This is a genomic window from Streptomyces sp. NPDC001002, assembly GCF_053599215.1.
On the sequence record NZ_JBSFLV010000069.1, the window covers coordinates 1 to 48961 of the forward strand.

Consider the following 48961-nt stretch of genomic DNA (forward strand, 5'->3'; position numbering starts at 1 on the left):
CGCTTGGCCGGGTCCTGCCAGCCGGGCACCAGCGGGGGGGCGCACCGCCGGAGTTCGGGCTCCGTACCGCCGGAATGCGGGGCCCGAACGCCTCTGCGACGATCGCTGCATGATCACTCGGCTCAGGTCGCTCACCACCCGGTGGACCGTCCTCGTGCCGGTGCTCGCGGTCGTCCTGCTGGCCTTCACCTGGGGACGGGACCTGCCCGGAGCGGTCGTCGCGCTGGTGACGCTGGTCCTCGCCGGGGCCGTACTCGCCGCCGTGCACCACGCCGAGGTCGTCGCCCACAGGGTCGGCGAGCCCTTCGGATCGCTCGTGCTCGCCGTCGCCGTCACGATCATCGAGGTCGCCCTCATCGTCACCCTGATGGCGGACGGCGGCGGCAAGAGCTCGACCCTGGCCCGGGACACGGTCTTCGCGGCCGTCATGATCACCTGCAACGGCATCGTCGGGGTCTGTCTCCTCGTCGCCTCCCTGCGCCACGGTCTCGCGGTCTTCAACCCCGAGGGGACCGGCGCCGCCCTCGCGACGGTCGCCACCCTGGCCACCCTCAGCCTGGTGCTGCCGACCTTCACCACCAGCAAGCCCGGCCCGGAGTTCTCCGGCGTCCAGCTCACCTTCGCCGCGGTCTCCTCGCTGATCCTCTACGGCCTGTTCGTCGCGACCCAGACCGTGCGGCACCGCGACTACTTCCTCCCCATCACCCGCCAGGGCGAGGTGATCACCGGCGACGACCACGCCGACGCCCCCTCGGCCCGTACCGCGCGCATCAGCCTTGGCCTGCTCGGCCTCGCCCTGATCGGTGTCGTCGGCCTGGCCAAGGGCGTTTCGCCGACCATCGAGTCGGGCGTGGAGAAGGCCGGCCTGCACCACGCCGTCGTCGGCGTGATCATCGCCCTGCTGGTGCTGCTCCCCGAGACCATCGCCGCGCTGCGCTCCGCCCGCCGCGACCGGGTGCAGACCAGCCTGAACCTCGCGCTCGGCTCGGCCATGGCCAGCATCGGCCTGACCATCCCCGCCGTCGCCCTGGCGTCGATCTGGCTGTCGGGCCCGCTCGTCCTCGGGCTCGGCTCCACGCACATGGTGCTGCTCGCCCTGACCGTGGTGGTGAGCTCGCTGACCGTGGTGCCGGGCCGGGCCACACCCCTCCAGGGCGGGGTCCATCTCGTGCTGTTCGCCGCCTACTTGGAGCTGGCGATCAATCCATGACCGGTTCCGATCAGACCATGGCTGTTCTGCTCAGATCATGACTGTTCCGATCAGTCCATGACCGGTTCGGCCACGAGCTTCGGCACCGGCCGGGTCTCGGGCAGCAGTGCGAAGCATCCGAGGCTCAGCAGCGCGATCCCCGTCAGATACGCGCCCACACCCCACGGCACCCGCCCGCCCTGCTCGGCCAGCGCCGTCGCCGCGATCGGCGTGAGCGCACCCCCGAGCACACCGCCCAGGTTGTAGCCGACGGCGGCCCCCGTGCAGCGCACCCGGGGCTCGTACAGCTCGGGCAGGTACGCGGCGATCACCCCGAACATCGTGACGAACGCGAGCAGCGCGCCCAGGAAGCCGGCGAACATCAGCAGCGGCTGCCCCGTCGCGAGCAGCGCGACCATCGGGAACATCCACAGCGCGGCGGCCGCGCACCCGGCCAGACACAGCGGTCGGCGCCCGTAGCGGTCGCCGAGCAGCGCGGCCACCGGTGTGAGCGAGCCCTTCACCACCACCGCGGCCATGATGCAGGTCAGCATGACGGTACGGCTCACCCCGAGCCGCTCGGTCCCGTACGCCAGGGACCAGGTCGTGACGGCGTAGAAGATCGCGTAGCCGACGGCGAGCGCCCCGGCCGTCAGCAGGACCAGGCGCCAGTGGTCGCGGGCGACCTCCACGAGCGGCACGCGCGCGAGGTCGTCGATCTCCAGGAACCCGGGGCTCTCGACGAGCGAGGACCGCAGCCACAGCCCGACCGCGGCCAGCACCCCGGCCGCCCAGAACGGCACCCGCCAGCCCCACTGCGCGAACTGCGCGTCGGACAGCGTCGTCGACAGGGCCAGCACCACACCGTTGGCGAGCAGGAACCCCAGGGCGGGCCCGATCTGCGGGAAGCTCGACCACAGCCCCCGCCGCTCGGCCGGCGCGTGCTCGGCCGTCAGCAGCACGGCCCCGCCCCACTCCCCGCCGAGCCCGAGACCCTGCACGAACCGCAGCACCAGGAGCAGCACCGGCGCGGCCACCCCGATCGTGTCGTACGTCGGTACGCAGCCGACCGCGACCGTCGCGCCGCCGGTCAGCAACAGCGAGGCGACCAGGACCGGTCGGCGCCCGCGCCGGTCCCCGATGTGCCCGAACAGCACCGAACCGAGCGGCCGGGCGACGAAGCCGACGCCGAACGTCCCGAAGGCGGCCAGCGTCCCCGCCAGCGGCGAGAACGTCGGGAAGAACAGCGGCCCCAGGACCAGCGCGGCGGCGGTCCCGTAGACGAAGAAGTCGTAGAACTCGATGGCGGTCCCGGCGAGCGAGGCGGTCGCCAGCCGCAGCATGGACGGGGTCCTTACGGTGCGTACATCGTGCATGCCGCGTCAACTACCCACGGTGATCGCGGGTTACGGGGGCGTGCGGGCGCGCGGGGTGGGCGTCAGTAGGTGACGGTGATGCGCCGGGCGGGGCCGTCGACACGGACGAGACCGCCGTAGGGGATGACGAGTTGGGGGTCGGTGTGGCCGAGGTCCACGTCGAAGACGATCGTCGTGTCGGGAGCGTATATACCCATCGCCCGCAGTACCGCCTCGCGCTGTCCGGTGGCGTAACGGGCGCCTTCCGCCGGGTTGTTGGGCCGCTCGAAGGACCAGGTCTTGGGGCGGCCCATGAGCAGCGCGGAGAACCGTTGCAGCAGTCCGCGCTCGCCCATGTTGCGCAGGGTGCGGAACACCTCATCGGCGGCGGGCAGTTCCTCCGAGGTCTCCAGGAACAGCACGTCACCGTCGTACTCGCTCAGGTCGTGCGCGATCTCGCGGTCGGCCATCAGCAGCCAGCCGACGATCTCCAGGCAGCCGCCCCAACTGCGGCCCTCGACCACACGGTCGGCGTTCACCCAGGTCCAGCCGGTGCCGGGGCGGGTCCGCGGTTCCGCGTCGAAGGTGGCCGGGTCGGCCCAGTCGCGGTTGACGTCGTTCCAGCGCTCGGCGGGCCGCAGTTCGTACGCGCCCGATGTGAACAGCGCGGCGCGCAGCGAGTCGGCGGTCTGCGGGTGCAGGGCGCCCGGCCGGCCCAACTCGGTCATCACCGCCGCCCCGTGGAAGCCGACGATCCCGGTGGTGCGCAGAAACGCGAGCAGGTTGGTGTTGTCGCTGAACCCGAAGAACGGCTTCGGGTTCGCCCGGATCAACTCCCGGTCCAGCAGCGGCAGTACGGTGATCTGGTCGTCGCCGCCGATCGACGCCATGACCGCCTTGACGGTCGGATCGGCGAACGCGGCGTGGAGGTCGTCGGCGCGCTCCTGGGGCGTCGAGCCCATCTTCCGGGTCGTCGGATACTCGACCGGCTCAAGCCCGTACTCCTCGCGCAGCCGCGCCAGGCCCAGTTCGTGGGGGAGCGGCAGGATCCCCGGCAGACCCGACGAGGGCGAGACGACGGCTATGCGGTCGCCGGGCGAGGGCTTGGACGGGTACGAGATCGTCGTCATGCCGGGAGGGTACGGGCCGACCCGCGCGCCTCGCATCGTGATAAACCGGGTCCGAGCAGCCGACTTCACCGGACCGGAGGAACCGTGCCCCGCACCCTGGCCAACGCCCCGATCATGATCCTCAACGGGCCCAACCTCAACCTCCTCGGCCAGCGCCAGCCGGAGATCTACGGCCGCGACACCCTCGCCGACGTGGAGGCCCTGTGCGTCAAGGCGGCGGCCGCGCACGGCGGCACGGTGGACTTCCGGCAGTCCAACCACGAGGGCGAGCTGGTCGACTGGATCCACGAGGCACGGCTGAACCACTGCGGGATCGTGATCAACCCCGGCGCCTACTCGCACACCTCGGTTGCGATTCTCGACGCGCTCAACACCTGCGACGGCCTGCCCGTGCTGGAGGTGCACGTCTCCAACATCCACCAGCGCGAGTCCTTCCGGCACCACTCCTACGTCTCGCTGCGCGCCGACGGGGTCATCGCGGGATGCGGGGTCCAGGGGTACGTGTTCGGCGTGGAGCGGGTGGCGGCGCTGGCGGGACCGGCGCAGGCGGAGGCGTGAGCGCCCGGAGGCGTACGACCGTGCAAGCCCTGCCGTAAGTCCCGATGTCCGGGCGCGCGACCCTTACAGCCGGCCCGCCTCCACGATCCGCCGCAGGAACTGCCGTGTGCGCTCCTCCTGCGGGTCGCCGAAGATCTGTTCGGCGCTTCCGCGCTCCAGGACGACCCCTCCGTCCAGAAAACAAACCTGGTCGGCGACGTCCCGCGCGAAGCCCATCTCGTGCGTGGCCAGCACCATCGTCATGCCGTCCGCCTTGAGGTCGCGGACGACCGAGAGGACCTCGCCGACCAGCTCCGGGTCGAGGGCTGCGGTGATCTCGTCGAGCAGCAACAGGCGGGGCCGCACGGCAAGAGCCCGCACGATCGCCACGCGCTGCTGCTGGCCCCCGCTGAGCCGGTCCGGGTACTCGCCCGCCCTGCCGCCGAGCCCCAGCCGCTCCAGCAGCTCCCTGGCCCGCTCCTCGGCCTCCGCGCGGGGCACCCCATGGACGCGGCGCGGGGCGAGGGTGATGTTCTCCAGCACCGTCATGTGCGGGAAGAGGTTGTACGCCTGGAAGACCACGCCGATACGGCGCCGTACCGCGTCCGGGTCGGCGCGTGGGTCGGTGATCTCCTCGCCGTCCAGCCAGATCGCGCCGTCGTCGATGTCCTCAAGGAGATTCGCGCACCGCAGCAGGGTCGACTTGCCGGAACCGGAGGCGCCGATCAGCGCGGTCACCGTGTGCGGGGCGACCTCCAGGTCGACGTCGCGCAGCACGACCGTACCGCCGAAGGTCTTGCGCACGGACTCCATGCGCAGCACGGGCGCGTGCGCGGTCGCGTCGCTCATATCGATCCTCCCTCGGCCCGTCGGCGGTCCATCCGGGCCGTCACCCAGTCCGTGAAGCGGGTCATCGGGATGGTCAGCGCCACGAAGACCAGGCCGGCGACGATGTACGGCGTGTAGTTGAGGCTGCGGCCCACGATGATGTCCGCGGCCCGTACGGCGTCGATCGCGCCGCCGATCGAGACGAGCCCGGTGTCCTTCTGGAGCGACACCAGGTCGTTGAGCAGCGGTGGCACCTGACGGCGCACGGCCTGCGGCAGCACGACGTGGCGCAGCGCCTGCCGGTTGGTGAGACCCAGCGAGCGGGCCGCCGCGCGCTGCGAGGGGTGCACGGACTCGATGCCGGCGCGGAACACCTCGGCCACGTACGCCGAGTACGTCAGTGTGAGCGCCGTACCGCCGAGCCACACCGGGTCGACGGTCACGCCTTGGAGGCGCAGCGCGGGGACACCCAGGACGACGATCATCAGGTTGATGATCAGCGGGAGCCCGCGGAAGAAGTCGGTGTACGCGGCGGCCAGGACGCGCAGCGGGAAGAACACCGGGCCGCGCAGCGTGCGCGCGATGGCGATCAGCATGCCGAGGATCAGCACCGCCACACCGCAGATCAGCAGCAGACGGACGTTCAGCCACAGCCCTTCGAGGACCTTGGGGAACGCCTCGCGCGCGTACTGCCCGTTGAAGAACGTCTCCTTGGTGCGGGGCCAGCCGGGCGCGTTGACGACGACCAGGTAGAGGACGACGCCCGTGACGAGGGTCGACAGCGCGGCGATCGCCGTCGCGCGGCGGGTACGCGCGCGCTTGTGGCGCTCGCGCTCTATTCGCCGCTGCGAGGGGACGTAGCCGTCGTCCCCGCCGGGCATGTCACCGTCGCCGTCCGCGCCCTCCCGGCCGGACTCGTCCTTGGTGACCGTCACTTGAGGACCGGGGCGTCGACGGCGTCGGAGAGCCACTGCTTCTCGATCTTCGCCAGCGTGCCGTCCGTGCGCAGCGCGTCCACGGCGTCCGTGACGCACGAGGTGAGCGCGCTGCCCTTGTCGAGCACGAGCCCGAACTGCTCCGGCGTACCGCCCTGGTTCTCGAACTGCCCGACGATCTTCGCATCCGTCACCTCGGCCGCGGTGATGTAGAAGGCGGTCGGCAGGTCGACGACGATGGCGTCGACCTGGCCGTTCTTCAGCGCGGACTTGGCCTGGTCGTTCTTGGCGTACACGGCCTCCTGCTGCGTCGGCTTCACCACGTCGGTGATGTAGTCGAGGCTGGTGGTGCCGACCTGGGCGCCCAGCTTGAGACCCTTGAGGTCCGCGATGCTGGTCGCCTTGGCCGCCTTGCTGCCCTTGAGTGCGATGACGGCCTGGCGCACGTCGTAGTAGCCGGACGAGAAGTCCACGGCCTTTTTGCGCTCGGTGCTGATGGACACCTGGTTGATGTCGAAGTCGAAGGTCTTCTCGCCGGGCGCGAACGCCTTGTTGAACGGGACGCTCTGCCAGGTGACGGCGCTCTTGTCGTAGCCGAGCTGCTTCGCGACGGCGTACGCGACCGCCGACTCGAAGCCCTCGCCGTTGGCGGGCTTGTCGTCCTTGAACCACGGCTCGTACGCGGGCTCGTCGGTGGCGATCGTCAGCTTGCCGGACGTCTTGGTGGCCAACTTGCCCTTGGCGCAGGCCGTACCGGTCGACGTCGAGGCGTTGTCGCTCGCTTTGTCCTCCGGCTGCGGCGCGCAGCCGACGGCGGTGGCGAGCAGGGCGATGGTGGCGGCGGCGACGGCACGGTGCAGTGCGCGGGGGGCGAGATGCATGGCGGGAGAGTGACAGCCGGACGTCCCGTTTGTCGAGGTCACGACCGTAAATGTCCGCATAGTGGGAAGCGGTGTTGCGGTCTTGTGAACACGCCCGGGCCTGCCAGTTGATCCTGGGCAGCCGCCGGGCCGCCGGCCGAGGGCGGGGATCGATAGACCGGCGGCCCGTACCGCTCAGGAGCCGTCATCCTGTGCGGGGCTGTTACCAGTTGACTACGCAACGAGGTGGGTCGCGAGCGTGCGCATGGGGTCGGCGCGTGTGAAGCGTTCACACGGGGCGCGTTGGGGGAGTGGGGGTGGGGCGTGCGGGCGAGGGTTCGCGCCGGGGCGCGTGCTCATCTGCCTTGCGCCCCACCCGCGTTCGTCACCCGCCGACGTTCACCACCCGCGCGCGTGCCACTCCGGCAGATGCGGGCGTTCCGTGCCGAGCGTCGTGTCGTTGCCGTGGCCCGGGTAGACCCATGTCTCGTCGGGAAGCGTGCCGAAGATCTTCGTCTCGACGTCGTGGATCAGGCTGGCGAACGCCTTCGGGTCCTTGCGGGTGTTGCCGATGCCACCGGGGAACAGGCAGTCGCCGGTGAATACATGGGGATGCCCGTGCGGGTCGTCGTAGACGAGGGCGATCGAACCCGGGGTGTGCCCGACCAGGTGGCGCGCGGTGAGTTCCACGCGCCCCACCCGGATCGTGTCGCCGTCGTCGACGAGGACGTCGGTCGGCACCGGGATGCCTTCGGCGTCGGCGCGGCCCGCGTAGGTGCGGGCGCCGGTGGCCTCGACGACGCGGGCGAGCGCCTGCCAGTGGTCGCCGTGCTGGTGGGTGGTGACGACGGAGGTGATGCCGTCCTCGCCGATCGTGCCGAGCAGGGTGTCCGCGTCGTTGGCCGCGTCGATCAGCAACTGCTCGTCCGTGGCCCGGCAGCGCAGCAGATAGGCGTTGTTGTCCATCGGGCCGACCGCGATCTTGGTGATCATCAAGTCCGGGAGCTCGTGCACGTCCGCCGGGCCGCCGACCGTCACCTGTCCGCTGTACGTCATGGCGGTCAGCCTATAGCGGGCGGCCGGCCCGGGAATCGTGCGCCTCTTTACGGAGGAGGAGGCCTTGGTCTACAGAGGCGGAAGTGCCGGCAGTGCGCCGCCCTGGACAACCAGAGCCGAGCCGTCCCGGCGTCCGGCGAGCCAGCCGAGCAGGTCGGCGGCGGTGCCCTCGACCCCGATCGGGCCTCCCGGCGCGCCGCCGCCCGTCGTCCAGACCCGCCCGCTGTCGCTGCGCAGTCCGGTCGACGGGACGTCCCGGTGCCCGCCGAAGCGCTCTGCCAGGAAATCGATCTCCCGGTCCTTGAACTCGGCCGGCAGATCCTCCAGCTCGTAGCCGATGCCGAGGTCCACGTGGTGCAGCTCCACCTCGATCCAGCGCCGGAACGGCACCCGCGCCGCCGAGTCGGTCACACCGTTGCGCAGCTCCACCGTGCGCGACCAGTCGGCGGGCGCGGCGCCCGTCTCCTGGAAGCGGGCCGCGCTGTCGCGCAGGTCGGCGAGCTGGACGTCGAGGGGGCGGGGCGCGTCCCGCTCGATGTCGGCGTCGCGAGCCTCCCCGTCGACGTACATGGGGCGACCCTCGAAGACGTTCACGAGCGCGTCCGCGTTGCGGGCGAGATGGGCGAGGACATGGCCGCGGGTCCAGCCCGGAAGCCGTGACGGCTCGGCCGTCGAAACGTTGTCCAGTTTGGCGGCTGCGGTGAGCAGCCGGTCGGTCGCGTCACGTACAGACGCCAGGTCATGAGCGTGATCAATCATGCTGCTGACACTAGCCGCGCCACTCCTTTGGGTGAAGGTGGTGAAGCTGTGCCGTAAATCGAATGCACGTGCTATATGGTCGGGTGCGGCGTCGGGCATGCTGGATGGTCGGGGATTGTTGAGCAACTCGGAATCCGACCGGCGTTGTCAGTGGCTCCCCCTAGTCTGAAGAAGGACGGGGGCCTCGCCCCTGTCACTTCTTCTCAAGAAAGGTGCGGACCGGCGTGGCCGACCGTCTCATCGTCCGTGGCGCGCGCGAGCACAACCTGAAGAACGTCTCGCTCGACCTGCCACGCGACTCGCTCATCGTCTTCACGGGCCTGTCCGGGTCGGGCAAGTCCTCCCTGGCCTTCGACACGATCTTCGCCGAGGGCCAGCGGCGCTACGTGGAATCGCTCTCCTCGTACGCCCGTCAGTTCCTCGGCCAGATGGACAAGCCGGACGTCGACTTCATCGAGGGTCTGTCCCCGGCGGTCTCCATCGACCAGAAGTCGACCTCGCGCAACCCGCGCTCCACGGTCGGCACCATCACCGAGGTCTACGACTACCTGCGTCTGCTCTTCGCGCGCATCGGCAAGCCGCACTGTCCCGAGTGCGGCCGCCCGATCTCGCGCCAGTCGCCGCAGGCCATCGTCGACCGCGTCCTGGAGCTGCCCGAGGGCAGCCGCTTCCAGGTGCTGTCCCCGCTGGTGCGCGAGCGCAAGGGCGAGTTCGTCGACCTCTTCGCCGACCTGCAGACCAAGGGCTACAGCCGCGCGCGCGTGGACGGCGAGACCGTCCAGCTCTCCAGCCCGCCCACGCTGAAGAAGCAGGAGAAGCACACCATCGAGGTGGTCATCGACCGCCTCACGGTGAAGGACTCCGCCAAGCGCCGCCTCACCGACTCCGTCGAGACCGCGCTCGGTCTGTCCGGCGGCATGGTCGTGCTCGACTTCGTCGACCTCCCCGAGGACGACCCCGAGCGCGAGCGCATGTTCTCGGAGCACCTGTACTGCTCCTACGACGACCTGTCCTTCGAGGAGCTGGAGCCCCGCTCCTTCTCCTTCAACTCGCCCTTCGGCGCCTGCCCCGACTGCTCCGGCATCGGCACGCGCATGGAGGTCGACCCGGAGCTGATCGTCCCGGACGAGGACAAGTCCCTCGACGAGGGCGCCATCCACCCCTGGTCGCACGGGCACACCAAGGACTACTTCGGCCGGCTCGTCGGCGCCCTCGCGGACGCGCTGGGCTTCCGGACCGACATCCCCTTCGCCGGTCTGCCGCAGCGCGCCAGGAAGGCCCTGCTCTACGGCCACAAGACGCAGATCGAGGTGCGGTACCGCAACAGGTACGGCCGCGAGCGCGTGTACACCACGCCCTTCGAGGGTGCCGTGCCCTTCGTCAAGCGTCGGCACAGCGAGTCGGAGAGCGACGCGAGCCGGGAGCGCTTCGAGGGCTACATGCGCGAGGTGCCCTGTCCGACCTGTCAGGGCACGCGCCTGAAGCCGATCGTCCTCGCCGTCACGGTCATGGGGAAGTCGATCGCCGAGGTCTCCGGCATGTCCATCAGCGACTGCGCGGAGTTCCTGGGCGAGTTGAAGCTCAACGACCGCGACAAGAAGATCGCCGAGCGCGTGCTGAAGGAGGTCAACGAGCGGCTGCGCTTCCTGGTCGACGTCGGCCTGGACTACCTCTCGCTCAACCGCGCGGCCGGCACGCTCTCCGGCGGCGAGGCCCAGCGCATCCGCCTGGCCACCCAGATCGGCTCCGGCCTCGTCGGCGTCCTCTACGTCCTGGACGAGCCGTCGATCGGTCTGCACCAGCGGGACAACCACCGGCTGATCGAGACCCTGGTCCGGCTGCGCGACATGGGCAACACGCTCATCGTCGTCGAGCACGACGAGGACACCATCAAGGTCGCCGACTGGATCGTCGACATCGGCCCCGGCGCGGGCGAGCACGGCGGCAAGGTCGTGCACAGCGGCTCCCTGAAGGAACTGCTCGACAACGCCGAGTCCATGACCGGTCAGTACCTGTCCGGCAAGAAGGCCATCCCGCTGCCCGACATCCGCCGCCCGCTGGACCCGTCCCGCCGGCTCACGGTGCACGGCGCCCGGGAGAACAACCTCCAGGACATCGACGTCTCCTTCCCGCTGGGCGTCTTCACGGCCGTCACGGGTGTGTCGGGATCCGGCAAGTCGACGCTGGTCAATGACATCCTGTACACGCACCTGGCCCGCGAACTGAACGGCGCGAGGAACGTGCCGGGGCGGCACACGCGCGTGGAGGGCGACGACCTCGTCGACAAGGTCGTGCACGTCGACCAGTCGCCGATCGGCCGCACCCCGCGGTCCAACCCGGCGACGTACACCGGCGTCTTCGACCACGTCCGCAAGCTGTTCGCCGAGACGACCGAGGCGAAGGTGCGGGGCTATCTGCCCGGCCGCTTCTCCTTCAACGTCAAGGGCGGCCGCTGCGAGAACTGCGCGGGCGACGGCACGATCAAGATCGAGATGAACTTCCTCCCGGACGTCTACGTCCCGTGCGAGGTCTGCCACGGCGCTCGGTACAACCGGGAGACCCTGGAGGTCCACTACAAGGGCAAGTCCATCGCCGACATCCTGAACATGCCGATCGAGGAGGCCACGGACTTCTTCGAGGCCGTCCCCGCGATCGCCCGCCACCTCACCACCCTCAAGGACGTCGGCCTCGGGTACGTCCGGCTCGGCCAGTCCGCGACCACGCTGTCCGGCGGCGAGGCGCAGCGCGTGAAGCTCGCCAGCGAGCTCCAGCGCCGTTCCACCGGCCGCACGGTCTACGTCCTGGACGAGCCGACCACCGGCCTGCACTTCGAGGACATCAGCAAGCTGCTGACGGTCCTGTCCGGCCTGGTCGACAAGGGCAACACGGTCATCGTCATCGAGCACAACCTCGACGTCATCAAGACCGCCGACTGGGTCGTCGACATGGGCCCCGAGGGCGGCGCGGGCGGCGGCCTCGTGGTCGCCGAGGGCACACCCGAGGAGGTCGCGGGCGTCCCGGCCAGCCACACCGGCAAGTTCCTCCGCGAGATCCTCGACGCCGACCGCATCAGCGACGCGGGCCCGGCGAAGGCGCCCCGCAAGACGGCGGCCAAGAAGGCGGTCGCGGCGAAGTCACCGGCCAAGAAGACGGCGACGGCGAAGACGGCCGCTGCCAAGTCGACGACCACCGCGGCCGCGAAGAAGGCGACCGGCACCACGAAGAAGGCGGCACCCGCGAAGAAGACCACGCGGGCCGGCAAGGCCTGAGCACGTACGGCAACACAGGCAGCGACGGCGCCCCGTGGGTAACTCCCCGCGGGGCGCCGTGCGTTCTCCCGTACCGCGTACTGCCGACCTCTAGACGTCGCCCACTAGATCTCGCCCACCTCGCGCGCGTACGGCGGCTCCGCCCCCGCCCGTGAGCAGGTGATCGCCGCCGCGCGGGCCGCGAAGCTCAGCAGGCGGGTCCAGCCTTCCGTGCCAAGGGCCGACACCCCCTCCGAGGAGAGCGCGTCCAGGACGGTGAGGCCGTGCAGCAGCGCCGCGTTCACGGTGTCGCCGGCGCCGATCGTGTCCACGACGTCGACCTTCGCGCCCGGCACGGAGTACTCCGCGCCCTCCTTGGTGAACGCGGTGAGCCCGGCGCCGCCCCGCGTGATCACGACCGCCGCCGGGCCCTCGGCCAGCCACTCGCGCGGGGTGCCGCCCAGCCACTGGGCGTCCTCCTCGGAGAGCTTGAGCAGCGACACCGAGGGCAGCCAGCCGCGGAACCGGGCCCGGTAGGCGTCCGCGTCGTGGATGAGTCCGGCCCGGATGTTGGGGTCGAGCGCGGTGAAGACACCCTGCGCCGCCGCCGTGCGCATGAGGGACTCGTAGGCGGTCGCGCCCGGTTCCAGGACGAGTGAGCAGGTGCCGAAGGACACGGCTCGGGTCCCGCTGGGGAGTGCCGGGGGAGCGGCGAACAGCCGGTCGGCGGTGCCCTCCACGTAGAAGGAGTACGCGGCCGAACCGTGCGCATCGATCGTGGCGACGGCGAGCGTGGTCGGCTCCGTGCCGCGCTGTACGGCCGACACGTCGACGTCGGCCTTGCGGAGCCCGTCCAGCAGGGCCTCGCCGAAGGCGTCCCGCGAGGTGCGGGAGCAGAAGGCGGTGGGGGAGCCGAGGCGGCCGAGGGCGACGGCCGTGTTGTACGGGCCGCCGCCGAGCGCCGGCTGCAGGCCCGCGAGGGCACCTGTGCCCTGCGGTACCAGGTCGATCAGGGCCTCACCGGCGACGACGATCACGAGTCGGTTCCTTTCCCGGACGGAACGGATGGAGCGGATGGGCTGGATGGGCGGGGCGGAGAGGTCCGCTCGGGGCAGCCGCAGGACGTGCGGTGGACGAAGGTGCAGGCGAGCCGAACCGTCCGGGCGGGCCGGTCCGGGGCGGCGAGACGGTCCAGGAGCAGTCGGACCGCCTGCGCGCCGATCTCCCTGCTGGGCTGGGCGATCGCGGTGAGCCGGGGCGTGAACAGGTCAGCCCAGGCGAAGTCGTCGAAGCAGCACAGAGCGATGTCCTCGGGCACGGACAACCCGCGCTCACGCAGGGCACGCAGCGTGCCGATGGTCATCGCGTTGTTGGCCGTGACCAGCGCGGTCGGCGGGACCGCGAGGGACAGCAGCGCAGCGGTGGCGCGTTCGGCACCGGCCGCCTCGGAGTCGCCGTGCACCAACAGGCGTTCGTCGTACGGGAGTCCCGCGGCGGCGAGTCCGTGCCGGTAGCCGGCGATGCGCTCGCGCGTGGTGCTCAGCCCGGGCAGACCGGCGATCAGGGCGATCCTGCGGTGGCCCAGATCGGCGAGGTGGGTGACCAGGCGGGTGGTGGGTTCGGCGCTCTCGGCGCAGATCTGGTCGTGGCGCGGTACGGCCGACTGCGCGTCGTCCGGCGGGGTGCCGTCGCCTTGCCTGTCCTCCGCCTCCATGCCGATCAACCGGTCCAGGAACACGGCCGGGACCTCGTGGCGTCCGAGATACGCCAGGAGTTCACGCGGATCCGGCGAGGGCGCGACGATCATGCCGTCCACCCGCCGCTCGTGCAGGAGTTGGACGACCTTGCGCTCGTGCACGGGGTCGTCGTGCGGATCGGCGATCAGGAGGCTGTAGCCCTGTTCCAGGGCGGCGGCCTCGACGCCCTGGAGGATCTCCGTGAAGTACGGGTTGCTGATCGCCGACACCGCGAGCCCGATGGAGCGGGTGCGGGAGGTCACCAGGGAACGGGCCAGGGTGTTCGGGGTGTAGCCGAGCCGGTCCATGGCGTCCAGCACGGCCTGGCGGGTGTGGGGGAGAACGGGCCGGGTGTCGTTGAGGACATGGGAGACGGTGGCCACCGACACCCCGGCGTTCCTCGCGACGTCCACCATGGTCGCCAACGTGTGTTCCCCCTCCTGGGCCGCTCGCACAGGCCCTCAGGGCGGGAACGTATCCCATTCGACGGCGGACGTAAACGATTGCGCAAGCGTTTACGCGCCGCCCACCAGGGGCTACTCCCAGTCCCACCCGATCCCCACGATCCCCGTCCGCACCCGCGGTTCGACGAGGTGGACCGAGTGGTGCAGGCCGCTGAGGTGCAGCTCCTGGCGGCCGCTGCGCGGGGCCGCCGCCGAGTGCTGGGCGAACCGGTGGCAGCGGGCCGGCAGCACCTGCTCGTCGAAGCAGACCTGGAGCGCGTACTGACCGCCGGCGGGGCCGAACCCGCGCACGAACTCACGGCACACACCGCCCGTGCCGTCGTCGACGCCGTAACGGAAGAGGAAGGTGTCGCCGGCTCTCAGCCGGGTGTCGAAGAGCAGCTCGGCCACGAGCACACCGGTCTCGTGGTGCACGCGCACGCGTCCCGTGCGGCAGTTCTCCAGCGCGTGCACCCGCATGTGTTCCGGCACGCACCCCGGGTCGCCGTGGTGGACGGCCACGAAGCGGTCGACGCCGTTCTTGTGGGCGCGCACGATGTGGTGCGACTCGCGCCCCGCCAGTTCGCGGTGGGCTCCTATGCGCACCCGCTCGTGGTGGCCCAGGGTGTGCAGCCCGCCGTCCGGCGGCAGGTTCAGCTCGGCCAGCAGCCGGTCCAGGACGCCCGAGGCCTCCACCAGGGAGCGGTAGGTGCGGGCCGCCGGGCGCTGCTCGCAGGTGGGTTCGTCCGGCTCGGCGAGCAGCCGGATCAGGGACTCCTCGGGCAGCTGGAGTATCTCCTCAAGGGCCCGTACCGCCCGCATCGACTCGGGACGCTGCGGGCGCCGGGCGCCCTGCTGCCAGTAACTCAGGCTCGTGACGCCGACCTTGACCCCGTAGCGCGTCAGATGGTGCTGCACCCGCTGCAGCGGCAGTCCGCGGGCGGCGATCGCTGCGCGCAGCGCGACGTGGAAGGGGCCGCCCCGCAGGGCCGAGTCCAGTTCCGCGGTGGCGAGGGCGGCGACGTCCGCGTGCTGTGTGGCGTGCGGCATGCAGAGGGCCTTTCTGTGAAAACACACTTCGGCTGGTCAGACCGGTTCACGCTGGTGATCGGGGCCCTGCCGACGGCGTCGGGGCACGTCTTCACATCCGTACGCCGTCGTTCGAGGCCCCGAGTTCCCCCGCATTGAAGCGTGTTGACCAAGTCCCGACAACACCTGAGGCTCAACCGCGACACACTCCTGGCCGAGACGCGATCGGTGGTCTCAAGTCGGTCCGTCCGTCCCTTCGTCGCCCAGCACCTCCCGGATGGCCTGCGCGGACAGGCGCGACTTGTGCAGGAAGCCGCGGGCCGAACTGGCCGCCACGAGCTCCTGGAAATCCTCCAACGCGTGCGTGGAGATCAGGATGATCACGGAGGAGACGCTGCGGGAGAGGTCCGCCGCGATGTCGAGACCGCTCTCGCCGTCGAGGTCGAGATCCACCAGGACGATGTCGGGAGCCAGTTCCGCGGCTCGCGCGAGAGCCTCGGCACCCGTCGAGGCCATGCCCACGACGGGTATTCCGTCGCGCTCCAGGAGCGTGCGCGCGGCCTCCAGAAACCGGATGCTGTCATCTACGAGGAGACAGCGCATGGACATGCAGACAGCGTGTCAATCGGATGCTGATTGCGCTTTCCGGCTAGCCGGAAGAACTTCGCGAGCCGGGTTACCGGTCACCTGGAATGTGCTGAAGTCCTGTGCCGAACAAGCGGGTTCACGCTTACCCAGCGCAGCGTCACATCACGGCCGGTAGCATGGAGGCGCCCTGGGGAGGCCGCGGTGTCCGGTCGAGTGGGGGTGCGCGATGAAGGCGTCGCCGAGCGGTGCGGGAGTCCGTCGGAGCCGTCGCGCCCTGGTCTCGGGGCTGGTGGTGGTCGCCTTGTTGGTGGCCGGTTGTGGCGGTGGGAGCGACGACTCCACGTCCGACCGGGCGCACCGGGACACGACCTGCGACGGCCGGATCGACGGCACCGCGCATGTCACCATGTGGTTCCACTCGGGCCCGTCGGGCGAGGTCGCCACGCTGCAGAAGCAGGTCAAGGAGTTCAACAGGGCGCAGCGGCAGGTGCGGGTCGAACTCGTGAGCCTGCCCGAGAACCGGCCCTACACCGACCTGGTCGACTCCGCCGCCGCCAGCGGTGACCTGCCGGACCTGCTCGACTTCGACGGCCCGAACCTCTACAGCTACGCCTGGTCGGGCAAGTTGAAGCCGATCGACTCCTGCGTGCCCGGGAAGCTGCGCGAGGATCTGCTGCCCTCGATCCGCCGACAGGGCACGTACAACGGCCGGTTGTGGGGCATCGGCACCTTCGACTCCGGACTCGGGCTGTACGTACGGCCGTCGGTGCTGAAGAAGGCCGGTATCCGGATTCCGCAGGGCACCGCGGACGCCTGGACCGCCGCCGAACTGACGGGCATCCTCGCCGAACTCCGCGAGCGGGGCTACAGGACGCCGCTCGACGTGGGGCTGCTGTACGTGAAGCCGGGCGAGGAGTGGAACACGTACGGCTTCGCTCCCGCCGTATGGTCGGCGGGCGGGGATCTGATCGATCCGCGCACCTACTCGACGGCCGAGGGGTACCTCAACAGCCCTGCCTCCGTAAGGGCGTTGACCGTCATGCAGGACTGGGCCGAGGCGGGGTACATCGATCCGGACAAGGACGAGAAGGCGTTCGACAAGGGGCGCAGTGTCATCTCCTGGAGCGGGCACTGGCGTTATCCCGAGTACACGAAGGCGTTCCCGGGTGATGTGGCGATCGTGCCGCTGCCCGACTTCGGTCGGGGGACCGTCACCGGGATGGGGTCCTACCAGTGGGGCGTCACCGCCGGGACCGCCGACGGGGATGCCGTCTGGCGCTTCCTGGCGTACCTGATGAGGCCGGAGCAGATCCGGCGGATGAGCGTGGCCAACGGCGGGATCCCCGCCACGAACAGCGCCGTGAAGCTCGCGCCGAAGTACGACGCGGGCGGCGGCGAGCACCTGTTCATCGAGCAACTCCGGGACGGTGTCGCGCGACCGCGGCCGCAGACGCCCGCCTATCCCGCGATCACCAGGGCGTTCTCGGACGCCTTCGCGAAGATCATGCTCGACCGGGCGCCTGTCAAGGCCGCGCTCGACCAGGCGGCCGCGGCCGTCGACAAGGACCTGGCGGCCCACGACGGCTATCCGCAGAAGGGGTCATGACCCGGGGCACCCCGCCCCGGCGGCCCCGCGCGGCGACCGCGTTCGCGCTGACCGCCGCCCTGGTCCTGGCGGGCTGCACGGGAGACGGCGCCGACCGCGGCGGCAGGAGGTCCGCGAAGCCGGGCACCGACACGACCTGCGACGGACGGATCGACGGCACCTCGCAGATCGCCGTCTGGTACCACTGGCCCACGGCACACGGCGAGTTGACGACCCTGCGCACCCAGGTGCGGCGGTTCAACGCGTCCCAGCACGACGTCAGGGTCAACCTCATGACCCTTCCGGACGGCGACTACGACGCCGAGGTGCGCGACGCCGCGGCCGGCGGCGACCTGCCGGACCTGCTCGACTTCGACGCCCCGAAGCTCCTCGGCTACGCCTGGGCCGGCCGCCTCCGCCCGCTCGGCTCCTGCCTGCCCGACGCCCTGCGGGCCGACCTGCTGCCCTCGATCCTCCAACAGGGCACGTACGCGGGCCGGTTGTGGGGCATCGGCACCTTCGACTCCGGACTCGGCCTGTACGTACGCCCGTCGGTGCTCAAGAAGGCAGGCATCCGGGTCCCGCGGGGCACCGCGGACGCCTGGACCGCCGCCGAGTTCACGGGCATCCTGAGGAAACTCCGCGAGGAGGGGTACGAGGCGCCGCTCGACCTCGGACTCCGGTACGCGACGCCGGGCGCCGAGTGGAACACGTACGGCTTCGCTCCCGCGGTCTGGTCGGCGGGAGGTGACCTCATCGATCCGAAGAACCACCGCACGGCCGACGGCTATCTGAACTGCGCCGACTCCGTCAGGGCGCTCACCGTCCTGCAGAAGTGGGTCGGGGCCGGGCTCGTCGACGCCGACAAGGACGACAGGGCGTTCACCTCGGGCCGCAGCCCCATCTCCTGGTCGGGGCACTGGAGATGGCGCGAGTACGCCGAGGCGTTCCCGGGCGACCTGACGATCGTGCCGCTGCCCGACTTCGGCCGCGGCACCGTCACCGGGATGGGCTCCTGGCAGTGGGCCCTGCCGGCGACCGGCGCCGACCCGGACGCCGTCTGGCGGTTCCTGGCCTTTCTGCTGAGCCCCGACGAGGTGGTGCGCATGACGGACGTCAACGGCGCGATACCGGCGACCCGGACGGCGAGCGAGCGCACCGCGCAGTTCCGCGCGGCCGGTCCGGAACGGCTCTACATCGAGCAGTTGCAGAACGGCACAGCCCGGCCCCGGCCGCGCACCCCCGCCTACGGCGCGATCACCGACGCGTTCTCCCGCGCCTTCGCGAAGATCGTCCTCGACGGGGCGCCGGTGAAGTCGACGCTCGACGGGGCGGTCGCGGCCATCGACAAGGACCTGGCCGACCACCAGAACTACCCGCCCACCGGCCGGTGAGGTCCCACCATGCGCCGCTCAGAACCCGCGGGACCGAGAGACCGGGGCGACCGCGCGCCAGGCGGACTCCGCGGACTCGGCGGGCTCGGGGGCGAACGCGTCCCCTTCCTCGCCCGCCTCCGGGTCGGCAGCAAGCTGATGCTGCTCGTACTCCTGCCGGTGACCGGGTTGTTGGCGTTCACGGCGTTCAGCGGGGTCGCGCAGTGGGAGGAGGCGCGGACGCTGGGGCGGTTCCACACGGCGACCGAGGTGTCGTTCGCGACCACCGCGGTCTCCGACGCCGTCGCGGGGGAGCGGATCGCCGCCGTGGAGGCCCGGCTGCGCCCCGCGCCGGGCACGGTGGCGAAACGTTCCGCGGCCGAGCGGGCCACCGGCCGGGCCCTGACGCGGGCCGCCGACCGGGCCGTCTCCTGGCCGGAGGTCGACGTCGCCGGTCAGCTCGACGCCGTCAGGCGCCGACTGCACGCGGTGCGGGTGCAGACAGGCACCGGCTCGCTCACCGCCCGTGCGCTCACGCAGGAGTACCAGGGCATCGAGGACGAACTCCTCGACACCGTCGGCGCCTTGGAGGCCGGCCGCCCCACCCGGGCCTCGGGCCGCGCGGCCGACGCGCACGACGCGATCCTGGGCGCCGTCGAGGCCGCCGAACGGGAGCAGGCCGAGATCGCCATCCTGCTCCACGCCCCGCCCGACCAGCGCCCCGCGGCCGTGGGACGCTGGCCCGCCCTGGAGGAGGCCCAGCTGCGGGAGTTCCGGCAGAACACCTCCGACCGGCTGCGGGCCGAGCTGTACAGCACCCAGTTCGAGGCGCCGGGGCGGGCCGTGCGCAAGGTGCGCGACCTGCTCACCGCGCCCGACCCGAAGGCCGCAGCCTGGCCGTCGTACTCCCTCTGGCTGGCCGATTCCACGGCGCGCATCGCCTCATTGCGCGGCATCCAGGACCAAGCCGCGCGCGAACTCGCCGACACGGCCGCGGACGACCTGCGCAGCGCCCGTGTCCGCGCGGTGCGCGACCTCGCCGTCTCCCTCGCCGTACTGGCCGTCGTCACGGTCCTCGCGCTGACCCTGCGGCGCTCGATCACCCGGCCGCTGGGCGAGGTCTCGGCCGGCGCGCGGGCCCTGTCGTCCGGCGATCTGTCGTACGACATCCGCTACGCCGGGCGCGACGAGCTCGGCGACGTCGCCGACACCTTCCGTGAACTGCGGGTCACCACCGAGAAGTTGGCCGCCGAGATCCGGTCCATGAACACGGCGATCGACGGCAACCGGCTCGAACACCGCGCCGACGTCGTCTCGTTCGAGGGCACCTGGTCCCAGCTCCTGGACGGCATGAACGGCACCATGGCGTCCTTCGCGGCGGCGCACGGCCGGCGCAGGAAGGCCGAACGGGAACTGGAGAGCATCTTCAACCTCTCGCCCGACCTGCTGTGCATCACGGGAGTCGACGGCTACTTCAAGCGCGTCAACCCGGCCTTCGAACGCACCCTCGGCTACTCGGGCGAGGAACTGCTGGCCAAGCCGTCCATCGAGTTCGTCCACCGCGAGGACCGGCAGACCACCCGGGTGGCCCTCGACCGGCTGGCCGGCGGTGTCGAACTCGCCGAGTTCGAGAACCGCTACCTGCGCCAGGACGGCACCGAGTGCTGGCTGCTGTGGAGCGCCCGGTCGGTCCCCGAGGAGGGCCTCGTCTACGCCGCCGCCCGCGACGTCACCGAGAGCCGCCGCACCGCGCGGGAACAGAGCGCGCTGCGCCGGGTCGCCACGCGCGTGGCGCACGGCGAGTCGCCGGAACGCGTGTTCGGCGCCGTGGCGGACGAGGTGGGAGACCTGCTGAGCGTCGGCGGCGCGGCCGTGCTGCGCTACGAGTCCGACGGCGCCCTCACGGTCGTCGGCGCCTCGCCCGCCCGCGCGCCGGGTGCCGCGGGCGGGAGCGCCGAGAGCGAGGCGGCGGCACGTGCGGTGGCCCGCACCAGGACCGCCGCGCGCGTGGGGCGCTCGGTGGGGGCGCCGATCGTCGTGGACGGCCGGCTGTGGGGGGTCGTCGTCGCGTCCTCGCCGCTGGAGCCGCTGCCCGACGGGACCGAGTCGCGCCTCGCCGACTTCACCGAGCTGATCGCCACCGCCGTCGCCAAGGCCGACAGCCGCGCCCAGTTGACGGCCTCACGCGCGCGTGTGGTCGCCGCCGGGGACGCCTCCCGGCGCCGTATCGAGCGCGATCTGCACGACGGCGTCCAGCAGCGGCTGGTCGCCCTCCAACTGGACCTGCGGCTGGCCGAGTCCATGATCACCGACCGGACCTCCGAACTCGCCCAGCAGATCGCCTATGTGGGCAAGGGCCTCGACGACGCCTTCCAGGACCTGCTCCAGGTGGCCCGCGGCATCCACCCCGCGATCCTCTCCAAGGGCGGCCTCGGCCCCGCCCTGCGCTCCCTGGCCCGCCGCTCCGCCGTGCCGGTGGAACTCGACCTCCGACTGCCCGCGCAGCGGCTCCCGGAGCAGTTGGAGGTGGCCGCGTACTACGTCACCTCCGAGTGCCTCACCAACGCGGCCAAGCACGCGCACGCGGGCGTGGTGGAGGTCGCGGCGGAGATCCGCGACGAGGTCCTGGAGCTGACCATCCGTGACGACGGCGTGGGCGGCGCCGAACTCGGCCGCGGCTCCGGTCTGATCGGGCTCGTCGACCGGGTCGAGGCGATCGGCGGCACGCTCGACGTCGCCAGCCCGCCGGGACAGGGCACCACCATGAATGTACGGCTGCCGTTGACCGGACCGGCCACGCACGCGTGACCGCCCGGGCGTACGCGGGGGGAGTCGTCGAGGACGGGGGAGCCTTCGACGCGGTGACGTTGCGTACGTCCGGGCGGTCCTTCGGACGGAGAGGCGTCCGTCCGGCTCTGGGGGGCGGTCGAAGCCGCCTACTCGTCCGGCCGCGCGGCCGGTGCGGGCCGCTCCGGTCGCGGCAGCCGCTTGGCGCGGACCAGATCGGGGTCCCTGGGATCCAGAAGGTCGCTCCACGCGTGCGTGTCGGGTGGGTACCGGCGGACGCGGACCGACCGCCGTCGTTTCTCGATCCGCGTCCGCCGCATCTCCCGCAGCCCTTCGATCCACGACCCGCCGGCTCCGGAGTGTGCCCGAACCGGCCGGTCCTCTTGCGTCTGCACTGCTACGAGAATCGCTCGCGAGCGGCCCCGTGTCGTCATGGCAGGCCGCCAATTCCGCTTCCCGCTAGCCGGAACTCCGCCGGTCGGGCAGGCTGTTGAGCGCACCGCATCGGTCGGGCAATCGGTCGGGCAAGGGGAGCGGGGAGCCGGAACCATGGACGCCGCATCACAACGCCCCGTGCGGGGACGGGTCGTCCTCGCCGACGACGACGTGCTGCTCAGGGAGGGACTGGCCAGCCTGTGCGAGCGGGTCGGCTACGAAGTGGTGGGCCAGGCGGGTGATGCGGTCCGGCTGCTGGAGCTGGTCGCGGCCGAGCGCCCCGATCTGGCGATCGTCGACATCAGGATGCCGCCGGACCACTCCACCGAGGGCCTCAAGGCGGCCCGCACGATCCGTGAGCGCCACCCCGGCACCGGCATCCTCGTCCTGTCGGCGTTCGCCGAGGTGGAGGACGCCCTGGAGCTGCTGGCGAGCGGCCAGAAGGTCGGCTATCTCCTCAAGAGCCGCGTCACCGTCGTCGACGAGTTCATCGAGGCCCTGGAGCGGATCAACCGGGGCGGCTCGGTCGTCGACCCCTCCTTGGTGCAGGAGCTGTTCTCGGCCCAGCGCCGTGACGACCCGCTCTCCCACCTCAGCGCCCGCGAGCGCGAGGTCCTGGCGTTGATGGCCGAGGGCCGCTCCAACGCCGGCATCGGCCGCCGGCTGTGGGTCACCGAGGGCACCGTCGAGAAGCACGTCCGCAGCATCCTGGGCAAGCTCAGCCTCCAGGAGGACACCGACGACCACCGCCGGGTCCTTGCCGTTCTCACCTTCCTGGAATCGCGCTAGGACCATCACGCCAGGACTTGTGCGGGGGTTGTCCACAGGCTCGTCGCGGTGTCAGTGCGCGCCAGTAGGGTGGGAGACATGGCCGATCCCTCCAGCTACCGCCCCAGGCCGGGTGAGATCCCGGACTCTCCCGGGGTGTACAGGTTCCGTGACGAGCACCGCCGGGTGATCTACGTCGGAAAGGCGAAGAGCCTGCGCCAGCGCCTGGCGAACTACTTCCAGGACCTGGCGAACCTGCACCCGCGCACCCGGACGATGGTCACCACGGCCGCGTCCGTGGAGTGGACGGTGGTGTCCACGGAGGTCGAGGCCCTCCAGCTGGAGTACTCCTGGATCAAGGAGTACGACCCGCGGTTCAACGTGAAGTACCGCGACGACAAGAGCTACCCGTACCTCGCGGTGACGATGAACGAGGAGTTCCCGCGCGTACAGGTGATGCGCGGTCACAAGCGCAAGGGCGTCCGGTACTTCGGACCGTACGGACACGCGTGGGCCATCCGCGACACCGTCGACCTCCTGCTGCGCGTCTTCCCCGTCCGCACCTGCTCCGCCGGCGTCTTCAAGAACGCCACCCGCACCGGCCGCCCCTGTCTGCTCGGCTACATCGGCAAGTGCTCCGCCCCCTGCGTCGGCCGCGTCTCCGAGGAGGAGCACCGCGAACTGGCCGAGGAGTTCTGCGACTTCATGGCCGGCCGCACGGGCACCTACCTGCGCCGCCTGGAGAAGCAGATGGAGGCGGCGGCCGAGGAGATGGAGTACGAGCGGGCGGCCCGCCTGCGCGACGACATCGGGGCGCTGAAGAAGGCGATGGAGAAGAGCGCGGTCGTCCTCGCGGACGCGACCGACGCCGACCTGATCGCGGTCGCCGAGGACGAGCTGGAGGCGGCCGTCCAGATCTTCCACGTGCGCGGCGGACGCGTGCGCGGCCAGCGCGGCTGGGTCACCGACAAGGTCGAGGAGGTCACCACCGCCGGCCTCGTCGAGCACGCCCTCCAGCAGCTCTACGGCGAGGAGAAGGGCGACGCGGTCCCCAAGGAGGTGCTCGTGCCGGCCCTGCCCGACCCGGTCGAGCCCGTCCAGGAGTGGCTCACCGAGCGGCGCGGGTCGATCGTGTCGCTGCGCATCCCGCAGCGCGGCGACAAGAAGGCCCTGATGGAGACCGTGGAGCGCAACGCCCAGCAGGCGCTCGCCCTGCACAAGACCAAGCGCGCCTCCGACCTCACCACGCGCTCGCGCGCCCTGGAGGAGATCGCCGAGGCCCTCGACCTGGTCAGCGCCCCGCTGCGGATCGAGTGCTACGACATCTCGCACCTCCAGGGCGACGACGTGGTGGCCTCCATGGTCGTCTTCGAGGACGGCCTGCAGCGCAAGAGCGAGTACCGCCGCTTCCAGATCAAGGGTTTCGAGGGCCAGGACGACGTCCGCTCCATGCACGAGGTGATCACCCGCCGCTTCCGGCGCTACCTCGCCGACAAGGAGAAGACCGGCGAGTGGGCGGACGGCGAGGACTCGTTCACCGAGGAGGACGGCCGCCCCAAGCGCTTCGCGTACCCGCCCCAGCTCGTCGTCGTCGACGGCGGTCAGCCGCAGGTCGCGGCGGCCAAGAAGGCGCTGGACGAGCTGGGCATCGACGATGTCGCCGTGTGCGGCCTCGCCAAGCGCCTGGAGGAGGTCTGGCTCCCGGACGACGACGACCCGGTGGTCCTGCCCCGCAGCAGCGAGGGCCTCTACCTGCTGCAACGCGTCCGCGACGAGGCACACCGCTTCGCGATCACCTACCAGCGTTCCAAACGGGCCAAGCGGTTCCGCTCCAGCCCACTGGACGACGTCCCCGGTCTCGGAGACGCGCGCAAGCAGGCTCTTCTTAAGCATTTCGGTTCGCTGAAGAAACTTCGATCCGCCACCATCGACCAGATCTGCGAGGTGCCCGGCATAGGCCGCAAGACGGCCGAGACGATCGCCGTGGCACTCGCCCAGGCGGCCCCGGCCGCACCCGCTGTGAACACGGCGACTGGAGAGATCATGGAAGAGGAACCGGGCACGACGGTTTCCGGTGGGCAGCCCGTGACGACGGGCGCCCCGGACGAACGACGGGGGCAGGAGACATGACGGTGAACAAGGACAATGAGCAACAGGACCAAGGCGGAGACGGAGCACAGGTGAGTACGGGCACGACCGGCGAGACGACCGCGCCCGCGGACGCGGCCATCCCCGAGCTGGTGATCATCTCCGGCATGTCCGGGGCAGGGCGGTCCACGGCCGCGAAGTGTCTGGAGGACCTCGGCTGGTTCGTCGTGGACAACCTGCCGCCCGCGCTGATCCCCACCATGGTGGAGCTCGGCGCCCGCTCGCAGGGCAACGTGGCACGGATCGCGGTCGTCGTCGACGTCCGCGGCCGCCGCTTCTTCGACAACCTGCGCGAGTCCCTCGCCGACCTCGACAGCCGGGGCGTCACCCGCCGGATCGTCTTCCTGGAGTCCTCCGACGACGCCCTGGTCCGCCGCTTCGAGTCCGTGCGCCGCCCGCACCCCCTCCAGGGCGACGGCCGCATCGTCGACGGCATCGCCGCCGAGCGCGAGCTGCTGCGCGAGCTGCGCGGCGACGCCGACCTGGTGATCGACACCTCCAGCCTCAACGTGCACGAGCTGCGCGCCAAGATGGACGCCCAGTTCGCCGGCGAGGAGGAGCCCGAGCTGCGGGCCACCGTCATGTCCTTCGGCTTCAAGTACGGCCTCCCGGTCGACGCCGACCTCGTCGCCGACATGCGCTTCCTGCCCAACCCGCACTGGATCCCGGAGCTGCGCCCCTTCAACGGCCTCAACGAGGAGGTCTCGGCGTACGTCTTCAACCAGCCCGGCGCCAAGGAGTTCCTCGACCGCTACGCCGAACTGCTGCGGCTCATCGCGGCCGGCTACCGCCGCGAGGGCAAGCGGTACGTGACCATCGCGATCGGCTGCACCGGCGGCAAGCACCGCTCGGTCGCCACCGCGGAGAAGCTCGCCGCGCGCCTGGTGGCCGAGGGCGTGGAGACGGTGGTCGTGCACCGGGACATGGGACGGGAATGACAGGACGTAGTCCGCGGCTGAGCATGCTGCGCAGGGCGGTGCCCGAGGCGCGTACGACCCGGCCCGTCGAGGCCCGCGGCGGCAAGCCGCGCCGTCGTGGCGCCCAGCCCAAGGTCGTCGCCCTGGGCGGCGGCATGGGCCTGTCCGCCTCGCTCGCCGCACTGCGCCGGATCACCGGCGACCTCACCGCCGTCGTCACGGTGGCCGACGACGGCGGCTCCAGCGGCCGGCTGCGGGACGAACTGGGCGTGCTGCCGCCCGGCGACCTGCGCAAGGCACTGGCCGCGCTGTGCGGCGACGACGACTGGGGCCAGACCTGGGCCCGGGTCATCCAGCACCGCTTCCAGTCCAAGGGCGACCTGCACGAACACGCCGTCGGCAATCTGCTGATCGTCGCCCTGTGGGAGCAGCTCGGCGACCACGTCCAGGCCCTCGACCTGGTCGGCAAGCTGCTGGGTGCGCACGGGCGCGTGCTGCCCATGTCCGCCGTACCCCTGGAGCTGCAGGCCCTGGTCAAGGGCCACGACCCGGACCGGCCGGAGGACGTCGACACGGTCCGCGGCCAGGCGACCGTGGCGCTCACCACCGGCGAGGTGCAGTCCGTGCACCTCGTACCGAACGACCCGCCGGCCGTCCCCGAGGCCGTCGAGGCGGTCCTCGACGCCGACTGGGTCGTGCTCGGCCCCGGCTCCTGGTTCTCCTCGGTCATCCCGCACCTGCTGGTGCCGGAACTGCTCGACGCGCTCACCCAGACGAAGGCCCGCCGGGTGCTCTCGCTGAACCTCGCGCCGCAGCCCGGAGAAACCGACGGCTTCTCACCGCAGCGTCATTTGGAGGTTTTGGGACGACACGCCCCTAAACTCGCCCTGGACGTGGTGCTGGCCGACGAGGCCGCCGTGCCCGATCGCGATGTGCTCACCGAGGCCGCCAAGCGGCTCGGAGCCGCGGTCGAGCTGGCCCCCGTGGCCCGGAACGACGGAACTCCGAGGCACGACCCGGAGCTGCTGGCCGCCGCGTACGACCGTATTTTTCGGATGCATGGAAGGATCGGCCCATGGCGATGACGGCAGCGGTGAAGGATGAGATCTCCCGGCTCCCCGTCACCCGGACCTGCTGCAGAAAGGCGGAGGTCTCCGCGATTCTGCGGTTCGCCGGCGGCCTTCACCTGGTCAGCGGGCGCATCGTGATCGAGGCGGAGCTGGACACCGCGATGGCGGCCCGGCGCCTGAAGCGGGACATCCTGGAGATCTTCGGGCACAGCTCCGAACTGATCGTGATGGCACCCGGCGGACTGCGCCGCGGCTCGCGGTACGTGGTGCGGGTGGTCGCCGGCGGGGATCAGCTGGCCCGCCAGACCGGCCTGGTGGACGGCCGCGGCCGGCCGATCCGCGGACTGCCCCCGCAGGTGGTCTCGGGGGCCACCTGCGACGCGGAGGCGGCCTGGCGCGGCGCCTTCCTGGCGCACGGCTCGCTCACCGAGCCCGGCCGCTCCTCCTCTCTTGAGGTGACCTGCCCGGGCCCCGAGGCCGCGCTCGCGCTGGTCGGCGCCGCCCGCCGCCTGTCGATCGCCGCGAAGGCCCGCGAGGTGCGCGGTGTGGACCGGGTGGTCGTCCGGGACGGCGACGCGATCGGCGCCCTGCTCACCCGGCTCGGCGCGCACGAGTCGGTGCTGGCCTGGGAGGAGCGCCGGATGCGCCGCGAGGTGCGGGCCACGGCGAACCGTCTCGCCAACTTCGACGACGCCAACCTGCGCCGCTCCGCCCGGGCCGCCGTCGCCGCCGGCGCCCGCGTCCAGCGCGCCCTGGAGATCCTCGCGGACGACGTCCCCGAGCACCTCGCCGCCGCGGGCCGGCTGCGCATGGACCACAAGCAGGCCTCCCTGGAGGAGCTGGGCTCGCTCGCCGACCCGCCGCTGACCAAGGACGCGGTTGCGGGCCGGATCCGCCGGCTGCTCGCGATGGCCGACAAGCGCGCCTCCGACCTCGGCATCCCGGGCACGGAGTCCAGCATCACGGAGGAGATGGCCGACAACCTGGTCGGCTGACTCATCCGCAAGCGCAACACGCCGGTGCCGATGGCCATTTGGGTGATCGGTACCGGCGTTCGGGTGTTCTGCTTCACCAGTCTTTGAGGCCCCCTTGACTCGGCTGTGAACTGGCATGAGCCTGGCAACCGTTCGTCACCGTGACGAAAGATTGCTAGGGGGGTTCATGAGACCCAGAGCGAGAGCGATCCTCGCTGCCGGAGCGCTTCTGATCGGCGGTGCGAGTCTCGCGCCCGTCGCCCAGGCCCAGAGCGGAAGCCCGGCCACGTCCGACCCGAACGAGGTCAAGGTCTTCCGCGCCGACGTCACCAAGCAGCAGGTACCCCTGCTGCTGGCCGCCGGACAGGACAGCCACGAACTCGGCGAGGCGGTGCCCGACAAGGGCAAGGCGCCCGTCGAGGTCTACCTCACCGACCAGCAGGCACAGAAGCTGGAAGGCCAGGGCGTCGATCTCACCGAGCACACACTGTCGGCCAAGGCGGAGAAGCGCGTCGACGCGGCCGCCGAGGGCGTGTTCCGCCCGTACAGCGGTGCCGGCGGCCTCAAGGAGGAGATCGTCAAGGCCGGCCAGGACAACCCCGGCCTCACCAAGGTCGTGTCCATCGGCAAGACGATCAATGGCCAGGACATCCTCGCGCTCAAACTGACCAAGGGCGCGAAGCAGTCCAAGGACGGCGCCAAGCCGTCCGTCCTCTACATGTCCAACCAGCACGCGCGCGAGTGGATCACGCCGGAGATGACCCGGCGCCTGATGCACTACTACCTGGACAACTACAAGACCGACAAGCGCGTCAAGAAGATCGTCGACTCCACCGAGCTGTGGTTCGTGCTCTCGGCCAACCCCGACGGCTACGACTACACCTTCAAGGACGCCGCCAACCGCCTGTGGCGCAAGAACCTGCGGGACGTCAACGGCGACGGCGTCATCTCCACCGGCGACGGCGTCGACCTCAACCGCAACTTCGCCTACAAGTGGGGCTACGACGACGAGGGTTCGTCCCCCAACCCCACCAGCGAGACCTACCGCGGCGCGAGCCCCGCGTCCGAGCCCGAGACCAAGGCGCTCGACGCCTTCGAGAAGCGGATCGGCTTCTCGTACGGCATCAACTACCACTCCGCCGCGGAACTCCTCCTCTACGGTGTCGGGTGGCAGGTGGCCACTCCCACCCCCGACGACGTGATCTACAAGGCGCTGGCCGGCACGCCGGAGAACTCCGCGATCCCCGGCTACCACCCGCAGGTCTCCTCGGAGCTGTACACCACCAACGGCGAGGCCGACGGACACGCGGGCAACGTCAACGGCATGTCGATGTTCACCCCCGAGATGTCCACCTGCCAGACCGCGTCGAACATCGACCCCAACGACCAGTGGAACGCGGCCGACTGCCAGTCCGGGTTCAACTTCCCGGACGACGAGAAGCTGATCCAGGACGAGTTCGCGAAGAACGTCCCGTTCGCGCTGTCGGTCGCCGAGACCGCCAAGCACCCCGACACGCCGTCCTCCTCGGTCGGCCTGAGCGCCGCCGACTTCACCCCGGCGAAGTTCACCACCTCGTACTCGCGCGGCGCCGACCAGGAGGTCTCCGTCGTCGTCCGCAAGGCCATCCGCGACAAGGAGCTCAAGTACCGCGTCAACGGCGGCCGTACGCTCGACATGGCGCTCAAGTCCTGGCAGGGCGGCGAGACCTACGGTGGTGAGGACAACCTGCACTTCGACGAGTACCGGGCCAAGGTCAAGGACGGCGTCCCGGGCGACAAGGTCGAGGTGTGGTTCACCGGCGAGACCAAGGCCGGCAAGAAGGTCTCCAGCGAGCACTTCACCTACACCGTCGCCCAGCGCGCCAAGGCCGACACCCTGGTCGTCGCCGAGGAGGGCGCCGCGGCCACGCAGGCGCAGACCTACGTCGACGCGCTGAAGGCCAACGGCCGCAAGGCACTTGTGTGGGACGTCGCCACCCAGGGCGCGCCCGACGCGCTCGGCGTGCTGGACCACTTCGCCACCGTCGTCCACTACACCGGCGCGAGCACCCCCGGCATCGCCACCCAGCTCCAGCTGCGTGCCTTCCTCAACGAGGGCGGCAAGCTGATCGAGGCGGGCGAGCAGGCCGGCGGAAACGTCAACCTGGGCGACGGCACCCTGTCGAACGACTTCAGCCAGTACTACCTGGGCGCCTACTCGCGTACGTCCACCCCCGGGGCCACCGGCTTCACCGGCGCCGGCAAGCTCGACGGCTTCAGCGGGGCCCTCGGCGCCGCCGCCGGCAACCCGCTCGACCGGGCGGGCACCTACGGCGTCACCTCCGAGGAGCTGTCCCCGGCCACCTACCCGCAGTTCGCCAGCGCGGGCGCGGGCCAGTTCGCCGGGACCGTCAACCCCTATGGGCCGTACGCCGGTTCGTACATGGCCGCGGCCGTGCACACCGACGACGCGTACAAGCGCCTCACCCGCACCGTCGACCTGGGCGCGGTGACCGCGGCCGACCAACCGACCCTGCGCACCCAGCTGTTGTGGGACACCGAGCCCGGTTACGACAACGCCGTCGTCGAGGTGCACACCGTCGGCGGCGACGACTGGACCACGCTCCCCGAGAAGGACGGCGCGACCAGGACCACCGTCCCGGCCGAGTGCGGCGCCGGCTTCTACATCGGTGAACACCCGTGGCTGAAGCACTATCTGACGCTGGCCGGCGGCTCCTGCACCGCCACCGGCACGTCCGGCACCTGGAACGCCCTCACCGGCGCCTCCAACGGCTGGCAGCAGGTCAACTTCGACCTGAGCGCCTACGCGGGCAAGAGCATCGAGGTCTCGATCAGCTACGTCACCGACCCCGGCAGCGGCGGTCACGGCGTGCTGGCCGACGACGCCTCGCTGGTCGTGCGCGGCGCCGCCACCCAGACCGAGGGCTTCGAGACGTCGCTGGGCGCCTGGAGCGCCTCCGGACCGCCCGCGGGCAGCCCGGGCGTCCTCAAGGACTGGACGCGCACGGGGACCCTGTTCAGGACGTACGGCGGGGTCACCACCGACCGGACCGTGCTGCTGGGCTTCGGCCTGGAGCACGTCACCGCGGCGGCCGACCGCAACGCCCTCGTCAAGAAGGCCCTCGCGGCCCTGGAAGGGTGAGTTCCGGGGTGAATTCCCTGGTCAACCATGACTAGCAGACCGTAGTCAAAACGAGTGATCCGGTCTGACGGCCCGGGCGGTCCGTACCCCTACTGGCGGGTACGGACCGCCTGCCCGTGTATGGGGCATCTCGATGTCACCACGGGGGCCGCAGGGAGGTAGGGTCGTGGGTGGTCGGGGACATCCCAAAACAGCTCGCCGGCACCGCATAGTCGGCGTACCAACGAGGAGATCGGTTCGTGACGATCCGCGTAGGCATCAACGGCTTCGGTCGTATCGGACGTAACTACTTCCGCGCGCTCCTGGAGCAGGGTGCGGACATCGAGATCGTGGCTGTCAACGACCTGGGTGACACCGCGACCACCGCGCACCTGCTGAAGTACGACACCATCCTCGGCCGCCTCAAGGCCGAGGTGTCGCACACCGCCGACACCATCACCGTCGACGGTCACACCATCAAGGTGCTGTCCGAGCGCAACCCCTCGGACATCCCGTGGGGCGAGCTGGGCGTCGACATCGTCATCGAGTCGACCGGCATCTTCACGAAGAAGGACGACGCCGCCAAGCACATCGCCGGCGGCGCCAAGAAGGTCCTCATCTCGGCTCCGGCCAAGGACGAGGACATCACCATCGTGATGGGTGTCAACCAGGACAAGTACGACGCGGCCAACCACCACGTCATCTCCAACGCCTCCTGCACCACCAACTGCGTGGCGCCGATGGCCAAGGTGCTCGACGAGAACTTCGGCATCGTCAAGGGCCTGATGACGACGGTGCACGCGTACACGAACGACCAGCGCATCCTGGACTTCCCGCACAAGGACCTGCGCCGCGCGCGTGCCGCCGCCGAGAACATCATCCCGACCACCACGGGTGCCGCCAAGGCCACCGCGCTGGTCCTGCCGCAGCTCAAGGGCAAGCTCGACGGCATCGCGATGCGCGTCCCGGTCCCGACCGGTTCCGCCACCGACCTGGTGGTGACGCTGCAGCGCGAGGTCACCAAGGACGAGGTCAACGCCGCGTTCAAGAAGGCCTCCGAGGACGGCGACCTGAAGGACTACCTGGCGTACACCGAGGACGAGATCGTCTCCTCGGACATCGTCGGCGACCCGGCCTCCTGCACCTTCGACTCCTCCCTGACCATGGTCCAGGAGGGCAACACGGTGAAGATCCTCGGCTGGTACGACAACGAGTGGGGCTACTCCAACCGCCTCGTCGACCTCACGGTCTTCGTCGGCGACCAGCTCTGATCGCCGAAGCAGGCACCTCGATGTGAGTGCAGGGCTCGGGCAGCGCACGGCCGCGCCGCCCGAGCCCTCACGCGCGTGTTCAGCCCTCGTTCGATCCAGAGCCCTCCTCAGGAGCCTTCTCCCATGAAGACCATCGACGAACTTCTCTCCGAAGGCGTGGACGGCAAGCGGGTCTTCGTCCGCGCCGACCTCAACGTCCCGCTGGCCGACGGCCTCATCACCGACGACGGCCGCATCCGCGCCGTCCTGCCCACCATCAAGGCTCTCGTCGAGGCGGGCGCCAAGGTGATCGTCGCCTCCCACCTGGGCCGTCCCAAGGGCGCCCCGGACCCGGCGTTCTCCCTGCTGCAGCCCGCCGAGCGACTCGCCGAACTGCTCGGCGCCCCCGTCGCGTTCGCCCAGGACACCACCGGCCCCGCCGCCCACGACGCGGTGCGCGGCCTGGAGCCCGGCCAGGTCGCGGTCATCGAGAACCTGCGCTTCAACGCCGGCGAGACGTCGAAGGACGACGTCGAGCGCGGCGAGTTCGCGGACCAACTCGCCGCTCTCGCCGACGTGTACGTCGGTGACGGCTTCGGCGCGGTGCACCGCAAGCACGCCTCCGTCTTCGACCTCCCGGCCCGGCTGCCGCACTACGCCGGCTACCTCATCGCCACCGAGGTCGACGTCCTGAAGAAGCTCACCGAGGACGTCCAGCGGCCCTACGTCGTCGCCCTCGGCGGCTCCAAGGTCTCCGACAAGCTCGCCGTCATCGACCAGCTGCTCGGCAAGGCCGACCGGCTGCTCATCGGCGGCGGCATGGCCTTCACCTTCCTCAAGGCCAAGGGCTACGAGATCGGCGCCTCCCTGGTCCAGGACGACCAGCTGGCCGCCGTCACCGAGTACGTCGAGCGCGCGGAGAAGAACGGCGTCGAACTCGTCGTCCCCGTGGACGTCGTGGTCGCGGGCCAGTTCCCCGACCTGAAGACGAAGGCTCCGGCCGGCCCGACCACCGTCGCCGCGGACGCGATCCCCGCCGACCAGATGGGCCTCGACATCGGTCCCGAGACCGGTGCCCTGTACGCCTCGAAGATCGCCGACGCGGCCACCGTTTTCTGGAACGGCCCGATGGGCGTCTTCGAGCACCCCGATTTCGCCGAGGGCACCAAGGCGGTCGCCCAGGCCCTCGTCGACTCCCAGGCCTTCACGGTCGTCGGCGGTGGCGACTCCGCCGCCGCCGTCCGCATCCTGGGCTTCGACGAGAAGGCATTCGGACACATCTCGACCGGTGGCGGCGCCTCCCTCGAATACCTCGAGGGCAAGACGCTCCCCGGTCTCGCCGCACTGGAGGACTGACCGCAATGGCTCCATCTGTTTCTTCCGGACGCACGCCGATCATGGCGGGCAACTGGAAGATGAACCTCAACCACCTCGAAGCCATCGCGCACGTCCAGAAGCTCGCCTTCGCGCTGGCCGACAAGGACTACGAGGCCGTCGAGGTCGCCGTGCTGCCGCCCTTCACCGACCTGCGCTCCGTGCAGACCCTGGTGGACGGCGACAAGCTCAAGATCAAGTACGGCGCCCAGGACCTCTCGGCGTACGACTCCGGCGCCTACACCGGCGAGATCTCCGGCTCGATGCTGGCCAAGCTGAAGTGCACGTACGTGGCCGTCGGCCACTCCGAGCGCAGGCAGTACCACGCCGAGACCGACGAGATCGTCAACGCCAAGGTCAAGGCCGCCTTCAAGCACGGTCTGACCCCGATCCTGTGCGTCGGCGAGGAGCTGGACGTCCGCGAGGCGGGCAACCACGTCGCGCACACGCTCGGCCAGGTCGAGGGCGGCCTCAAGGACGTCACGGCCGAGCAGGCCGAGTCGATCGTGATCGCCTACGAGCCCGTCTGGGCCATCGGCACCGGCAAGGTCTGCGGCTCCGAGGACGCCCAGGAGGTCTGCAAGGCCATCCGCGGCAAGCTCGCCGAGCTGTACACCCAGGAGCTGGCCGACCAGGTCCGCATCCAGTACGGCGGCTCCGTCAAGGCGGGCAACGTGGCCGAGATCATGGCCCAGCCCGACGTCGACGGCGCCCTGGTCGGCGGTGCCTCGCTGGACGCCGACGAGTTCGTCAAGATCGTGCGCTTCCGGGACCAGTAGGTAGGCCCCGGCGGCGATCCGTCGTACCCTTGCGGGGGCACAGCCTGGCTGTGCCCCCGTCGTTCATCCGAATCCGAGAGAGTTGGTCCAGCCGTGGTTTTGGGGTTCTCGATCGCCCTGATCGTCTTCAGCCTGCTGATGATGCTGCTGGTGCTGATGCACAAGGGCAAGGGCGGCGGCCTGTCCGACATGTTCGGTGGCGGCATGCAGTCGTCCGTCGGTGGCTCCTCGGTCGCCGAGCGCAACCTGGACCGGATCACCCTGGTGGTCGGTCTCGCCTGGTTCGCGTGCATCATCGTCCTCGGCCTGCTGATGAAGACGAACAACTGACCCGGGCGCACATTCCGCACGCATTCCGCACGTAAGGCCCCATGTTCGGTACGCGCAGCTGAGCGCGGCCTATCATGGGGCTTGCGTCTAGGTGTGGGGGCTGTAACTCCAATCACTGGACGCGCGTTGGGCCTTACGTAGACTGAGGCGCTCGCAACGAAGCGAAACGCCGACTCGCTTCGCGGCACCATCACGCAGGGAGTTACGACCGTGGCAAGTGGCAACGCGATCCGAGGAAGCCGGGTCGGGGCGGGGCCGATGGGCGAGGCCGAGCGCGGCGAGTCCGCGCCGCGTCTGCGCATCTCCTTCTGGTGCTCCAACGGGCATGAGACGCAGCCCAGCTTCGCCAGCGACGCGCAGGTTCCCGACACCTGGGACTGCCCGCGCTGCGGCTTCCCCGCCGGCCAGGACCGGGACAACCCGCCGGACCCGCCGCGCACCGAGCCCTACAAGACGCACCTCGCGTACGTACGGGAGCGGCGCAGTGACGCGGACGGCGAGGCGATCCTCGCCGAAGCGCTCGCCAAACTGCGGGGCGAGATCTAGGAGTTGGGAACCGGCCGGGCACCGAGGGGTGTCGGGTCGGACCTGTTTCGGCCCCCGACGACCGGTCGGCTCCGGGCCGATTGTCAGTGCTGACCTCTACGGTTTGTGCATCGCCTGGTGCGGATGCGAATCGTGAGGGGGAGCGGTGGCGGTCGAGACGGGGGACGTGCGCGCGCCCGCATGGCGCGGGGGATTCGGGCGGCTGTGGACGGCCGCCGTGGTCTCGCGCTTCGGAGACGCGCTGCGGGGCTCGGCGCTGCCCCTGCTCGCCACCTCGCTGACCGACCGCCCCCTGCTCATCGCCTCCGTGACCGCCTGCGGCTATCTGCCCTGGCTCGTCTTCGGGCTGCTCGGCGGCGCGGTCGCGGACCGGGTCGACCAGCGCCGCGCGATGTGGACGGTGGACGCGGTACGAGGCCTGCTCGTCGCCGCCTTCGCCGGGGCCGTCGCACTCGGTCACGCCTCGATCGCACTGCTCATCGCCCTCGCCTTCGTGCTGACCACCCTCCAGACGCTCTTCGACAACGCCTCGACGGCTCTGCTGCCCGCCCTGGTGGACCGTGCGGAGCTGGGCAGTGCCAACGCCAGACTGATGACCGGGCAGCAGATCGCGGGCGGTCTGCTGGGGGCGCCCGTGGTGCCGCTGCTGCTCGTCGCGGGGGCCGCCGTGCCCTTCGTGGCCGACGCCGGGACCTTCCTGGTGGCCGCCGCGCTCGTCGCCTCCCTGCGGACGACGGCGCCCGACAGAGCGCCGAGACCGGCGGGCAGCACCCTGCGCAGGGAGATCGCGGACGGGCTGCGCACCCTGTGGCGCGACCGCCCCCTGCGCGGACTGTGCGTGGCGACGGCCCTGTGCAACATCGGCATGGGCGCCCTGATCGCCACCCTGGTGATCCTGGTGACCCGATGGCTGGACGCCGGTACCGCCGGCTACGCGGTCGCGACCACCGCGTACACCGTCGGCGGTCTGGCCGGGGGAGTGGCGAACCGGTGGATCACCGCTCGGCTCCGGCCGCCGCGGGCCGTGCTCCTCGCCGGTGCCGTGCAGATCGGCGCGCTGGTCGTCATGGGCAGCGTGCGGAGCCTGCCGGCCCTCGCGGGGGCGCTGGCGGTGTTCGGGTTCATGGGGATGGTGTGGAACGTCAACACGACGACGTTGATGCAACAGCGCACTCCCGCCGACCTGTTGGGCCGGGTCAGCTCCGCCTATCGCACCCTCGCCGTCGCCGGTGCCCCGCTGGGCGCCCTGCTCGGCGGCGCCGTCGCCACCGCCTGGGGACCGAACACACCCGCGCTGCTCGCTGCAGCCTTCTTCGTCCTGTCCGTCCTCGCGCTGATACCCACCGGCAGGCCGGACGTACTTGAGGGTGCGTCGCACGAGGACGCCACGACAGCTCACGTCACGCGCTGATCAAATAAGTTGGGACCGGCAGCGGGACGAGGTACGAAAGAAGGCTGAAGTCCGATATGAACGCAGACGGCCGTACGAGGCTCAACCGGACGCCCGAGTGGACCGCGCTGGTCAAGCACCGCGAGGAATGGGGGGAGTCGGGGCTGCGGGAGCTGTTCGCCGCCGACCCGGGCCGCGGCGCCGGATACACACTCCAGGTCGGTGACCTGTACGTCGACCACTCCAAGCACCTCGTCACCGACGAGACCCTGCGGCTGCTGCGCGAACTGGCCGCCGCCACCGACGTGTTCGGCCTGCGCGACGCCATGTTCCGCGGCGAGAGGATCAACGTCACCGAGGACCGCGCCGTGCTGCACACCGCGCTGCGCGCCCCGCGTGACGCGGTGATCGAGGTCGACGGCGAGAACGTCGTGCCGGCCGTGCACGCCGTCCTCGACAGGATGAGCGACTTCGCGAACCGGGTCCGCTCCGGCGAGTGGACCGGCCACACCGGCAAGCGCATCAAGAACGTCGTCAACATCGGCATCGGCGGCTCCGACCTGGGCCCCGCGATGGCGTACGAAGTGCTGCGCGCCTTCACCGACCGCGACCTCACGGTCCGCTTCGTGTCGAACGTGGATGGGGCCGACCTGCACGAGGCGACCCGTGACCTGGACCCGGCGGAGACGCTGTTCATCGTCGCCTCCAAGACGTTCACCACGATCGAGACGATCACCAACGCCACCTCCGCGCGCGACTGGCTGCTCACTGAGCTGAAGGCCGGTCAGGAAGCCGTCGCCCAGCACTTCGTGGCGCTGTCGACGAACGCCGGGAAGGTGGCGGAGTTCGGCATCGACACGGCGAACATGTTCGAGTTCTGGGACTGGGTCGGCGGACGGTACTCCTACGACTCGGCCATCGGGCTCTCGCTGATGCTCGCCATCGGCCCGGACCGCTTTCGGGAGATGCTCGACGGGTTCCGGATCGTCGACGAGCACTTCAGGACCGCGCCGGCCGAGTCCAACGTGCCGTTGCTGCTCGGCCTGTTGGGCATCTGGTACGGCAACTTCCACGACGCCCAGTCGCACGCGGTGCTGCCGTACAGCCATTACCTCTCCAAGTTCACCGCGTATCTCCAGCAGTTGGACATGGAGTCCAACGGCAAGTACGTGGGCCGGGACGGGCAGGAGGTCGACTGGCAGACCGGGCCCGTGGTGTGGGGCACGCCCGGGACGAACGGGCAGCACGCGTACTACCAACTCATCCACCAGGGCACGAAGTTGATCCCGGCGGACTTCATCGGCTTCGCCGAGCCGGTGGCCGAGCTGAGCGAGGGGCTCAAGGCGCAGCACGACCTGTTGATGGCGAACTTCTTCGCGCAGACGCAGGCGTTGGCCTTCGGCAAGACGCCGGACGAGGTGCGTGCGGAGGGGGTGCCCGAGGAATTGGTGCCGCACAAGACGTTCAAGGGCGACCACCCGACGACCACGATTCTGGCCCGCGAGCTGACTCCGTCGGTGCTCGGTCAGTTGATCGCCCTCTACGAGCACAAGGTGTTCGTGCAGGGCGCGGTGTGGAACATCGACTCCTTCGACCAGTGGGGTGTCGAGCTGGGCAAGGTCCTCGCCAAGCGGGTGGAGCCGGCGCTGACGGAGGGCGCGGAGGTCGAGGGCCTGGACGAGTCGACCAAGGCCCTGGTCGCCAAGTACCGCGAGCTACGCGGCCGTCGGTGACGGCCGGCTGAGGCGGGCGCCCTCACGCCACGGCCCTCACACCACGGCCTCACACGACGGCCCTCGCTCCGTCGCCCTCAGGCCACCGCGCTCAGCGTGTCCGCCAGTCTGCGCCTCGCCGCGCGGGCCGCCGGCAGCGCGGCGAGGCCGGCCGCGCCCAGGACCGCCGCCGCGTCGAACAGCACCAGAAGTGCCGGCGACGGTCCCTGGGCGATCCCCGCGCCGATGCCGCTCGACCGGCCCTGGGCGTTGATCAGCCAGTGCGCGAGCGGTGTGCCGAGGGCGGTCCCGGCGAGGGCGGCGACCAGGGCGGTGCAGCCGGTGGCCGTCATGGTCACGGCGGTGATCTGGCGCGGTGACAGACCGATGGCCTTGAGCGCGAGCAGGTCCCGTTCGCCCTCGCGTACGGTCCCGCCGATCGCGGTGAGCAGTTCGATGAGGCCGATCAGGGCGAGCACGACGATCAGCCCGAGCACCACTCCGCGCAGCGGCGAGAGGCCGTCGGCCGGGTTGGTCACGGCGTGCACGTCCAGGTGCCCGCGCCCGGCGGCGGTCAGGCGTTCCGCGACCTCCCGGGGGTCGGCGCCGTCGCGCAGCCGGAGTTGGTAGAGCGTGGGCGTCAGCCGGGGGTCGATCTCGCGGAGGGTGTCGAGCGAGGTGGTGACGACCCGGCCGGCGTTCTCCGGTTCGATACTGCGGCCCACGATGTGCAGGCCGTACGGCTGGGAGCCGACGGTGATCCGCACCCAGTCGCCGACCCGCGCGTTCGTCAGGGAGAGCAGGCCCTGGCCGGCCACGGCCTCGTGGCTGAGGCGTGCGGGGCGGCCCTCCGCCAGGGCGTACGGATACGGGTCCTCGCGGGTGCCGAGGCCGCGCAGGGCGATCGTGACGGACTGGTTGGGAACGAGGGCGGCCATCTTGACGCCCGGGTAGGCGTCGGCGACCTCGGGGTCACGGGCCAGCAGGGCCCGGGTGTCCCGGTCGCTCAGGCCCGCGTCCGCGCGGACGGTGAGCGCGGCCGGGAGACCTATCTGCTCGGGCCTGCTGTGGAAACGGTCGATGGTGGTCCACGCGCTCATCGCCACGACGATCAGCAGCAGGGGCAGGGTCAGCCGGGCCACGGTGGCGAGCGACCGCAGCCGACGGGCGAACGCGGTGTGCCACCCCAGTACGAACGCGGGCGACACCCGCAGGGCGAGCGCCCGCCGGGCCACCGCGGAGAGTCGGCCGCTGGACCGGTCGGCGCGACGGGGTGCGCGCGCCGGTGGCGCCGGGTGCGCGTGCCGCACGTTCTCCGACGCGGAGGACTGTGATCCGGAGGTCCGTGATGCAGAGGTCCGTGCTGTGGACGCCCGGCCCGTCCTCGCCGACAGCCCCCTCATCCCCCGTACCGAAGGGATCGGTACCGGTACCGGCGGCACCCGGCCCGCTCGCCAGGCCGCCAGGCCCGTGGTCGCGGCGATGAACAGGACCGCGCCGGACGGGATGGCGAAGAGGGCCACGGTGTGGCCGGGCAGGCCCTGCCAGACGCCGATCGCGTCGCCGAGACGGCCCGGGATCCGGTTGCCCAGGGACTGCGTCAGCACGGCCGCGGTGACGGCGCCGAGAAGGGCGTAGGCGATGTGCTGGAAGAGGAAGACGCGGACGACCTGGCCCGGGGTGAAGCCGATCGCCTTCAGGACCGAGATGTCCCGCAGGTGGCCGCGGATGCGGGTGGCGATCGCGCCGTGCACCGCGAGGCCCGCGGCGACCAGGGCGCCCAGTCCGAACAGGGCCAGCACCTGTCCGAGCAGCCGGTTGTCGCCCTGCGCCTCGGCGCGCGCCTGCTGCCAGGTGTCGACCTCGCCGATCGCGTCGGCGCCGCCCAGGGCCTTGACGGCGCGCGGGGCGACGAAGTCCGTGTCGTCGGGGTCGGTCAGGCGCAACCCTATGACCTGGCCGTTTGGGTCGCGTACGGCGGCCGGCAGGGTCCAGACGAGGCCCGGCTGGTCGCCCGGGCTGTAGCGCGACTCGGCGCTGTCGGCCACGCCCAGCACGGTCACCTTCCGCGCGGTGCCCGGCAGGGTGAGGGTGTCGCCCGGCTCGGCGAGCAGGGCGCGGGCGAGGTGGCTCTCCAGGACCACGCCGTCGGGTGTCGCCGGGTCCAGCCAGTCGCCGGAGACGATCAGGGGGTGGCCGATGGCCGGCGACTTGTCGGGCATCGCGCGCAGTTCGACCAAGGCGCGGGCGCCGCGGGAGGCGAGCGTGGCGGACTCGGTGGCGTAGGGGCCGGCGACGGAGTCGACACCGTCGAGCCGGGCGAGCCGGTCCGCCCGGGCGGACTCGGCGGTGTGGATCCACACGTGCGCCCCGCGCGTCTGCGTGAAGACCCGCTGCCAGGGGTTGGTGGCGTACCCGAACAGGGCCGTGGCCAGCAGCAGCGACACCACGATCCCGGCGGTGGCCAGCACCAGGAACAGCGCCTCACCCCGGTGCGTGCGCAGATCGGAGTGCGCCCAGCGCAGCGTGGCCCGCATGCGGCTCAGCCCTTCCGGGGGTCGTCGTACGTCCGCATGTCAGTCCTTGAGTTCCAGCACGCCGGAGATCCCGGCGCCGGGGGAGGGCACGCCGTCCAGCGTCGCGTCGTCGGCTATCCGGCCGTCGAAGAAGCTGATCACCCGGTCCGCCGCGCTGGCCAGCCGGGCGTCATGGGTGACCAGCACGATCGTCTGGCCGCGTGCGTGGAAGCGGGACAGCAGCCGCATCACCTCGCGGGTGCCCTTGCTGTCCAGGCTGCCCGCGGGTTCGTCGGCCAGCAGCAGCGGCGGGTGGTTGACCAGGGCCCGGGCCAGCGCGACCCGCTGCTGCTCGCCGCCGGACAGCTCACCCGGCATGCTCCGCTCCTTGCCCACCAGGCCCAGCTCGGCCAGCAGCTCCTCCCGCCCGGCGCGCGCCTGCTTCGGTGCGGTCCCGGCGAGCAGCGCGGGCAGCTCCACGTTGTCGGCGACCGACAGGTTCGACACCAGGTTGAAGAACTGGAAGACAATCCCGATCCGCTTGCGGCGCTCCATGGCCCAGTGCGCCTCGCTCCACGCGTTCGCGCACGCGCCGTCCAGCCAGATGCTGCCGCCGTCCGGCCGCTGGAGCCCGCCGAGCAGGTGCAGCAGCGTCGACTTGCCGGCGCCGGAGGGACCGGTGACGGCCACGAACTCGCCCTGCCGGACGCGCAGATCGACCCCGCGCACGGCATGCGCCGGGGCGCCCTCGCCGTAATGCGTCTTGACCAGGCCCTCGGCGCGCAGCACGGGAGCGGGACCGTCGCTCACTCCAGCTCCTCCAGCTCTTCCTGGCACCGCTCCAGCCAATCCAGGTCGGCCTGCAGGTGCAGCATCGCGCCCTCGATGAGCAGGTGGGCGATGCGGTTGTCGCGGTTCTCGGCTGCGGCCAGCTTCGACAGGCCGCGCATGGCGGTCAGGTACTGGCGTCGCTGTTTGTTGATCAGGGCGATCTGGTCGGCGAGACCCGACTGCGGAGCGAGCGCCAGCTTCATGAAGAACTCGTCCCGCACCCGCGGCTCGTCCTCGGGCTCCTCGAACCAGACGCGCAGCTCTTCCCGCCCGGATTCGGTGAGGTGGTAGACCTTCTTGTTGGGCCGGCTGGACTGCTCGACGTCCTCGCCCTCGATCAGTCCCTGCTTCTCCAGGCGGCCGAGGGTCACGTAGATCTGGCCGACGTTCGGCTGAGGGTACGCGGACCCCAGCAGTTGCTCAAGGTCCTGCTTGAGCTCGTAGCCATGGGCCGGGCCGCGCGCGAGGAGAGCCAGGAGGGGCAGGCGCACGTGGGCAGTCCTCCCGTCTGTGTGATGTGCTCCAGGCCCTAGTATCGCCCATACCTAACAGGTATACATGGCTTCGGACCCAGGGCGAAGATGCCCGGCGCCGCTGTACTGGGAGGAACCTATGCGGTGGATGCGTGCCGCGGGTAGGGGCCTCCTCGTATCGGTGGTGGTCCTGAGCGGGTACGTCGCCTCGGGCGCGCATGCCGAGGACGGCATCGGCGCGGACCGCGGCCCGCTGACCCTGGCCACCGCCGGAGACCTCACCGGCTATCTCGGCCCGGTCCTGGACGGCTGGAACCGCACGCATCCCGGCGAGCGGGTCGAGCTCGTCGAACTCCCGGACTCCGCCGACGAGACCCACGCGCAGATGGCCAGCGACCTGCGCGCCGGCGACCGCAGCCGGTTCGACGTCCTCAACATCGACGTCAGCTGGACCGCGGAGTTCGCCGACGCGGGCTGGATCCGCCCGCTGCCCCCCGACCGGTTCCCGCTGGACACCTTCCTGAAGGGGGTCCGGGGCACGGCGACCTACGACGGGCGGCTGTACGCCGTCCCGTACGTCACCAACGCGGGCCTGCTCCTGTACCGCAAGGACATCCTCGCCAAGGAGGGCGTCCCGCCGCCGCGCACCTGGGCCGAGCTGGAGCGCGACGCGAGGACCATCGCGCCGAAGTACGGACTCGACGGCTACGCGGGCCAGTTCCTGCCCTACGAGGGGCTCACCGTGAACGCGGCCGAGGCCGTCTACTCGGCGGGCGGAAGCATCCTCGGCGAAGAGGGCGCCAAGGTCACCGTCGACTCCGCGGCGGCCCGCGAGGGCATCGGGTTCCTCGCCCGCGGGGTGCGCGAGGGATGGATCCCGAAGGCGGCGCTGACGTACAAGGAGGAGGAGTCCAAGCAGGCCTTCCAGGACGGCCGGCTGCTCTTCCTGCGCAACTGGCCCTACGCGTACGTCGGTGCGTCGGCCAAGGGCTCGCCGGTCGCCGGCAAGATCGGCGCCGTACCGCTGCCCGGGCCCGACGGGCCGGGGGCCAGCGTCCTCGGCGGCTCCAACCTGGCCGTCAACACCCATGCGCGGCACCCCGATTCGGCCGCGCGCCTGATCGCCTACCTCACCGGCGAGCGCGTCCAGCGCCAGGTCCTCACCCGCGGCGCGCTGCCGCCGGTGCGGGCCGCGCTGTACGAAGACCCGGCGCTCATACGGCGGTTCCCGTATCTGCCGACCCTGCGCAAGGCCCTGCAGACGGCCAAGTCCCGTCCCAAGAGCCCCCGTTACGACCAGGTGAGTCTGGTGGTGCAGGCCGTCGTGCAGGACGCGATGAACGGGCACGTCACGCCGAAGGCGGCGGTGGCACGGCTGGCGGGGGAGCTGGCCGCCATTCCCGGGCGCTAGAGCGCTAGTTACTTGTTAAGTAACGCGGCGGTCTCCTTTCGCCTCTTCATGGGTCACTAAATCACCATTTGACTGGTCAACTCCTCAGTAGCTTCCGCCTACTCGTTGACACCCTCGCGACATGCCTACTTAACATGCATGCATGCTGAGTAAGTACCGCTGGTGGCGGGACGCGGTGATCTATCAGGTGTACGTCCGTAGCTTCCTGGACAGCACCGGCGACGGCATCGGCGATCTGGCCGGGGTCAGGGCCGGGCTGCCGTACCTCAAGAAGCTCGGTGTCGACGGGATCTGGCTGAGCCCCTTCTATCCCTCGCCGCAGCACGACCACGGCTACGACGTGGCCGACTACTGCGACGTGGACCCGCTCTTCGGCGACCTCGCCGAGTTCGACCTGCTGATGGGCGCCGCGCGGCGGCTCGGCGTCAAGGTGCTCCTCGACATCGTCCCCAACCACTGCTCCCACGAGCACCCCTGGTTCCAGGAGGCGCTCGCCGCGGGACCCGGCAGCGCGGCCCGGGCCCGCTTCCACTTCGCCGACGGCCGGGGCACGGACGGCGCCGAGCCGCCCAACAACTGGCACGCCATGTTCGGCGGTCCGGCCTGGAGCCGGGTCACCGAGGCGGACGGCCGGCCCGGCCAGTGGTACCTGCACATGTTCACGCCCGAGCAGCCGGACTGGAACTGGCGCAGCCCCGAGGTCGCCGCCGAGTTCGACCGCACGCTCCGCTTCTGGCTCGACCGGGGCGTCGACGGCTTCCGCATCGACGTGGCCGCCGGCCTCTTCAAGCACCCGGACCTGCCCGACTCCCCGGACCCGGAGGCCGACGCCCGTACCCGCGACTCGGTCAACCCGCTCGCCTGGAACCAGCCCGAGGTGCACGACGTCTGGCGGCACTGGCGCGCGGTGTGCGAGGAGTACACCGTACGGGACGGCGGCGAACGCCTCCTCGTCGGCGAGGTCTCGGTCCCGACCGCCCGCGAACACGCGCGGTACGTCCGCTCCGACGAACTCCACCAGGCCTTCTTCTTCGACCTGTTGAGCGCGCCCTGGAACGCCGACGCCTTCCGCAAGGTCATCACCGAGGCCATGCAGGACATCGCCGGCACCGGCTCCACGGTCACCTGGGTCCTCAACAACCACGACCAGGTCCGCACGGTCACCCGCTACGGCGAACCCGCCACCGAGGGCAGCGGTCTCGGGGCTGCCCGAGCCCGGGCCGCCGCGCTGCTCATGCTGGCGCTGCCCGGAGCCGCGTACATCTACCAGGGCGAGGAGTTGGGGCTGCCCGAGGTCGTCGATCTGCCCGACGACGTGCTCACCGACCCGATCTTCCGGCGCACCGGCAGCCGGGCCCGGATCCGTGACGGCTGCCGGGTGCCGCTGCCGTGGTCGGGACAGGCCTCGCCGTTCGGCTTCACCTCCGGCGCCGAGGGCGCGCGGCCCTGGTTGCCGCAGCCCGAGTACTTCGCCGAGTACGCCACCGACCGCGCCCTCGCCGACACCCGTTCCTTCTGGCACCTGTACCGCGACGGCCTCCAACTGCGTTCTCAGCTGCCCCAGTTGGGCGAGGGCTCGCTCACCTGGCTGGAGACCCCGCCCGGCGTCCTCGGCTTCGTCCGCGGGGACGGCCTCGTCTGCGCCGTCAACTTCGGTACGGCGCCGGTGCCCGCGCCGGTCTCCGGCACCCTCTTGCTGTCCAGCGGTCTCTGTCCGGCCGGGGTGCTTCCCGGTGCGACGGCCGCCTGGTGGATCAACGATCTCTGATTTCAGACACACCGTCACCTGCCCATCCCCCGAAGGGACATCAACGATGATGCGACGACGTACCACCCTCCTCACCGGCTGCACCGCCCTGGTCCTCACGCTCGGCGCGACCGCCTGCGGCAGCGGCGACCCGGTCTCGGCCGGTGGCGGCGACAAGGCGCTGGCCGGGCAGACGGTCGGCGTGGCCGGTGTCTGGTCCGGCAGCGAGCAGAAGAACTTCCAGAAGGTGCTGGACGCGTTCAGCGCCAAGACCGGCGCCAAGACGACGTTCACGTCCACCGGGGACAACGTCTCCACCGTCGTCGGCAGCAAGATCGAGGGCGGCAACGCACCCGACGTCGTGATGGTCCCGCAGGTCGGCGTGCTCCAGCAGTTCGCCCAACAGGGCTGGCTGCAGCCGCTGTCCGCGACCACCCAGCAGTCCGTGGCCGCCAACTACGCCCCTGTGTGGAAAAACTACGGCAGCGTCGACGGCACCCTCTACGGCCTCTACTTCAAGGCCGCCCACAAGTCGACGGTCTGGTACAGCCCCGACGCCTTCGAGCAGGCCGGTGTCACACCGCCCACCACCTATGCCGACCTGCTGAAGGCCGGCCACACGCTCTCCGACTCCGGCCTCGCCGCCTTCTCGATCGGCGGCCAGGACGGCTGGACCCTCACCGACTGGTTCGAGAACATCTACCTCTCCCAGGCCGGACCCGAGAAGTACGACGCCCTCGCCACCCACAAGCTGAAGTGGACCGACGCCTCCGTGGTCAAGGCGCTCGGCACCCTGGGCACGCTCTTCAAGGACAAGCAGCTGATCGCGGGCGGCCAGAAGGAGGCCCTCAACACCGACTTCCCGGGCTCGGTGGAGAAGGTGTTCGGGCCCCAGCCGCAGGCCGCCATGGTCTACGAAGGAGACTTCGTGGCCGGGGTCGCCAAGGACCAGTTCGGCAAGACCATCGGCACGGACGCCAACTTCTTCCCCTTCCCCGCGGTCGACGGCGGCTCGGCCCCCGTGGTCAGCGGCGGCGACGCGGCCGTCGTCCTCAAGGACGGCAAGAACGCCAAGGCCGGCATGAAGCTCCTGGAGTACCTCGCCACCCCCGAGGCGGCCGCCGTGTGGGCGAAGGCGGGCGGCTTCCTGTCCCCGAACAAGAAGCTCGACCTCGCCTCCTACGGCGACGACGTCACCCGCGCGACCGCCAAGTCCCTTGTCTCGGCCGGGGATTCGGTCCGCTTCGACATGTCCGACCAGGCGCCCGCGGCCTTCGGCGGCACCAAGGGCGCCGGTGAGTGGAAGCTGCTCCAGGACTTCCTGCGCGACCCCTCGGACCCGAAGGCGACCGCGGCGCAGCTGGAGAACGCGGCGGCCAAGGCCTACAAGGGCTGACGGCCATGACCGCGACCCTGGTGAAAGAGACGAGTCCACCACCCGCGAGCCCGCACGCCGAACGCGCCCGGCGCGCCCGCCGACGGGCCTGGATCGTCGGCCTGCTCTTCGTCTTCCCCGCGCTGCTCCTGCTGGGCGCGCTCGTCGTCTACCCCGTGCTGTTCTCGATCGGCCGCAGCTTCTTCGACGCGTCCGGAAGCAAGTTCGTGGGCGGCGACAACTACACCGAGATGTTCCGCGACCCGGCCACCCTCACCGCCGTACGCAACACGGCGATCTGGGTGGTGGTGGCGCCCACCCTGCTGACCGGGCTCGGGCTGATCCTCGCGGTGCTGGTGGAGAAGGTGCGCTGGGCGACCGCCTTCAAACTGCTGCTGTTCATGCCCATGGCCGTGTCCTTCCTGGCCGCCGGCATCATCTTCCGGCTCGCCTACGACGACGACCCGGACAAGGGCGTCCTGAACGCGGCCGCGGTCGGCGTGCACGACGTCTTCAAGGGCACCTCCGAGTACCCCACCGCCCGCGCCCGCACCGGCCAGGGCCTGGCGGCGGGGCCGGACGGCTCGTACCGCACGACCGCGAGCGTGTCGCCGGGCGACTCGGTGAACCTCGGTCTGGTGGGCGTCGCCCCGAAGGACCTGCCGAGCGGCGCCGAGTCCGCCTACGCGGCGGCGAACCGGACGGCGTCCGCGGATGAACTGCGCGGCGTGGTCTACCTCGACTTCACGCTCGGCGGCGGAGGCAAGCAGGGCGTCGTCGACCCGAAGGAGAGCGGGCTGCCGCGGATGACGGTCCAGGCGGTGCGCGACGGGAAGACGGTCGCGAGCACCAGCACCGCCTCCGACGGCTCCTTCCGCTTCACCGGCCTCGACCCCGGTTCGTACGCGGTCCAGTTGCCGGGCTCGAACTTCGCGCAGCCCTACCAGGGCATCTCCTGGCTCGGCCCGACCCTCGTCACGCCCGCCATCATCGGGGCCTACCTGTGGATCTGGACCGGGTTCGCGATGGTGCTGATCGGCGCGGGCCTCGCCGCGCTGCCCCGGGACGCGCTGGAGGCGGCGCGGATGGACGGCGCCAACGAGTGGCAGATCTTCCGGCTCATCACGGTGCCGCTGCTCGCGCCGGTGCTCACGGTGGTGTTCGTGACCCTTGTGATCAACGTGATGAAGGTCTTCGACCTCGTGTACATCATCGCGCCCGGCCCGGTGGCGCAGGACGCGGCCGTCCTCGCCACCCAGATGTGGCTCGTGTCCTTCGGCGGTGGCAACAACCAGGGGCTCGGCAGCGCGCTGGGCGTCCTGCTCCTGGTGCTGGTGATCCCGGCCATGGCCTTCAACGTCCGGCGCTTCAGAAGGAGTCAGTGATGAACGCGATCAGGCGCGGCCTGGGCAACGGGGTGGTGCAGGCCTTCCTCGTCGTGGTCGGACTGGTGTGGCTCACGCCCCTCGCCGGGCTGCTGCTCTCCTCGATGCGCTCCACCAAGGACTCGTCCAGCAGCGGCTGGTGGACCGCGTTCACCAGCCCGGGCCAGCTCTCCCTCGACAACTACTCGGCCCTGCTGGAGAACGCGGGCATCACCCGCGCCTTCTGGAACACCGTGCTGATCTCGGTCCCGGCGACCACCCTGGTGGTCGTGCTCGCCGCACTGGCCGCGTACGCCTTCGCCTGGCTGGACTTCCCCGGCCGCGAGCCCGTGTTCCTGGTCGTGGTCGCGCTGTTGGTGGTGCCCGTGCAGATCGGCCTGCTGCCGGTGGCCAAACTCTTCGGCACGCTCGGGCTGTTCGGCACGATCCCCGGAGTGGTGCTGTTCCACGTGGCGTACGGACTGCCGTTCGCGGTGTTCCTGCTGCGCAACTACTTCGCGGAGATGCCCAAGGAGATGCTGGAGGCCGCCCGGATGGACGGCGGCAGCGAGTGGCGGATCTTCACCCGGCTCGTGCTGCCGGTGGGCCGGCCGGCGATCGCCAGCCTCGCCATCTTCCAGTTCCTGTGGGTGTGGAACGACATGCTGGTGGCGCTCCTGTTCGCGGACGCCTCCTCGCAGCCGCTGACCGTGGAACTCCAGTCGCAGATACGCCAGTTCGGCAGCAACATCGACGTACTCGCGCCGGGCGCGTTCGTGTCGCTGATCGTGCCCGTGGTGGTGTTCTTCGCCTTCCAGCGGCACTTCGTGCAGGGCGTGATGGCCGGCTCGGTGAAGTGAGGCGCCGACACGGTGAGTTGAGGGAGTGACAAAGAGACGGGGTGCGGTGAGGAGATCCAAAACCCCACCCCCCGGGGGTCAACAACTGTGCGGTGGGTACACCTACCGCGGCAGCACGGAAAAGCACACCGA

39 protein-coding genes are annotated in these 48961 nt (G+C 70.8%); 24 read left to right on the forward strand and 15 right to left on the reverse strand.

What is annotated here, in order from left to right; all coding sequences use genetic code 11:
- The first annotated feature begins 109 nt into the window (after positions 1-109).
- The gene (locus ACWDR3_RS28065; protein WP_401727211.1) at positions 110-1210 is read left to right on the forward strand and encodes a calcium:proton antiporter; all 1101 of its coding nucleotides are present in this window, start codon (positions 110-112) and stop codon (positions 1208-1210) included.
- 50 nt (positions 1211-1260) lie between these two features.
- Here ACWDR3_RS28065 and ACWDR3_RS28070 read toward each other — a convergent pair whose 3' ends face one another.
- Together ACWDR3_RS28070 and ACWDR3_RS28075 are read right to left on the reverse strand one after the other, a co-directional pair.
- Positions 1261-2532, reverse strand: coding sequence for an MFS transporter (locus ACWDR3_RS28070; RefSeq protein WP_450355346.1), 1272 nt, complete (start codon positions 2530-2532; stop codon positions 1261-1263).
- A gap of 95 nt (positions 2533-2627) precedes the next feature.
- Complete coding sequence (locus ACWDR3_RS28075) at positions 2628-3674, reverse strand: S66 family peptidase (protein ID WP_450355347.1); 1047 nt, start codon at positions 3672-3674, stop codon at positions 2628-2630.
- 84 nt (positions 3675-3758) lie between these two features.
- On the opposite strand from ACWDR3_RS28075, the gene aroQ reads away from it, so the two are divergent.
- Entirely contained in the window at positions 3759-4232 is a 474-nt protein-coding gene (aroQ, locus tag ACWDR3_RS28080; protein ID WP_450355348.1) for a type II 3-dehydroquinate dehydratase, read from the forward strand.
- 63 nt (positions 4233-4295) lie between these two features.
- Here aroQ and ACWDR3_RS28085 read toward each other — a convergent pair whose 3' ends face one another.
- From ACWDR3_RS28085 to ACWDR3_RS28105, 5 genes are all read right to left on the reverse strand, one after another.
- On the reverse strand, positions 4296-5060 hold the full coding sequence (locus ACWDR3_RS28085) for an amino acid ABC transporter ATP-binding protein (protein WP_450355349.1): 765 nt from the start codon (positions 5058-5060) through the stop codon (positions 4296-4298).
- A complete protein-coding gene (locus ACWDR3_RS28090) occupies positions 5057-5974 on the reverse strand; it encodes an amino acid ABC transporter permease (protein WP_450355350.1) in 918 nt (305 codons plus the stop codon). Before ACWDR3_RS28090 ends, ACWDR3_RS28085 begins: the two co-directional genes overlap by 4 nt.
- Complete coding sequence (locus ACWDR3_RS28095; RefSeq protein ID WP_450355351.1) at positions 5971-6855, reverse strand: ABC transporter substrate-binding protein; 885 nt, start codon at positions 6853-6855, stop codon at positions 5971-5973. Before ACWDR3_RS28095 ends, ACWDR3_RS28090 begins: the two co-directional genes overlap by 4 nt.
- Before the next feature lie 378 nt (positions 6856-7233).
- Positions 7234-7890 carry an MBL fold metallo-hydrolase gene (locus ACWDR3_RS28100; protein WP_450355352.1) on the reverse strand — a complete coding sequence of 219 codons (657 nt, stop codon included), beginning with the start codon at positions 7888-7890 and terminating at the stop codon, positions 7234-7236.
- Positions 7891-7959: 69 nt separating this feature from the next.
- On the reverse strand, positions 7960-8649 hold the full coding sequence (locus tag ACWDR3_RS28105; RefSeq protein WP_450355353.1) for a maleylpyruvate isomerase family mycothiol-dependent enzyme: 690 nt from the start codon (positions 8647-8649) through the stop codon (positions 7960-7962).
- Positions 8650-8873: 224 nt separating this feature from the next.
- Here ACWDR3_RS28105 and uvrA point away from each other — a divergent pair, with 224 nt between their 5' ends.
- Positions 8874-11918, forward strand: coding sequence for an excinuclease ABC subunit UvrA (gene uvrA, locus ACWDR3_RS28110; RefSeq protein WP_450355354.1), 3045 nt, complete (start codon positions 8874-8876; stop codon positions 11916-11918).
- A gap of 104 nt (positions 11919-12022) precedes the next feature.
- On the opposite strand, the gene ACWDR3_RS28115 is transcribed toward uvrA, so the two are convergent.
- The 4 genes from ACWDR3_RS28115 to ACWDR3_RS28130 form a co-directional block, all read right to left on the reverse strand.
- Entirely contained in the window at positions 12023-12934 is a 912-nt protein-coding gene (locus ACWDR3_RS28115) for a carbohydrate kinase family protein (RefSeq protein WP_450355355.1), read from the reverse strand.
- Entirely contained in the window at positions 12931-14058 is a 1128-nt protein-coding gene (locus ACWDR3_RS28120; protein ID WP_450355356.1) for a LacI family DNA-binding transcriptional regulator, read from the reverse strand. Before ACWDR3_RS28120 ends, ACWDR3_RS28115 begins: the two co-directional genes overlap by 4 nt.
- A 111-nt stretch (positions 14059-14169) precedes the next feature.
- A complete protein-coding gene (locus ACWDR3_RS28125) occupies positions 14170-15126 on the reverse strand; it encodes a hypothetical protein (RefSeq protein WP_450355357.1) in 957 nt (318 codons plus the stop codon).
- Positions 15127-15339: 213 nt separating this feature from the next.
- Positions 15340-15714, reverse strand: coding sequence for a response regulator (locus ACWDR3_RS28130; RefSeq protein WP_450355358.1), 375 nt, complete (start codon positions 15712-15714; stop codon positions 15340-15342).
- 205 nt (positions 15715-15919) lie between these two features.
- Between ACWDR3_RS28130 and ACWDR3_RS28135 the strand changes: the two genes are divergently transcribed.
- The 3 genes from ACWDR3_RS28135 (at position 15920) to ACWDR3_RS28145 (ending at position 21459) form a co-directional block, all read left to right on the forward strand.
- Complete coding sequence (locus tag ACWDR3_RS28135; protein ID WP_450355359.1) at positions 15920-17299, forward strand: ABC transporter substrate-binding protein; 1380 nt, start codon at positions 15920-15922, stop codon at positions 17297-17299.
- Entirely contained in the window at positions 17296-18672 is a 1377-nt protein-coding gene (locus ACWDR3_RS28140) for an ABC transporter substrate-binding protein (RefSeq protein WP_450355360.1), read from the forward strand. Before ACWDR3_RS28135 ends, ACWDR3_RS28140 begins: the two co-directional genes overlap by 4 nt.
- Positions 18673-18810: 138 nt before the next feature.
- A complete protein-coding gene (locus ACWDR3_RS28145; protein WP_450355379.1) occupies positions 18811-21459 on the forward strand; it encodes a PAS domain S-box protein in 2649 nt (882 codons plus the stop codon).
- Positions 21460-21587: 128 nt separating this feature from the next.
- On the opposite strand, the gene ACWDR3_RS28150 is transcribed toward ACWDR3_RS28145, so the two are convergent.
- Positions 21588-21833 (reverse strand): hypothetical protein, encoded by a 246-nt coding sequence (locus ACWDR3_RS28150; protein WP_450355361.1) that lies wholly within the window; start codon positions 21831-21833, stop codon positions 21588-21590.
- Between the two features lie 154 nt (positions 21834-21987).
- Between ACWDR3_RS28150 and ACWDR3_RS28155 the strand changes: the two genes are divergently transcribed.
- From ACWDR3_RS28155 to pgi, 13 genes are all read left to right on the forward strand, one after another.
- Positions 21988-22662 carry a response regulator transcription factor gene (locus ACWDR3_RS28155; RefSeq protein ID WP_450355362.1) on the forward strand — a complete coding sequence of 225 codons (675 nt, stop codon included), beginning with the start codon at positions 21988-21990 and terminating at the stop codon, positions 22660-22662.
- 78 nt (positions 22663-22740) lie between these two features.
- Positions 22741-24771, forward strand: coding sequence for an excinuclease ABC subunit UvrC (gene uvrC / locus ACWDR3_RS28160; RefSeq protein ID WP_450355363.1), 2031 nt, complete (start codon positions 22741-22743; stop codon positions 24769-24771).
- On the forward strand, positions 24768-25727 hold the full coding sequence (rapZ, locus tag ACWDR3_RS28165; protein WP_450355364.1) for an RNase adapter RapZ: 960 nt from the start codon (positions 24768-24770) through the stop codon (positions 25725-25727). Before uvrC ends, rapZ begins: the two co-directional genes overlap by 4 nt.
- Positions 25724-26791, forward strand: coding sequence for a gluconeogenesis factor YvcK family protein (locus ACWDR3_RS28170; protein ID WP_450355365.1), 1068 nt, complete (start codon positions 25724-25726; stop codon positions 26789-26791). Before rapZ ends, ACWDR3_RS28170 begins: the two co-directional genes overlap by 4 nt.
- Positions 26782-27771 carry a DNA-binding protein WhiA gene (gene whiA, locus ACWDR3_RS28175; protein ID WP_450355366.1) on the forward strand — a complete coding sequence of 330 codons (990 nt, stop codon included), beginning with the start codon at positions 26782-26784 and terminating at the stop codon, positions 27769-27771. Before ACWDR3_RS28170 ends, whiA begins: the two co-directional genes overlap by 10 nt.
- A 166-nt stretch (positions 27772-27937) precedes the next feature.
- Entirely contained in the window at positions 27938-30892 is a 2955-nt protein-coding gene (locus ACWDR3_RS28180) for a M14 family zinc carboxypeptidase (RefSeq protein WP_450355367.1), read from the forward strand.
- A gap of 239 nt (positions 30893-31131) precedes the next feature.
- Entirely contained in the window at positions 31132-32142 is a 1011-nt protein-coding gene (gap, locus tag ACWDR3_RS28185; protein WP_450355368.1) for a type I glyceraldehyde-3-phosphate dehydrogenase, read from the forward strand.
- 123 nt (positions 32143-32265) lie between these two features.
- Positions 32266-33477 carry a phosphoglycerate kinase gene (locus ACWDR3_RS28190; protein WP_450355369.1) on the forward strand — a complete coding sequence of 404 codons (1212 nt, stop codon included), beginning with the start codon at positions 32266-32268 and terminating at the stop codon, positions 33475-33477.
- Positions 33478-33518: 41 nt separating this feature from the next.
- Positions 33519-34274, forward strand: coding sequence for a triose-phosphate isomerase (tpiA, locus tag ACWDR3_RS28195; RefSeq protein WP_450355380.1), 756 nt, complete (start codon positions 33519-33521; stop codon positions 34272-34274).
- Between the two features lie 93 nt (positions 34275-34367).
- Positions 34368-34604, forward strand: a complete 237-nt coding sequence (gene secG, locus ACWDR3_RS28200) for a preprotein translocase subunit SecG (protein ID WP_124004453.1) — start codon at positions 34368-34370, stop codon at positions 34602-34604.
- A 210-nt stretch (positions 34605-34814) separates the two neighbouring features.
- On the forward strand, positions 34815-35150 hold the full coding sequence (locus ACWDR3_RS28205) for an RNA polymerase-binding protein RbpA (RefSeq protein WP_003957010.1): 336 nt from the start codon (positions 34815-34817) through the stop codon (positions 35148-35150).
- Positions 35151-35295: 145 nt separating this feature from the next.
- Positions 35296-36561 (forward strand): MFS transporter, encoded by a 1266-nt coding sequence (locus tag ACWDR3_RS28210; protein ID WP_450355370.1) that lies wholly within the window; start codon positions 35296-35298, stop codon positions 36559-36561.
- Positions 36562-36617: 56 nt separating this feature from the next.
- The gene (pgi, locus tag ACWDR3_RS28215) at positions 36618-38273 is read left to right on the forward strand and encodes a glucose-6-phosphate isomerase (RefSeq protein ID WP_450355371.1); all 1656 of its coding nucleotides are present in this window, start codon (positions 36618-36620) and stop codon (positions 38271-38273) included.
- Between the two features lie 77 nt (positions 38274-38350).
- Here the strand turns inward: pgi and ACWDR3_RS28220 are convergent, their stop codons facing one another.
- Genes ACWDR3_RS28220 through ACWDR3_RS28230 form a run of 3 tightly spaced genes read right to left on the reverse strand, consistent with a single transcriptional unit; the run spans position 38351 to position 42090 of the window.
- Positions 38351-40789, reverse strand: coding sequence for an ABC transporter permease (locus ACWDR3_RS28220; protein ID WP_450355372.1), 2439 nt, complete (start codon positions 40787-40789; stop codon positions 38351-38353).
- 39 nt (positions 40790-40828) lie between these two features.
- Positions 40829-41578 (reverse strand): ABC transporter ATP-binding protein, encoded by a 750-nt coding sequence (locus tag ACWDR3_RS28225; RefSeq protein WP_450355373.1) that lies wholly within the window; start codon positions 41576-41578, stop codon positions 40829-40831.
- Positions 41575-42090: a PadR family transcriptional regulator gene (locus ACWDR3_RS28230; RefSeq protein WP_402347109.1), complete on the reverse strand. Its 516-nt coding sequence runs from the start codon at positions 42088-42090 to the stop codon at positions 41575-41577. The genes ACWDR3_RS28225 and ACWDR3_RS28230 overlap by 4 nt, the downstream gene beginning before the upstream one ends.
- A gap of 121 nt (positions 42091-42211) precedes the next feature.
- On the opposite strand from ACWDR3_RS28230, the gene ACWDR3_RS28235 reads away from it, so the two are divergent.
- The 5 genes from ACWDR3_RS28235 (at position 42212) to ACWDR3_RS28255 (ending at position 48829) form a co-directional block, all read left to right on the forward strand.
- Complete coding sequence (locus tag ACWDR3_RS28235; RefSeq protein ID WP_450355374.1) at positions 42212-43483, forward strand: ABC transporter substrate-binding protein; 1272 nt, start codon at positions 42212-42214, stop codon at positions 43481-43483.
- Positions 43484-43625: 142 nt separating this feature from the next.
- On the forward strand, positions 43626-45251 hold the full coding sequence (locus tag ACWDR3_RS28240) for a glycoside hydrolase family 13 protein (protein ID WP_450355375.1): 1626 nt from the start codon (positions 43626-43628) through the stop codon (positions 45249-45251).
- Between the two features lie 46 nt (positions 45252-45297).
- Positions 45298-46626: an ABC transporter substrate-binding protein gene (locus ACWDR3_RS28245; RefSeq protein WP_450355376.1), complete on the forward strand. Its 1329-nt coding sequence runs from the start codon at positions 45298-45300 to the stop codon at positions 46624-46626.
- A gap of 5 nt (positions 46627-46631) precedes the next feature.
- The gene (locus tag ACWDR3_RS28250) at positions 46632-47990 is read left to right on the forward strand and encodes an ABC transporter permease subunit (RefSeq protein ID WP_450355377.1); all 1359 of its coding nucleotides are present in this window, start codon (positions 46632-46634) and stop codon (positions 47988-47990) included.
- Positions 47990-48829 (forward strand): carbohydrate ABC transporter permease, encoded by an 840-nt coding sequence (locus ACWDR3_RS28255; protein ID WP_450355378.1) that lies wholly within the window; start codon positions 47990-47992, stop codon positions 48827-48829. Before ACWDR3_RS28250 ends, ACWDR3_RS28255 begins: the two co-directional genes overlap by 1 nt.
- Positions 48830-48961: the final 132 nt, after the last annotated feature.

Excerpts from the sequence above, each read along its gene's own strand:
- ACWDR3_RS28065 (WP_401727211.1), top strand. The coding sequence starts at position 110 with ATGATCACTCGGCTCAGGTCGCTCACCACCCGGTGGACCGTCCTCGTG.
- ACWDR3_RS28070 (WP_450355346.1), bottom strand. The coding sequence starts at position 2,532 with ATGCTGCGGCTGGCGACCGCCTCGCTCGCCGGGACCGCCATCGAGTTC.
- ACWDR3_RS28075 (WP_450355347.1), bottom strand. The coding sequence starts at position 3,674 with ATGACGACGATCTCGTACCCGTCCAAGCCCTCGCCCGGCGACCGCATA.
- ACWDR3_RS28085 (WP_450355349.1), bottom strand. The coding sequence starts at position 5,060 with ATGAGCGACGCGACCGCGCACGCGCCCGTGCTGCGCATGGAGTCCGTG.
- ACWDR3_RS28095 (WP_450355351.1), bottom strand. The coding sequence starts at position 6,855 with ATGCATCTCGCCCCCCGCGCACTGCACCGTGCCGTCGCCGCCGCCACC.
- ACWDR3_RS28100 (WP_450355352.1), bottom strand. The coding sequence starts at position 7,890 with ATGACGTACAGCGGACAGGTGACGGTCGGCGGCCCGGCGGACGTGCAC.
- ACWDR3_RS28105 (WP_450355353.1), bottom strand. The coding sequence starts at position 8,649 with ATGATTGATCACGCTCATGACCTGGCGTCTGTACGTGACGCGACCGAC.
- ACWDR3_RS28125 (WP_450355357.1), bottom strand. The coding sequence starts at position 15,126 with ATGCCGCACGCCACACAGCACGCGGACGTCGCCGCCCTCGCCACCGCG.
- ACWDR3_RS28130 (WP_450355358.1), bottom strand. The coding sequence starts at position 15,714 with ATGTCCATGCGCTGTCTCCTCGTAGATGACAGCATCCGGTTTCTGGAG.
- ACWDR3_RS28135 (WP_450355359.1), top strand. The coding sequence starts at position 15,920 with ATGAAGGCGTCGCCGAGCGGTGCGGGAGTCCGTCGGAGCCGTCGCGCC.
- ACWDR3_RS28140 (WP_450355360.1), top strand. The coding sequence starts at position 17,296 with ATGACCCGGGGCACCCCGCCCCGGCGGCCCCGCGCGGCGACCGCGTTC.
- ACWDR3_RS28145 (WP_450355379.1), top strand. The coding sequence starts at position 18,811 with ATGCTGCTCGTACTCCTGCCGGTGACCGGGTTGTTGGCGTTCACGGCG.
- ACWDR3_RS28155 (WP_450355362.1), top strand. The coding sequence starts at position 21,988 with ATGGACGCCGCATCACAACGCCCCGTGCGGGGACGGGTCGTCCTCGCC.
- uvrC (WP_450355363.1), top strand. The coding sequence starts at position 22,741 with ATGGCCGATCCCTCCAGCTACCGCCCCAGGCCGGGTGAGATCCCGGAC.
- rapZ (WP_450355364.1), top strand. The coding sequence starts at position 24,768 with ATGACGGTGAACAAGGACAATGAGCAACAGGACCAAGGCGGAGACGGA.
- ACWDR3_RS28170 (WP_450355365.1), top strand. The coding sequence starts at position 25,724 with ATGACAGGACGTAGTCCGCGGCTGAGCATGCTGCGCAGGGCGGTGCCC.
- whiA (WP_450355366.1), top strand. The coding sequence starts at position 26,782 with ATGGCGATGACGGCAGCGGTGAAGGATGAGATCTCCCGGCTCCCCGTC.
- ACWDR3_RS28180 (WP_450355367.1), top strand. The coding sequence starts at position 27,938 with ATGAGACCCAGAGCGAGAGCGATCCTCGCTGCCGGAGCGCTTCTGATC.
- ACWDR3_RS28190 (WP_450355369.1), top strand. The coding sequence starts at position 32,266 with ATGAAGACCATCGACGAACTTCTCTCCGAAGGCGTGGACGGCAAGCGG.
- tpiA (WP_450355380.1), top strand. The coding sequence starts at position 33,519 with ATGGCGGGCAACTGGAAGATGAACCTCAACCACCTCGAAGCCATCGCG.
- pgi (WP_450355371.1), top strand. The coding sequence starts at position 36,618 with ATGAACGCAGACGGCCGTACGAGGCTCAACCGGACGCCCGAGTGGACC.
- ACWDR3_RS28220 (WP_450355372.1), bottom strand. The coding sequence starts at position 40,789 with ATGCGGGCCACGCTGCGCTGGGCGCACTCCGATCTGCGCACGCACCGG.
- ACWDR3_RS28235 (WP_450355374.1), top strand. The coding sequence starts at position 42,212 with ATGCGGTGGATGCGTGCCGCGGGTAGGGGCCTCCTCGTATCGGTGGTG.
- ACWDR3_RS28240 (WP_450355375.1), top strand. The coding sequence starts at position 43,626 with ATGCTGAGTAAGTACCGCTGGTGGCGGGACGCGGTGATCTATCAGGTG.
- ACWDR3_RS28245 (WP_450355376.1), top strand. The coding sequence starts at position 45,298 with ATGATGCGACGACGTACCACCCTCCTCACCGGCTGCACCGCCCTGGTC.
- ACWDR3_RS28250 (WP_450355377.1), top strand. The coding sequence starts at position 46,632 with ATGACCGCGACCCTGGTGAAAGAGACGAGTCCACCACCCGCGAGCCCG.
- ACWDR3_RS28255 (WP_450355378.1), top strand. The coding sequence starts at position 47,990 with ATGAACGCGATCAGGCGCGGCCTGGGCAACGGGGTGGTGCAGGCCTTC.